This is a genomic window from Allolucifera butyrica, assembly GCF_900476375.1.
Taxonomy (GTDB): Bacteria; Bacillota; Negativicutes; order Sporomusales; family UPPP01; genus Lucifera; species Lucifera butyrica.
Genome location: NZ_UPPP01000105.1, coordinates 173,015 through 219,959, shown reverse-complemented (window position 1 = coordinate 219,959; position 46,945 = coordinate 173,015). Strand labels below are relative to the sequence as shown.

The window sequence follows — 46,945 nt, the reverse complement described above, 5'->3', positions numbered from 1 at the left end:
GTCAACGTAGGCGTCAAACCAATGGCCGAAGCCAGGTCCGGGAAAATCGCCAGCAGGTTCATCGTATTTTTCGGCAGAGCCACCAGTTTCAGATAAATCTTGGTTACTACGCCCAAAGTACCTTCCGAACCGATAATCAGGTTCATCAGGCTATAACCGGTGGCGTCTTTTTTCAGTTTGCCCCCCAGCGTCACGATTTCGCCAACCGGCGTGACCACTTCCAGTCCGGCTACCTGGTTGCGGGTTACCCCGTATTTAACCGCCTTATTGCCGCCGGCGTTGGTGGCAATGTTGCCGCCGATAAACGAGCTGTCGCCGCTGCAGGGGTCGCCGGCATACAAACAGCCTTTGGCGTTGGCCGCCTTTTGCACTTCTTCCGTCGTCACACCCGGCTCCGTCACCATAAACATATTGGCTTCATCGATTTCCAGAATTTTATTCATCCGTTCCAGGGACAATACGATGCCGCCTTTAAACGGCACTGCGCCGCAGGCCAGGCCTGTCCCGGCGCCCCGCGGCACCAAAGGAACCAGGGTACGGTTGGCCAGCTTCACAACGGCCGCCACCTCCTGGGCCGTAGCCGGCAGCACGACCACCTCGGGCAATTTCACATAATGGGGGTCCGTTACTTCGTCATGAGAATAGGGTTCCAGCTTGTCGGAATCGGTATAGACATATTTTTCTCCCACAATCTTTTTGAGCTCATCGATTACCTGGGGAGTGACAGCATTGTACCTTGCCATTCATCAAATACCTCCTCATAATGATTGGCTAATGACCAGGTCATCATACCAATTAGTTCTACGTTTATTATATAAAGCTTACAAATCATTGTCTACGGAATAGTTATAATTTTTTTAAAATTCTTTTTTTCACAATGTATCCCGCTTTTGCATGTCTTTGTCACTCGGCGATAGTTCGTCTGAGGCCCCCCTAATCGTCCGGACTATATGTCCTGCCAAAACAAATGGGTAATGCCGGCAATATCCCGGCAGTCCTTTACGGCAACCGCGCCCCGCCACTCCGGGGGAAAAAGCCGCCGGTACCGCGCCTGGGAAAATCGTTCATCAATAAGTAAAACAATCCCTTTATCCGTTTCGGTGCGGATTACTCTGCCTGCCGCTTGCAATACTTTATTCATTCCTGGGTAAAGATAAGCATATTCAAAACCGTTGCCATTCAGCGCATTAAAATAATCCCGGATAATATCCTTCTCCCTGCAAAGCTGCGGTAACCCCACTCCAACTACCACCGCGCCCAGCAGCCGGGTGCCGGTCAGGTCAATTCCTTCGCCAAAAATCCCTCCCAATACGACAAATCCGACTAACGGCTCTTGATTGCCGACCGTAAAATGATCCAGAAAAATAAGCCGTTCCTCTTCCGTCATACTACCGGTCTGGCGAATTGTCCGCATCCGGGGATATTGGACGGCAAAACGGTCCGCAATCTCCTCCATATAGGCGTAAGAAGGCAGGAAGATCAGGTAATTACCCTTTTTCCCGTCAACTGCCGCCGCTATATGTTCCACGACCCGGTCATAGGTCTGAGCCCGCCTCTGATACGTTGTACTGACTTGGTCGGCCACCATCAGGCATAAATGGTTTCGCGCAAAAGGAGAGGCTACCGTCAACCAGCCGTCTTGTTCATTGCCGCCCAGGACAGCGGCAAAATAGTCAAGCGGGGTCAGGGTAGCCGAGAAGAAAATACCGGCCCGGCCCCGTTCCATGGCCTGGCCTAGTAAAAAGGACGGTTCCACACAAAACAGCTTGATTTTTACTTCCTTGTGATTTCTTTCTATATAGGTAACGTAGTGCTCATCATAGTTTTCGGCTATGCGTAAAAACGCGTAGACCGCAAAATAAACTTCCCGTACCGCGTCTTTATAATCAGCCGGTTCATTGCGCACCAGCCACTCTTCGGCAACGCCGATAAATTTTCGCAGGGGAGCAAAAAGATCCTGCGGCATTTCCCGTTTCACGGCAAAATTGCTTTCCCCGGAACACAGCTTTCCCAACTTCAGCAGACAGGTATTTACGGCCGTAACGGCTTTAGCCAGTTTCGGCAAACCCGTTTTCACGCTGCGCCTTAATTCTAAAAATGTCTTTTTATCGAGGGACGCTGAAAACATTTCCCGGGCCCGGTCGACCAGGTTATGCGCTTCATCCGCCAGAAAACAATAGTCGCCGCCCTCTTCCTGAAAAAAGCGCCGTAAATACACCTGGGGATCAAATACATAATTATAATCGCAAATAATACAGTCGGCCCATAGGGCCAAATCAAGGGAAAACTCAAAAGGACACAGATTATGTTTGCGGGCATATTCCTCGACGACGGGGCGCGTAAACGCATCCACCCGCCAAATATCGGCCAGGGCCGTATTCAGGCGGTCAAAATATCCCTTGCTATACGGGCACTCCTCCGGGTCACAGGCCGCTTCCGGCAGAAAACAAATTTTATCCTTGGCGGTAATAGTCAATGTCTTATACCGCAGCCCTTGCCGGCGCAGTTTGTCAAAGGCTTCTTCCACCAAACTGCGGGTTACGGTTTTGGCGGTCAGAAAAAATATTTTTTCTACTAACCCCATCCCCATTGCCTTAACGGCGGGAAAAAGAACGGCCATGGTTTTCCCTGTGCCGGTCGGAGCCTGCGCATATAGTTTACGTCCCGAACGGATTGTCTGGTATACAGCCACCGCCAACCGGCGCTGCCCTTCCCGGTACGACGCAAACGGGAATTCCATTTCCCGGGCCGAGCTGTCGCGCTGGTCGGCCCATTGCCGCATTTGCTGCGCCCAGGCATAATACCGGTCTATCAGCTCGCTAAAAAAACGGGCCAGGTCAGCCACGGAAATTTCCTGATAAAATTGTTTCATTTCCCAGGAAATATATTGGCAATAGGTAAGCCGGACCTGGATCGAATTCAGTCCGTTCTGCACCGCATAAAAATAGGCGTAACATTTGGCCTGAGCCCAATAGACAGGATTATCGGTTTCCCTGATGAGATCTACCGGCCTGGTTGTAGACTTGATTTCGTCAATTGTCACCTTCCGAAGACCGTTCTCATCTTCCGACACAATAACTCCGTCGGCCCGGCCGCTTACCTTCAGCAGCATATCCGCCCGCTCCGTTTCATACGTCAGGGCGACTTCCGCCTGATAGTCCTCTCCCTGGGCCTTCTGCAGGCGCCGGTGCACCTTACTGCCTTCGGCAGCCCGGGCGCTGCCGGAAAAACCGGTTGTCAGGTCTCCGGTCCGCAATACAAATTCCACCAGATTCCGCACAGAAATTTTCAGAATATATTTCTCACTCATAAGAGTAATCCCTCATAACGGTTGGTCTATTTTCTGTATTATACCATATCAAGAAAGACCGCTGCGCGGTCTTTCCGTTCATGGCTCAGGGCTCGGGGCGCAGGAAAACCAACTAGAAGTCGTTTGGGGCGAACAAACCAGGCAGAAGGATCGTCTTGTCATAAGCGGAGGTTAAGTGCCAACGGCGGAGCGTTGATAAGGCGATTCTTCTGCCGTTTATGGCTATCTATGCAGTACTTAAGCTTTCTGATCCCATTATAAAAATTTAAAACCGCAGACGGACGATGTTCGTCGTGCGGCATTTAAATTACCCTTTTTGGGTCTTTTGATTTAAATAAAAGCTGAAGGGCTTTTCAACTTTCTCCCTGGTATCCAAACCGTTTCCCATTTGGTTGGCGGTACCACGCTTCTTAAGATTGGTTTGTCCTCCTGCTGCATTGGGAACCGGCTGAATATATGAATAATGAAGCTCTTTGTTAATCACGGTAATCGTCACATAAATACCCCCTTTCCTTTATCATAAGAGGAATTTGTGACAAAACTGTGATAAATTGTAAGAATCGGACGTTTTATCCTACATTTCGCACCCTGAACTTATGGCGAGAATATTTCTCCCAATTATAGACGCTAAGTAAACAGGACTAATCAGGCAAAGCCGGTAAAGTACCCTCTTGCCTTACCCGTTCGAGAAAAATCTGCGTTGCTTTCGTATAAAACCGGGTAGCCGGCGTTACCAAAGAAAAACTGCGGACCACGGGAATCCCCCTGACGGCAAGCCGCCTGAGGCCGCCCCTGGATAATTCCTTCCGGATGGCCCAATAAGACAGCAGCGTAATCCCAATTCCGGCCTCTACCGATTCTTTTATAATTTGCGTACTGCCGAATTCCAAAAGGTCCGCCGGAGTCAGTTGCAGCGCAGCAAACATCTTTTCCGTAGCCTCACGGGTTCCCGAGCCGACTTCACGAACAATCCAGGTTGCTTCCGTCAGTTCGGCAGCCGATACCTGCTCCTGCTGAGCCAATGGATGATCTGCAGCGGCAACCACATACATTACATCTTCGGCAAAAGGTTCGACATATAAATTTTCCCGTTGAAGTCCACCCTCCACAATGCCAACATCCAGTTGGTGATTCAAGACCAGTTCCGCAATTTCTTTGGTATTGCCGATCGTTATCCGGGGTTTGATCAATGGATATTGCGCATGCAGGCCGGCAATGACATGGGGTAGCACATACTCGCCAAAGGTATAACTGGCCCCAAGTGATAAAAGGCCGCTGGCCGTATGCATTAAATCGTCCACCAGGCATTGCATCCGCGCATACTGCCCCAGAATTTCCTTAGCATGATGATATACAATGATGCCGGCTTTATTCAACCGGACATACTTATTGCTCCGTTCCAAAAGTTTCGTACCTACCATCCGTTCCAGAGTTTTAATATACTGACTGACTGCCGGCTGAGTCATATGCAGTTGTTCTGCCGCCCTGGTAAAATTTTTCTGCTCGGCAACCGTCACAAAAACAAGTAGTGGCTGATCCAATATCCATTCCTCACTTATCATATTGTTTTACTTATCATAAAGATTATAATAATTTATTTTACTTATTTCAACAATTGTTTTATCCTGGAAAAGTACAAAAAATGCCGAAACTATTTTTCAATCAAAAACGGAGGTAATAATATGACCACTCAAACGGAAGACACACTGACATTAGCTACAGCATCAAGTAACGGAACCGCCGCGCAAGCTTCCCCGTTCCGGCTCAAATTGGCCGGTATCGGCTTTACATTTGCCATTGCGCTGATGGGTTACGGATTATACAGACTGCCGGGGTTTGACCATGTCGGACAGTTGGCGTCGGCGATTATCATCGCGGTTGTATATCGCCAGCTTTGGGGATATCCCGAATCGCTCCGCGCCGGTATTCAATTTTCCGCCAAACGGTTATTGCGGCTGGCCATCATTTTATTCGGCTTAAAATTGAATATGGATGTCATCTTCCATCAGGGACTGGGGCTATTGGTGCGGGATGCGGGAACCATCACTTTTTCCATTCTTATGACTCTATTAATCGCCAAATTAATCAAGGCGGACCAATCCTTGTCCCTGCTGCTCGGCATAGGCACCGGCGTATGCGGCGCCGCCGCCGTTGCGGCTGTTTCTCCCATTCTTAACGCCAAAGAAGAAGATACCGCCCTCGGCGTAGGCATCATTGCCTTGCTGGGAACCGTCTTCGCCGTCGGTTATACCATTATCAGGCCTTTCGTCCATCTTACCGGGATTCAGTACGGCATTTGGTCCGGCATAAGCCTGCATGAAATTGCGCATGTAGCCCTGGCCGCCGCCCCGGCCGGTCAGGATGCCCTAGCCATTGCTTTACTGGCAAAGCTGGGACGGGTGTTCCTGCTCATTCCCCTCAGTTTTATCCTGATGTACTGGATGAAGCGGAAAAACAATATCCAAACCGGTTCCAAAATCGATTTCCCCTGGTTCCTGATCGGCTTTATTGTAATGAGTTTTCTGGGAAGCTATGTTCTCGGTAAATCCGTCGTTGTCCCGCCTAACGCCATGGACGGTGTGTCCACCCTTACCACCTTTATTTTGACTATGGCTATGGTAGGACTCGGACTTAACGTAAGTTTGAACGACTTGCGCACCAAAGCGCTGCGGCCCCTTGCCGCCATGACCGTCACATCCCTTTTGCTCTCCCTGTTGACCTGGCTCTCACTATAAGAAAAACCGCTGGTGCGGTCTTTCGCTCCATGGCGCAGGGCTCAAGGCGCCGGAAAACCATCTGGAAATCATTTGGACGCCAATCCAGGCAGAAGGATCGTCCTGTCCTGTCATAAGCGGAGGTTAAGTGGCAACGGCGCAACGTTGATAAGGCGATTATTCTGCCGTTTACGGCTATCTATGCAGTACTTAAAACCTAAAAAAGAAAGCCGCAGTTTTCACTGCGGCAATTTTCTTATTGAAACAGTCCTATATCCAAATTGATTTTACAGCCTTTAACCCTAAAAGTACAACGGCTCTTAACTGTTGAAACCGTTGCAAGCCCTCCGTAGAGATAAATACGGGAACTTGTCCCAATTTTCCAACTTTTATGGGGATAGGTGCCTTCCCATACCAAATTTCCCAACCGCCCGTTCTTTGCTGATTCATCTTACTTTCCAGCCTCCTTTATTAATTCCAAGAAGCCGATTAATTTTTAGGGACATGGAATAAAGACACTGAGGTTAAGACCTAAAAATTAAATACCAGGCCGACATCCAGATTGGACTTGTCACCTTCGTATTTAAGCGAACGATAGTTAAAATTAAGGCCGTAATGGTCCGTTACTTTATAAGTAGCGCCAAGTTGTAATTCCTGAAACCGGTCCCCGCCAATTAAAGATGTATAGCCAACCCAGTCGGAAGATAGTTTGCCGCTGATTGACGCCCCGATATAGACGCGGGAATCAGCGGTACTGCCGAAAATCCGATTGCCGATAATCGCTTTAAAGTGATTGTCGGCAAGATTAAATTGACCATATAAATCAGTCATATCGAGACTGTTTTGATTAAAATAGTGAACGCCTACTGCCCAATCATCTTGCGGTTTCATTTCAAAAAAATAGGTGTTTCCCTGACTGCCGAAACCGATGCCGGCGGTTGAATCGCCCTGTCCCGCTTTCGCGGACGCTGCGGCAAAACCGGTCCCAATACTGAAAAAAAGCCAAGCAGCCAAAAGCAAACCTATCTTTTTCAACTGATAAACACTTCTTTCTTTTCGTTCAGAGGATTTCATCATCGTCCCACCTCATAAACCAGCTGTCATAATTTATCGATAATTGCAATGTCATTATAGCTCGCAAATATTAGAATTGTTTTTTATTTTGTCGAAAAACGCATTAAAAAAACAGACTTTAAATAAAATTCCAAGATTAATAACCTATAATTACAACTAGTAAAATCAGGAAAGGCAGTGATCTATATTGAATTATTTACGTTCTTTCAGAAGGAGATGAGTAGATTGCATAAAACAGGAAAATTGGTTTGTATGCTTTGTCTCGTAGCGGCCAGTCTTGTTTTAAGCATGCACCCCGGATTTTCCTCGCCTCGCATTAACACTTCCGATTTAAGTCAGGAATCACTATGGATCAGCCTGGATCTGCCGGCCGAAAAAAGAGAAAAAGTTGACGGGATTATTAACGACGAATACAAACAAGTAAAAATCTTGCAGAAAAATATGCTTATTACTGATTTATCCAACTTTAATACGTTGTACCGGCTCACAAATTATATGAAAAAAATGAGCGACATTCGAACTACTACAAATAATAGGATCCTAAGCATATTATCACCGGAACAGCAATTCGCCTTCGAAAACCTGCTGGCAACAAAACAGCAGGCAAATGAAAAAACCACAGCAACTATGTTGGCGCTGAACCTAACCTCAAAACAGCAAATAATCATTGTTAATTTGATGCTGCAATCTCAGAAAAACGTGTGGGCAACGATTGCCGATACATCCCTTTCCTGGGAGAAAAGGACTAAAAAGTTACATACAAACATATTTAGTAAAATAAGTGCCTTTTTAACAAAAGACCAGCGAATAATGATGAATACCTGGCTGCAGTATGACGACGGGACCATAGGAAACTAACAGAAACGCACCGCAGCTGTACTTTCTCAAATTTATGACCGCTCCCGTATTTCGCCCCCCCGAATTATTGTCGGATGACAGCAGACTGCGAAAAATGGGATCGCTATTAAAAAGGAGACCAATTAAATGATACAAAATTTGACGAATGCATTTATTTCAAATAATCTCCATAAAACAGCGGTAATTCATCCTAACGCCAAGCTGGGAAAAGATGTTGAAGTCGGACCTTATTCTGTAATTGGCCCCAACGTAACAATCGGCGACGGTACAAAAATCGACGCCCATACGGTTATCAAAGGCTGGACAAAGATAGGCAAAAATTGCCTTATCTATTCCCACGCCGTAATTGGTTCCGAACCGCAAGACAGAAAGTTTCTGGGTGAAAAAAGCTATGTCATTCTCGGTGACGGCACGCAGGTCCGGGAGTTCGTTACAATCAACAGGGCTACGGGAGAAAACCTGGAAACAAAGATTGGCTCGGACTGCTTATTATTGGCCTATAGTCATGTTGCTCACAACTGTACCGTAGGGAATCATGTCACCATGTCCAATGCTGCTACCCTTGCCGGCCATGTAACCGTTGAGGACAAAGTAACCATCGGCGGATTGGCCGGTATTCATCAATTCGTAAGAGTTGGACGCAATGCCATGATAGGCGGCCTTTCCAAGGTAGTTCAGGATGTACCGCCCTTTATTACCGTCGACGGCAATCCTGCATACGCCGCCGGACTGAATACGGTCGGACTGATTCGTGCCGGCATGAATGAAACGACCCGCCGGATTTTAAAACGCGCTTATAAAATTTTATACCTTTCCGGCTGGAAGCTTTCCCAGGCAGTCGCGATCATGGAACAGCAACTCCCCCTTTGCAGCGAATTAGAAGATTTAATTCGCTTTTTGCAAAATACGGAAAGAGGCATTTGCCGGGTAGCCAATCACAAGAACTGATCAAGTCCAGGCCGAAACGCCGGCAGTTCACTTAGAAATTAAATTTATACAAGAAAGACCTTAAGGGTCTTTTAGTGGAAGGAAAGTATTTTACTTTTCGGCTTTCTTAAGAAGTATATGTTATTTTAGAAACAACCCGAAAAGTTATACTTTCTGATCCCATAAAAAATAAGGAGAAAATATTGCTATGAATTCTTATTTTTTAGAAAACGGTGATGAGTTAGTTATCCGCATGGGAGTTCATGATGAAACCATTAATTTCTCCCATTATTTAACCGTCCATAAAAACCGGAACGATTTTTATCAGACGGATTTTAACAGTATCATAACGAAAGAACTGGATAACAAAAATAAATTATTTTTAATTGCCAAAATTGACGGTAAGATTGTCGGGTACGTACGATTGCTCCTGGGAATGAATCCAATGGTAATCCATGTTGGCGAGGCCTTTCTGGCCGTGGCCAAAGATTACCAGAACCTTGGCATCAATAAGCTGCTTATCAAACAATTAATCAGCTGGGCCAAGGAAACAGGCTTTATCCGTAAGATTAATATAAAAGTCCGCGTCGATGATAAGGAAAAAGTAGGGTTTTATAAAAAAATGGGTTTTAAACCAGAAGGTTTATTAAAGCACGAATTCTATAGTGAAGATACTTTTTATGACGCAGTAATTATGGGACGGTGTATAAATCCCCTCTCGGAATTATATTTTAGAAAGAATAGCACTAAACATATTTCTTCTTATGTGAATAAAAAAACAATGGCCGATTAATAAGAAAGACCGCTGACGCGGTCTTTCGGCTCTTGGCGCAGGGTCCAGGGCGCGAAAAATCGGCCGAAGGCAGTTCATAGTTTAACATCTGCTTCCCTAGAAGGACCGTATTTAAATTAAAGTATAAAAAAGTAAAGGCCAATCATACGATTGGCCTTTTTAATATCGCTTTGGGGGTTCTTCTGCGCCTTGCGCCATGAGCCGAAAGACTGCGCAGCGGTCTTTCTTATATACTGAATCTAATAACCGGCGGCTTTCCAGGGAAACGTTACGGTAAAAGTCGTTCCGGCGCCCGGGGTACTCGCCGCCTTGATTTCGCCGCCGTGTTTTTTCACTATTGACCGGGCGATGGCCAACCCGAGTCCGAAACCGCCGTTGGTACGGATTTTATTGATCTGATAAAAACGGTCAAAGATTTTATCCAGACATTCCGGCTCAATTCCTTCGCCGGAATCGGCAACAGTCAATACCGTGCCAGCCTCCCCCGGCAATAGGGAAACGCTGACAATACCGCCTACCGGCGTATGCCGGATTGCATTATCCAGCAATATGCTAATGATCTGTCTAATTTGAATCTCGTCACCCCAGCCATCGGTAGCCGGAATATCGGCTAATATCGAAAGAAATACTCCTTTGGCAGCGGCAAGCGAATCAAAAGGTGCTATGGTCCGCGTAAAAACAGCATTTAAGAAAAAATGCTGTTTTTCCGGCGGTTTCGCATCGGAACGGGCCAAAAACAATAAAGAATCGACAAGCTGCGCCATATAAACCGTTTCTTCCCTGATGTTGTCCAGCCATTTCTTCTGGCAATCGGCGTCATCGGCAGCCTTGCTTACAATATCCAGATTGGTCTGAATCACGGCCAACGGCGTGCGTAATTCGTGCGAAACATTAGACAGATACTCTCTTTTCTGCTGCCAGACTTTTTTGAAAGGCAGCAGAACAAAATTAACCGTGAAAATACTAACGCCCAAAGACAAAAGAATCCACACGAGGGCAAAAACAATAAGCGTAACAATCCGGCGGTCCAAAGAATCCACACGTCGAATTATATCCAAATGCCAACAGTAGTAAACACTAATAACAAATACAAAAAAAAGACCCAGGGAAATGAATGTGTTCAGCAGAATCAGCCTAAGACGCAACTTATGAAACATTATTATCCTCCTGCAGATAATAACCGATTCCACGTACCGTCTTAATATTGGAGATTCTCAACTTTTTACGCAAGTAATAAATATATAAATTAACGTTAGCAACATCAAGTTCGGAATTATAACCCCAAATTTTCTCCAGAATCCGCTCCTTAGTGACGACCTTGCCGGAATTGCGCATTAGCATTTCCAAAAGCAGCGATTCGGTTATCGTTAGCTGGAACGTTTCCGCGCCCTTTCGTACCTGCCCCCTTAGCGGATCCAGACTTAACCCGGCGGCTTTAATCTTATCGCCGACCAATTCTTGCGTTTTTCTCCGGGTAAGCACCCGTAATCTTGCCAGTAATTCGTCAATGAAGAAAGGTTTCACCAGATAATCGTCGGCACCGGCGTTCAGTCCTTCCACCCGGTCTTTGGGCGCATCTCTTGCCGTTAGCATCAGGACCGGCGTATCAATTCCCATACTGCGGACTTCTTGCAACAAGGAAAGACCGTCACGCCGCGGCAGCATACGGTCGAGGACAATGACATCATAAATTCCGGTGGATGCCATTTCGGTCCCGGTTTCCCCATCACTGGCAGTATCGACAACATAACCGCTTTTTCTTAATAGATGCGATAAAGCTTCAATCAATTTACTTTCGTCTTCCACTAATAGTACCTTCATCAAAACACCCTTTTATGCACATCCATGTAAATTTTATCCGTCCCTGGATTAATTTACTTCCTATAGTTTAGTAGATAAACCTTGGAATTACATTTGATTAAAAAAAATTCGCAGCAAAATTCAGCGAAAATTGAAGAATTTTCTTAGTTTGTGCCGAATCAGTGAACCCTACTGCTCCATTCTTTAGCTTACCATAAAATCATTTTGGTTGGGAGGAAATTTTGTCATACTATAATAAAAAAATAAAGACCGGAAAATAATTCCGGTCTTCGTACTTATCTGTTTTCCTTGATTTCCTGCCCGCATTCTGCGGCCTCCCCCTTCAGAATTGCCAGACCATGCTCAAGTACCGGCAGGACGACTTCCAGACATTCTTTTACTCCTTTTGGACTGCCCGGTAAATTTATAATCAGAGAACGGCCCCGTATGCCGGCAACGGCCCGGGATAACATAGCCCGCGGCGTCAGGCCGAGTGATTTGGCCCGCATTGCCTCAGGAATCCCCGGAACCTGCCGGTCGATTACAGCCAGCGTAGCCTCCGGAGTGACATCCCGCGGAGCAAAACCGGTGCCGCCGGTAGTCAATACCAGATCAACCTTTATATTATCAACCATATTAATGATTTCTTTACTTAAGAGTGCCTGTTCATCAGGCACCACAACATAATGCCTGACTTCCCCCAACCCATTTAGCACCTCGGCAATCGTCCGGCCGCTGATATCTTCACGTTCACCGCGTGCCCCTTTATCACTTGCGGTTATAATGCCAACACTAAGCAACCGCTATCACCTCGATTGTATCACCGGCATTTATCGTACCGCCTGTTAACACAACGGCAAAAATCCCTTCTTTCGGCATTACACAATCTCCGGCCTGATAATAAATGGCGCAGCGGTTGTGACATTCCTTGCCAATTTGACTAACTTCCAGCAGAGCCTCACCAATCTTTAGCCGGGTCCCAACCGGCAGTGTTGTCAACACCAGATTTTCGGTTGTTATATTTTCGGCAAAATCTCCCGGCCCCACATCGAGTCCCATCTGCCGCATCTTTTCAATACTTTCCAGCGCCAGCAGGCTAATTTGACGATGCGCGAAACCGGCATGGGCATCCCCTTCCAGCCCCAGGTCGGGCAGTAACCGTCCGGTACCGACATTCCGCTTGCGCTCCCCTTTCTTAGCACTTGTACATACCGCAATAATCTTGCCCTCCATCGAACCGCTCCCTCTCTTTTTTAGTCACCTGCACTTCGCACATAACAGCCGCTTTTACCGCCGGACTTGGCGACGAGCCGGACGAATTCGATTACCATTTCTTTATCTGCGGCTTTGCACATATCGTATATTGTAAGAGCAGCCACGCTGACAGCCGTTAGCGCTTCCATTTCCACCCCGGTTTTACCGGTATTCTTTACAGTGGCGGTAATATCAATATGACTGGCCGTTTCATCCAGTTCAAACCCGATATCGACTCCCGTCAATAACAGCGGATGGCACATTGGAATCAGTTGCCAGGTATTTTTAGCCCCCATAATGCCCGCCACCTGCGCTACGCCAAGAACATCCCCCTTGCGGACATGTCCTTCTTTAATCAGAGCCAGCGTTGCCGGCAACATCCTGACCCGGCCTTCGGCAACAGCTTCCCGCTGGGTATCTTGTTTGGCCGACACATCCACCATATGCGACCTGCCAGCTTCATTAAAATGGGTAAATTTCATGGTTCCCTCCGGTTTCCGGTTCAGCCGCCGACCTGGAACATCTCCCGCGCCAAACCTGTTCCGTGTTGATTATTGCCGAGTCTGTGACGAACCGGTTTTTCCTGCACAGCCTTGAAAAACAATTCTGCGATTTTCCTGTCATCGCCGCCACCGCGCAATACCGCTTTCATGTCGATTTCCTGATCCGAGAGGAGGCAAGGTTTCAATTTGCCGTCGGCCGTTAGCCGGATTCGGTTGCAATACTGGCAAAAGTGGTCTGAAATAGGGGTAATAAAGCCAAACATGCCGCTTGCCCGCGGCAGCCGGTAATATTTCGCCGGGCCGTTGCCTTTTATGGCGGATTCCGGCTCTAACTGGCCGTAGCCACTGCCATTAAGCATGCTCTTAATTGCCGCAATTCCGGTTCCCGCTTTCACCCCGCAGCGGCCGACAGGCATGTATTCGATAAAACGCACGGCAATCGGACAATTATACACCAGTTTAATAAAATACAGAACATCTTTTTCCGTTAAAACTTCCGTGAGAACGACATTCAGCTTAACCGGGGTCAGTCCGGCATTCACCGCGCTCTCAATCCCTTTTAACACATCGGTTAGGTTCCCCTTGTCCGTAATATAGGTAAAACGTTCCGGATCAAGAGTATCCAGACTAATATTTACCCGGTCAAGACCGGCAGCTTTAAGCTCAGGGGCCATATCCCGGAGCAAGCTGCCGTTTGTTGTCATGGACAAATCTTTGACGGTTCCAATGGCCCGGATATTACGGATAAAATTAACGACCCCTTTCCGTACCAGCGGTTCACCGCCCGTAAGGCGAATCTTGCTTACGCCGTACTGCCCCAAGACCCGGATTACCCGGAGCAATTCCTCATAGGACAGGATTTCCCGCGCATCCAGCAACCGGACCCCTTCTGACGGCATACAATACAGACAGCGAAAATTACAGCGGTCCGTAATAGAGATTCGTAAATAATCGATAACCCGGCCCTGACCGTCCCGCATCGCTTTCACCTCGCCTCTGCCGTGGTTTGGCTTATATAGTATCCATTCCTTCAGTAAAGCTAGAAACATTCATTTTTAATATTTGCAATTTTCATGCCAGCTATATTCACTTCCCCAAACAGCCTGACCATAAGCACAGGCACGACTTAGTCACGAATTCATGTAACAAAACTGTCACGATTGCTTACCAAAAACGAAACAACAATGTGACACATTTTGCTGTTCTCAATTTTCAATTGCATATAAACGCATTTTACGATACAGAGTATTGCGGGAAATCCTGAGTTCCCGTGCTACCACGCTAACGTTACCGCCATATTTTGATAAAAGAACTAAAATCTCCTGCCTTTCCGCTTCCTCCACTAATTTTTTCCGTTGGGCACGGCCAAAGTTCTCTTGCAAAGGCGGAACTAAAGCCGGCGCCGGATAGGGAAGCACTTTTTGCGCTGCGCAAATCTCCGCCGGCAGTTGAGTGACGGTAATGATTTCGGATTCAGTCAAACTCACAGCCCGTTCCACTACATTTTGTAATTCCCGAACATTGCCTGGCCAGGCAAACCGTTCTAAACATTTTATCACTTCCGGTTCTACCGTAAAACGGCGGCCACGGTCGCGGCCTATCTTATCCAGAAAATGCCTGAATAGCAGCGGTATATCTTTAACCCGGTTACGCAACGGCGGCAATGTAATCGAAATAACATTTAAACGATAATAAAGGTCATGCCGGAACGCTCCCCTTTTTACCTCCTGCAGCAAATCTTTATTGGTTGCGCAAATAACCCGGACATTGACCGGAATTACCTTATCACTGCCGATACGGGTCACCTTTTTTTCCTGCAATACCCGCAACAATGCAATTTGCTGTTCCAGGGGCATATCTCCAATCTCGTCGAGAAACAGCGTTCCACCCGCAGCCAGTTCAAATTTTCCCGGTTTGCCTCCCCGTATGGCTCCGGTGAAGGCGCCTTCCACATAACCAAATAATTCACTGCCGATTAACTCCCGTGGTATTACGCCGCAGTTCAGGGCCACAAACGGACCATTGCTTTGCTTACCATGATTATGGATGGCCTGAGCAAAGATTTCCTTGCCGGTCCCGCTTTCCCCCTGCAACAGAATATGGGAGGATGTGGTGGCGGCGAGCGCAGCCATGTGCATAGTCTCCCGTATTTCCGCGCTCTCCCCAACGATATCGTCAAATCGCAGCGTCGCATAATAACCGCTAAATTTATTAACCAAATTCTGTACCTGTTTAATGGGCCGTAAAACAATCACGCCGCCGTTGACATTTTCCTGTTCATCAACCAACGGCGCCCCCGAGGCTAAACAGTGAAAGGTACTTTTCTTCGTATCCACCATCAATTCCACATCTTCATAAGGTTCCTTATTATGCAGCATTTGATGGGTCAATACTGCTTTAACGCCAAATATTTTATCGATGGATATGCCTAGTAATTCTTGTCCCGTTTTATTAAGAATTTCCCTGGCTGCCGGATTATATTGGTTCACAGCGCCACGACTGTCAACCATTAGCACCCCCTCCGACATGGTATTAAAAATATTTACCAGGCGGGAATTCGTTAAAGCCAGTTCCCGGTTTTTTCGCTGAATGTCCAGTTGAGCCATAATGGCAGCCGCAGCCGCCACTACCATTCCCAGGGTATGCACATGGGACAGATGAGAAGCACCGGACATATCCAATATGCCGATTACCCGCCCTTCACCGTCAAAAATGGGAGCGGCCGAGCAGGTCAGGCAATGGTGTTTCCGGCAGTAATGCTCCGCACCGGAAACCTGAACCGGCTTTCTGATTACCAACGCTGTTCCGATCGCATTGGTGCCTGCCACTTCTTCCTGCCAGGAGGCACCTTGAAAGAAGTTATTGGTCAAAGGGTTATTTAGCGTATCCAGGTCACCGAAAACTTCCATAATATAGCCCCGTTCATCGGTTAAAACAACGACAAAACCGGAACCCTGGACAAATTGATAAAGATTAACCATAAACGGTTTAGCAATCTTTATTAGTTCTTGTTTCTCCAGCAACGTCCTTTCTAAGGCCGTCTTATCCAGTCTACTGTGCATGGCATCATCGCAAGGATCTACACCGGCCTCCCGGCAGCGGATCCAGGATTCTGTTATCTGCTGCCGGGACGGACATGCCAGTTTTTTTCCGGCAATGAAATTTTGCCAGGCGGAAAGAGCTAAATCCTGATAACTGTTGGCAATCGTCATGACTAAGCCCACCCTTATCCATATTATACCCGCATTTCATCCCCTGAACTTACGGCGGCAATATTTTTCCCAATTTATAGCCCAATATAAATAATATTGCGTCTAAAGTTTATATTTTCCGGGAGACTTATTGTCGAATAACAGAGGACTGCGAAAAGCGGGATTATAAAGAATATTTTCGTCACTTTTCCGCTGATACCTTCAGTAAATGAGAAAAACCGCTTAACGCGGTTTTTCTCATACCACACTTGCCGGGCAAATAAGACCGCTTACTGTCCCGGTAAAACCGCCGGATAAATCACTGGTACCGCCGAAGGTTCCTCCCCCTATTGTTCCCGCAAATGTTCCTACACCCCGCAAGATATGGAAAATTCCGCTAAAATTCGGGGTAGTTGCTGCAATTAAACCGGCAAAACTGATTAAAAGGTGATTTCCCACACTGCTTTGGGTTAATGTAATTGTTGAGCTTTGATAACCTACTTGCAGGGTAAGATTGGCGGCATTCGTGGAGGCATCTTGTACAATACCGATTGTGCCGGTTAAATCACCTGTAGCGGTACCGGTAAGCAGTCTTCTATATGTTTCCAAATGATTGTTCACAATTTCCTCAAACCCTAAATTTACGGTAGATGCCGTCACCGTACTCGAAAAAGCAGTTGTTGGTGTGCAGCTAAACCGCAATTGCGTAATTTTTTTCAGGGGAACGTAAGTTAATGTCCCGGCAAAATTCGTTAGTATAAGGAGATCGTCCACTATCTCCCGAATTGTTCCGGCTACTCCTTCATCCCCCTTTAACATGACCACAACGCCTTGCAAGCGATGGGCAACGAGGGTTCGAACCAAATCACGGAGGATCATCTTTTTACCTCCATTCATTCATCTATAGCTATGAAATTATTGGAGCGGGCGGAAAAACGGCCGGATACACCTCTACAGCCGTTATCCGGGAAAATGGTATTAAAACAGTCGAACCTGAAGTAGCCAGAAGCGTCACCGAACACCGGTCCACCAAAATAACCGTTGCCGTAACAGCCGGGGCCCCCTCCAGAATAACCGTTACCGTTTTATTCAGTAAACTGCAAAGTACCTTGCGCAAGCCGTTCAATTTTCTCCCCCCTAGATTACCGCAGTATGAACTTCAACAATTTCCCGTAAGGGTATATACGTGGTATATCCTGCTGCTTCTAATACAATAACAATATTACAATCCATACCGGTCGGTTTCCCAATCAAGAATGGATTTCCACCGGTCTGAAAAACTAAATATTGATTGAAATTTAATCGCAGGAACTGCTCAAGTGGCGAAGCTGTTTTCCGCGCTCTCAAAAAAATCGCTCCTTTGCCATTGTCTATTATATAGGTATGTTCAAGACTTGAATTGTTTCCTGAGAAAGACCCAAAGGTTTTGCCGCTCGCCCGGCAGGAATCTTAATAAATTTAGCGAATTATGTATAAAAATGTCGGGAGGCGTTGATATGCAAGAAACAGAACTTACTCCCTGTATAGATTATAATTGCGACGGAGAAATGACGGTGACTCGCAAAGAGTGGGAAGAATCCGGCGAATTATTTATGCAAAATATATATACCTGTACCAAATGCGGCCGTGTTCATACCGGGTCGTTAATCCGCAAAAAAAAGCCGTCCATTGCAAACTGATTTAGGCCAAAACCTCTAGTCCGGATAAATCCGTTCCGGGCCTATTCTTATCGGAGGTTCACCCTCCTCCCCGCCAGAAAACCGCATCCTAAACAGAGATTAAAAAGTAAAAAAACCGCCGTACGGCGGTTTTTAAATTTTAGCAGTTTTCTGCACCTAAGCAGCATTCATAGCAATCACAGCATTCATCATTCATATCGCATTGGCCAAAATCGACAGCATCGGTACTATTACAGGTCATCTTCATCAACCTCCAAGTTTCGATAATCATAATCAACCGATAATTAATATCATTGATTAGTTTTAATATATATCATTTTTTGATAAAGGTCAACCCCTGTTTCCCGTTTTAAAGAAACAAAAACACCCCCGTCTACTAACCGTCAGAGGTGCTTAAAAGGCTTCTAATTTACTTTCACCAGATACTCTTCATTTAAAACATAATGAATCGTAAGATTTTTAGTTGCGGCGAGATCAATAACCTTGCCGTTTTCGGTCCGAACGACCGGGCTGCCGTATCGTTCTTCATTGAAAAATATTACTTTGGCAATACGGCCATCGCTTAACATAACGGAACTATTCAGGAGAGCATCCCGTACATTGTTGATAAAAACCTGGCTAATCAGCGGGTCAAACTTAGTAAACCGTTCCCGGAAAATATATTCGAGCGCGCAGAAAGGATTCGAGTATTCCATTCGATACGCTTCTTTATGGAAGGTATCGGCGATAGCAATGACTCTGGCATAGACGGGTACTTTATCCCCCTGCTTGGCCATCGGAAAACCACTGCCGTCAAGGCACTCGTGATGATATAAGATCGCCGCTACAACTTCCGGTGAGACGCCGGTTACATTACGCAATAGCTTGGCCCCGGAAATAATATGAGCTGCCGGTGCGGTTTCCTCTTCTTTTGATATGACAAATTTACCGATATCATGTAATAAACCGGCTAAAACCAGAGATTGTATGTCTTTTTCCTCAAACCGCATTTGCCGGCCGATCATACTGCTGATGAAGGCCACCATAACCGAATGGCGCGATACCTGGTCGGCTAAATTATAATCGCTAACCAGTAAATAATCCATAGCCGCCGCTCCAGTTGATAATACCGTGGAGTAAATACTGAAAGAAAGGTCCTTTAGTTCCTGTATCGGCACTTGCTTATAATTGCGGACAAAATCAAACGACTGGGAAGAACCGCTGACAATGGTGTTATATTCATTATAAAATGTCCTAAAAACAACGGATAAATTCGGTTCCTGTTCCGGCTGTTGGTCCGGCTGAGAAATATCTTCGGACACATTGGCATTATCCGCCTCAGTACCCCCGGAATCCAATATGTATACAAAATTGACATCCCACATGGATAACAGGGAAATCGTCCGTGGAGTTACTCTGACGTTTTTTCCCAAAAGCACCTTACCACTGGGAGCCAAAACAGCATCACCAATAATCATATCGGGAACTAATTCTTTAACGGCTATCATCTTCGTTTTCATCGCACTCAACTCTCCTTTCGCCGGAATACGTCCCCATTCGACATATAGCTATTTTATAGTATACCTCAACTATAGGGAGAAAATAATAAGGCGAAAGTCCTAATATCACTTAGACTATGGTCCTATATTGCAATAGAAAAACCGCTGACGCGGTCTTTCGGTCCATAGCGCAGAGCTCGGGGTGCGCGATATTCTCCAGTGTAAAACTTCCTTATCTGCTATTCGATGCTATCTTCCTCTTTGCAGACGGGTATGCTCGGTCATCTCCGCTTCAATAAATGCCGAGATCATAGCCCGATAAACTGCTTCAACGACCTTTTCGTCAGCACCTAATTCTATAGCCCGGCTTTTCACTTTGCCAATCACTTGTTCAACCCGGTTTGGTGCTTTGACATCTTCCGCAGTTTTCTTAAATTTTGCAGCTTGCTGAACAAACTCACCCCGTCTCGCAATCAGGCTGATTAATTCAGAATCGATTTTATCAATTTCTTGACGAACTTCATCAAGATTGGTACAAGACTTCATTTCTTTATCTCCTTTCCGACCAGGTTAATCAGCTTGCCTAAAACATCCCCGGCGACCCGGGCCATACTCTGATACCCTTCCTTGTTGGGATGTACACCATCACAGTACAATTCCGCTTTGATACGTTTCCCGTTTGCATCCGCCATGGCTTTAGTAAAATCAATGCCCACGATATGATTCTCCGCGGCATAACACTGTATTGTCTCCCGATACCGGCCGAGCAAATATTCCACGTCCGGATCATCACAGGTTATGGGCAAACCCAGAATCGGCCGGACACCCCTTTTTACCGCTAAATTCACCATGGCTTGAATATTGTATATAACTTCTTCGGCGGCAATCCCCTCATACGCATCGTTCGTGCCGCCGAGGATTATCACATGGGAGGGTTCGAAACTCAGGGCATCCCGGTTAAAACGCCGCAGCATACCGGCCGTAGTATCACCGTCGATTCCCCGGTTTACATGTTCTATCCTGAGCCGCTCCGCAATAAGGTTAAACCAGGAGGATTCCGGCGTATAGGGAAACCCTGCGGTTATGGAATCACCCAAAGCAACCAGTTTAATCCGCTTGTCCTGCATGACCTTTTCCCCACCCTGTTCAATAGCAGTATAATTCAGAAGGATTCTTCTGAATTACTGTCTAATTTATCATAAATTTCCTTCACCAGTTCCTGGTATTCCGCCAAACCCGTTTTCCCTTTGGGATCCAGTTCATATATGCCCCGTTCCACCCGGTTAAACCAGCCATAAAAGTTTTTTTGCAAAATCCCTGGCGTCTTTGCGCCGGTACCAAGCTTCTTTAAAGCGCCGACCGACAAGCGGCCGTATCTGGCAAGACAGCAGGCAATCAAAACTGCATTTTCCCGATAGGCCGTCATTAATTTTCGCCGGCAACTGCCAGCCACATTGTAATCACTGGACCTCCCGGCAACCTCGCGGAGAACATACTTGCGGGAACGGTTGTCCCGCCGCCTTTGAAACGGCACCGGCTGAATCACAATCTCTACAACAGCGGTATCTGCTTCGCGAAAACGCACTACAATCAGCCCAAGTTCCAGGCGCCGCAGCAGATGGCACACATCCCGCCAGCTTTTGCTCCGCATGCCGCTCTTGGGAGCGGGAATGGCTACGTATACTGCATCGGCAATCCGTTGCCGTTTTACAGCTTGCATGAGGAGTGTCAGAGTAAAGCTGCGCTTCATTTCAATGACAACCATCCGGTCGTCCTGCGTCGCTATTATGTCGCAGTTCTGCACTTCACTGCGCACAGTATACCCCAGACCGGTTAAATAATTATAAAGGGGCTGATATAAATCGGTTTCCAACATCATTATTCCATCCATTTCTCCGTTTTATCAAATCACTCTGCGCTATGGCACGTCATCTTAGGACCGCTTGAACAGGCAATGAATAAAATATAGCAGTCATTCACAAAAATGAGGTGCCGGTTATGAATTGTGAAAACGTGCATAAATTCGTTTTATTTGCCTTGCTAATCATTGCAATCGCCGATATAATTCTTCTATTTGCCGAAATAGTAACCCAAAGATGCGAAGCGAAAGAGGAAAAAGAAAAAAAAGAGAAAGAAGCGGAAGATAAAAAACTCCGGAAAGAAGTCGAAGAGCTTCACCGGGAAGTCCTAATGCTGAAAAAACAACTAAAGGCTGCAACCTAGACCATTTCTTCGGTACATACCCGAATACCATTTTCCTTGAGTAATTTGGCAAAAAGACCGTCGCCGGGAATTAAGCGCCCGGAAAAAGTCCCGTCATAAATAAGTCCGCAGCCGCAAGTAGGTGATTTTGATTTAACGATCGCTTCCTGGTAGCCAATTAGAATGGCAATCTTTAGTCCTAATTCCGCACCCGATAAATAAGCCGCCGTTTGGTCTTCTCCACCAGCCGCAATGATCCTGCCGTTTCGCTGCTCGGCCGGCGGACGCGGCGTTGGCAATCCTGCCAGCATCTCCGGACAGAGTGGTATCGCTTTCCCCTGTCTCACCATTACCGCAATTTGGGGAACCGTACAGGAAGAACCGTTATAGCGGCACTCGACTCCTGCTAAACAGGCGCTGACAACAATCATAACAATACCTCACAATAACTCTTCTTCCGAGCTATATAATCGATATATCCCTGCTGCATTTTTTGCCCTTCATATACGGTGTTTATAATCCTGTTTTCTTTAAATAAAATTTCCATATCTTTAAAATAAGATTCTGCTTCCATCACGTCATAATAACTATGAATCACTGTCTGGCCCCGCTCAATCTGCAGAAATTCATTTTTTCCTATCTCTTCTCCTCTACCGTACCAATCGTCGTATATCGAAAGAAAATTTAAGCAAATCATCCCTTCCGGTTTTACTACTCTTTTTATCTCCTGGACCGCTTTTTGAATATCCTTCTTCTGCATATGAAAAATAGAATTGTAGGAGTAAATGTGGCTGATTGATTCATCCTCAAAAGGAAGCTCACGTATATCGCCTTTGCAAATTCTTAAATTGAGACCATTTTTTTGTGAAAACTTTTTCGTCTTTTCTATTTGCGAATCGTCTATTTCAATTCCATAAGTCTCATAACCAAATTCTGCAAACAGTGCCAAAGGCGGACAGCTCCCCCCCGCCCCACAATCTAATATGCTTTTATTCAGTCTACTCTCATTACAATAATTTAGAAATCGATATAACTGCGTTTGTTTAAACAATATAGGAATCATAAAGTCCCTCCCCTCTTGGAATCACGTTGTTTAACAAACATTCCACTAATTTACATAGTAACGCTATAAGATAATAATGTCCATGAATTTTCCACACCGTAAAATTCTCCTGTCTTTCCGCACTTTATTTTGCAGGAGTTGGAAGAAAAAAAGGGAAGTAAAGAATTAAAAATAAAAATAGATAGATAGGAGTTTAAATTATGCCGACTGTGTTTCAATTGCAAGACACGCTACTTAATTTGGTGCGTAAGGAAGCGGTAGCCGTAACCATTTATTTAGTAAATGGCTTTCAAATTAAAGGATTTATCAAAGGCTTTGACACCTTTACCGTGATAATCGAAACCGAGGGCAAGCAACAACTGGTCTATAAAAATGCAATCTCAACCATCGCCACCGCCCGGCCGGTAATCCTGCAACCTGCCGATAAAAAAACAGGGCACGCCGCAGATAATGAGGCGTAGAAAAACCGTTAAAAAGTCAGTTACCTGAAAAGGTCCACTGGCTTTTTTTCATTTTCCGTTCTTTCCATAATAATATAAATGAATATGCTATAGTAAGAAAAGCCGAAAGGAGTTATTATGGAAGAAGATTGGCGAGCCGATTTTTATTCAACAAAAAAACCGGATTCTGTTTACGGCCGGCAAAACCCGCTGAATCTCCTGGCAATCGACGCATATATCTATGGCTATCCGCTGGTTTTAACGGATACAACCAGGCGAATCATGCTTGCCGGCGGAATGAGCCTAAATCAGTTTTTGAATGAACCGGTTTTCCCGTCTCCTCGCTACACTACCATTGTCAGACCCAATGTTGATACTCTGTACTCTATGGCATGGCTGGATCTTTCCCGGGAACCTGTCATATTATATCTGCCCGATACGTATAACATATATTACCTTATGGAACTTTTAGATGCCTGGACCAACGTATTCGCGTCGCTGGGGACGCGAACCACCGGTACGAAGGCAGGAGTATTTGCCATTACCGGGCCGGATTGGAACGGAATGCTCCCGGAAGGTTTTATCCGGATTGGTGCGCCTGCCAATACTGTATGGATTATCGGCCGCACCCAAACCAACGGACCGGAGGATTATCCAATCGTTCATGCAATTCAAAACAGCTATGCTTTAATACCGCTTAGTTGTTGGGGAAAATTTGATATTCCCAAAATTGGAGCCGCTAAGCAAGTGATGAATATCGATCCGTCAACTCAAGTCGCCAATATGAATGCGGCCGTATTCTTTCAAACCATGATGGCGGCAATGCACAGGAATCCCCCCTGGATCCAAGATCCGGCCATGAGCAAAAAACTAGCTGCTCTGGGGCTGATACCAGGCAAGACTTTTAATTTTTATAGCTTAAGTCCATCCGTTCAACTCGCCCTTGAATTAGCTATTGACCATGGCTCCAACCTGCTGCAGGCGGCAGCCTCCAAAAAATATTTTAAGAACAGCGTACATGGATGGACTTTACTTGTTAAGGATATTGGCTTCTATGGAGCGGATTATATGCAGCGCGCTTTGATTGCTATGACCGGAATCGGGGCAAACCTCCCGCAGGATTCGGTCTATGGTCCCGCTTTTATCGCAGCAGACGGAATGCCCTTATCGGGATATAACAACTATATTATTCATTTTGAGCAGCAGCAGCTTCCACCGGTTAACGCCTTTTGGTCAATTACTGTTTATAACGATAAAGGCTTTTTGGTGGAAAATCCAATAGACCGCTATGCAATTAGTCCCCACCTTGGCAGGCTAAACTATAATGCGGACGGTTCTCTTACTATTTTTGTTCAAAATACCTCGCCGGGAAAAGACCTGGCAGCGAATTGGCTGCCGGCGCCGAAAGGCCCATTTAATCTGCTCTTACGACTGTATTGGCCCAAAGGAGCGGTACTCCGGGGAAATTGGACTCCGCCGGCGATACTGCGAATGCAAGCCTTATCTTAGAACAAAAAAAACACAGCCCGACCTCCTGGTTAGGCTGTGTTTTCCATTGATCTGATTGACTTCCCGTTTTTATATTTGACTGTTCTGAACGACAACCGAATTTTCGCTGTCCGGCATTTCGCTGGCAAAAAAACAATCTAAAATCATTTGCTCCAGAGCAGCAAAATTTTTGTTGATTGCTCCCGGGTCATCGCCGTGCAGGCCGGATAAATTATAGGTCTCAATCAAAGTCTTGAACTCAAACCAGCGTTCGGAAAAAATCAGTTGAAATACATAAGTTAAATGACTAGTCATAAACAAATTCATTTTTTCCATATCGCCCCGGCTTAATTTTCCCTGAGCCTGCATACTTTCTGCCGGGCCGTTATGAAAGGCAAAGACGGTGATGGCCCGGGCGGCAGCGGCAATCCATTTTTCCTTTTTCCGGGCATCCAGCAGGCTTTCCCGGGCACTCTGGTTAAGAGTCGGATTGGTACGGACAAAAGTAAGAAGCTCATTCGTGTCGGTTTCCGGACATTGACTCCGCTGTTTTATCATCGCCTATCTCCACCTTGCTGTTTTTGTTATCCCGATTTGGCTTTCTTGGTAAATTTTATAATAAAACTATGACAAAAATATGACAATTTATTTACTATTTCACTGTGATACCCATTGTTTTTTCCAGCAGCGCTTTATCCGTATTATAATCATAGAGCGCTTTAATATAGTTATTCCTGGCTTGTTCCAGAGCCAGTTCCGCATCGATAACATCCAGATTCGTACCGATTCCGTTCTGGTAGCGTTCCTCAGCCAGTTTTAAATCCACTTCCCCTTGCTCCACCGCGACCTTGTCGGTATCAATCCGCTTGGCCGCTTCTTGCATGCTTAAATAAGCCTGACTTACCTCCAGAGTGATCCCGTCCCGGGTCTGCCGGGCCTGTTCCCGGGCTGCCACCACATCTGCTTCGGCCTTTTTGACTTGGGATTGGGTCAGACCGGAATCCAAAACATTTAACTGGGCAACCAGACTGACCGTCCAGTTGCGGTTCTTGACGGCGGGAAAATCATTATCCTGCCATTCTGTTGCTCCGACAAGACTGAATGACGGCTTTCTGCCGCTTTGGGCAATTTCGACCTGGTCCGCGGCCATATGAATCGAATCCTGGGTTTGTTCCATTTCCGGGCGATACTGCAATGCATAACGGATACAGTCGTCCAAAGTTAACGGGGACGGCTGATAGGCCAAATCCTCCTGTAATTTTATCTCGCTATGTAGCGGCAGTCCAATGATATTGTTGAGATTATAAACCGCCAGATCATAATTATTTTGCGCTTGCGTCAAACCGTCCTGCGCATTCGCCAGGCGCACTTTCGTCTGTAAAACATCCGGCAACGCCACGGTGCCCACATCATATTGATCTTGCACGTTTTGCAGATGAACCGTGAAATCATTCACCGTTTGTTTCGCTACCTTTAATAAATTACGGGCTTGCAACACATCAAAATAAGCGTCGGTTACTTTCAGTTTCAGTTGCTGTTTGGTCAATTGGACATTCAGATCCGATATATTGCTATTTAATTTCGCCTGGCTGACTGCATTTTCCAGGTTGCCGCTGGCATCAATCGGGACTGTAAGCCTTAGTTCATTACTAAAATAATTATAGGCCGAATACGGCGAAAGATACGGCCACCAGCTAGGCGGCGCGGACGAGCGCAGGTCGGTATGAGTATACCCAAGATTAAGTCCCTTGCCGGCCTTCGCCTGCTGAATGCCCCAAGCCGCCTTGTCTTTGTTGGCTTCGGCTATCTTCATGGCCGGATTATTTTCTAGCGCCAGCGTAACGCATTGGTTCAGAGACAGGTCGACAGGTTCCGCGGCGACTGATTGCGTAGAAAGAACCAGACAAAAAACAGCTGCCGTCAGTCCGGCAACATACGGGTAATAGCGCTTCATATTGCAATAACCTCCTTACGGGTAAGCAAAATATGCAGCAATGACCAAAATAAATTCTGCATGTTTCTATTGTATACATACTTTACGCAACATGCAATCCTCATTAGCGCCATAGAAGGCTTCCAAAAGTAACCCCCCATCACCCGCTTACGTTCCGTCCGGCAATGGAGGTATTCGTCTTATCTCCCTATCCTTTATTTTACCGGCTAATTGTGATGGTGTTACATCTTGAACGTTAAGCCGAAATTCAAACCGCCCCGGTTTCCATGGTAGTTTAAGTTGCGATAGGTTAAATTAAAATCCGTTTGTTCCGTAAGTTTATAATCGGCGCCAACCTGAACTTCCTGAAACCCGTCACCAATAAGACCGGATACATAGCCCGTACACTCATCGGTAATTGGGGCGCTCAGGACCGCCCCCAAATAAGTGCGGGTCTCGGAATCAAGATTTCTTATTCCGACAATTGCTCTCGCATTATCGGCCATACCAAACTGTCCGTAGAAATCACGGGTACCGTAACTGTTTTTCCAGTCATTGTACTCAAAACCCATGGTTACGGTATCAGTAGCCTTCGTTTCAATATAATAGGTGTTATTATCACTGCCGTACAGGATACCGGCCGCGGTCTGGCCCTGCTCCTCCAAATCATTATAAGGGGTGGCAAACACGCTAACGGTCCCGGCAAACAAACACACAACCAAAATCAACAGCACCTTTTTCAACATACTACATCGCTCCAATCTTTAAGTTTAATTATTTCAATTCTAAAATTTATAATCGGAAGTTTTAAATTGATAGGCAATTCCATAGTCTTTCGGCTGAAAAGTAAAAGCAAATTCCCGGGATGCAGCACTTTTAGTTTTAATTATTAATGGTTTGGTGGAATCAATGTCCTGAAAATTGAACCGGACCATTACCCCGTAGGCTGCCATTTTCTGACTCCAGCCATTATCAATAATTTGTACCTTGCCATAAACCGTTTCAATGGGTTGAATGGTTATACCATCTTGTATGCCAGTTATTTTGGGATCTAAAATTTCCTGGATGCTATCGGCATCTGCTTTATAAATAATCATTGCCGTATAAACCTCGGAATACTGCGCCGTTTTACTATCATCCAGACTGGTATGGTTCTCCTTGGATTTTGCTGCATAGGTCGCCACGGTACAATAGGGAGACAGTAAATACGCTTCGGCCTTCAGCTGTTTTTTATGGCCAAAAAACCCTTCGTTATACGTTAGCTGGAAGGTAGTCCCTTCATTATAAACAAAATCCTGTTTTTCTTCAGCCGCTTTATAGCCGGTTTGAATGGCCTCTTTCGTATCGTCTTTCGACATAGCCCAGCTGCTTGTCCCGGTGATTAACAGCAGGAGTCCCGTAATAATCAGAATTTTTTTCACTCTATCGCCCTCATATGTCGTGATAAGTTAATAAAGCTCCGGCAAGTCGCAAATACATTTTACAACTCAAATGTTAGAAATCCCTTAGAAAAGCTACACATTTTTATAAATTCAGACAAAATTCCAGAAAAACCGCAAAACTGGGAAAAGGCAAGCCCCCCCGAAAGAAGTACTTGCCTTTTTATGAAGTGTTATTTTTAGAAAGAATTAGATTTTAGCATCAAAACCGGTTTTCTTTAACGCCGAGGGATTCGTATCGCTCGCTTCAGCGGCATGGTTCGTTTTTATCCCTGCTTTGGAAGACGTGGCTGATTTTGTTTTAAGAACCGGATTCATTTGTTGATAAGCGATCTGGTTAGTATTATTTACTGATGATAAGGCCATATGTTAAACCTCCTTTTTTTGTTTAGTATCGCATTTATATATCGGATTATTATTGGAAATATGCGTTTTCTTACGCAGATAGTATGGGTTCCAATAAAATTCAAACAAAACTTTCCGAAACAAGAATTAGAAATTCATTATTCCTACATTTCGCACTCTGAACTTATCGCGAAAGTGGGCTTCTTAAGAAAAAAGGAGGTTGTAGTATGACAGTCTCATCAGAAATCCGTTCTCTGACGAATGCACAGCCGGAATCACAGGGAACTGTTACTTCGAATGAAATACCAACTGCTGCGCCAACTATTGATACGGCAGAGCCAGACACAATAAATCGCACTTCTTTGGCCGGCAATGCTGCCAGACTTGACATATCGGCGGGTGCAATGGCCCAGGATCATCTTATGCAAACAACCGGCGCCCAGGATAAAACGGCCTTGCTGCAAACCGCCCAAAGTGCTCTGGATGAAATTTATGCAATGCTGCAGCAGGGAAAAAAGCTGGCGATTCAGGCCAGCAAACTGCAAGACTCCGACGAAAAACAAGCTTTGCAAAATAAAATTAATCAGATCAGCCAGGATATTCACCGTGTCAGCACATCGACCCAATATAACAAGATCAATCTTTTTACGAATGGAGACTCATTAACACCGAATGACCAAACCATAATAAACAGTCTAAAAAGCGACTGGCTGGAAGAAGCGGAAAATGTGATTGCCGAACGCTATGGCTTAGCGGGCGACGGAGCAAATCTGACGATCGCTTTGGACGAAACTCCCGAACCCTTTCTGGCTGCCACCGAGTTTAACTATGACTCCAGCGGGAAGGCGGTGGATGAATCCTTGCATATTGCCGTGCAAACCTCACTGCCGGCAGCACTGCCTAACGGCGGCGAAGCCCCGTTTTACGACGACCGCGTTATGACTCATGAAATGGTCCATGCGATCATGGGGCGGACGATGAATTTTAAGGCTTTGCCAAACTGGTTTAAAGAAGGAACGGCCGAATTCATTCATGGAGCGGATGAACGGGTGGCCGGAGACTTGGCTCATAGCGGCGGCGGCATGGACGGGGCAACGGCGATTCAAAACGCCCTGGGAGACGGAACCGACAAAGCCTGGGTCAACGACAGCCTGCATTATTCGTCCGCCTTTATGGCGGTACGATATTTGCATAACCAAATAAAAGCCGCCGGTCACAGCGGCGGCATTAAAGATTTATTAACCGATTTAAAGGATAATCCAACCGAAAATCTGGACCAAGCTTTGAATCATGTCTCCAACTATATCGATACGAGCGCCTTTATTAGCGACTATGTGTCAAAAAGCAACGGCGCAGCGTTTATTCATAATCTCGATACGGCCGGTGAATTCACAACAGCCTTGAATGGCGGAGACACCGGCGGCATTGGCGGCGCCGACGCCGATAACGGTCCGGTTCAAACCGCCACGTCGGTAATCCCCGACACAAATGACCCTGCCAATCAACCGTTAAAACACTTTCATGTTATCTGGCCTGAGTCCGGCCAAAAGGCAACTTCCCCGATTCAAGTCGGTGCCAGCCAGGGTATGGCCATAAACTATACTCCCCTAAAAATTGACAGTACCGTTCTCGGTACAGACAAGGTAGACCTGGTAAATAATCCCGATAATGCGGTTACAACATTTACCAATGCGTTAACTTATGTTGCCGGTGAACAGGCACAGCTTAATCAGCTTAAAAATAAACTGGCCGCCGGCAGCGGTCAATCCGGTAATAGCGATGCGGCCGCCGGCATTCAGGATGCCGCCACCGCCCAAAAGATGGCTGCCTATGTAAAAGCCAATCTCAGCGAGAACGCTGTTTCAGCCTATTCTCAGCAGCAGCCGGCGCGGGTATTCCATTTGTTGGCGGCTACAAACTATTTTTATAAATTTCCTTAATTTCGTCCCGGGTTGGCACCCGCGGATTGTTTTCGATATTTGCTTTCATTATTTTTAAAGCATTATCGGCCAGCCAGTCGATGTTCTCTTCTCTGACGCCAAAATCGCCTAGCTTTGGCGTCATATTTAACCTTCGTAATAAGGTTTCCATAGCCTCAATACTTTTTACCGCCGCTTTTTCCACAGACAGTCCGGCGATACTTTCGCCCATGGCGCCGGCAATCCTGGCATACTTAGCCGGTACCGCCCGATACGTAAATTTCATAATTGGTACGAATAACGCCGCCAATCCTTCCCCATGGGGCGCATTCAATAAACCGCTGACCGGATGCTCCAAACCATGGGGCAGCGTCGTGCCGGCGGCGTCAATCGCCATCCCGCCCAAAGTATTGGCCAGGGCAACTTTCTCCCAGGCCTCGATGTTTTCCGGCTCGGCATAGACCTGCGGTAAATACTGCGCCGACAGACTAATCGCCTCCAGCGCAATCATTTCGGACATGGGATTGCTGCGTTTGGCAACATAGGCTTCCATCGCATGAAATAAGGCATCCAGGCCCGGACCGGCAATCGACCGCTTCGGCAGCGTCATTAACAGTTCAGGATCCACAATCGACGCTTTGGCATACATAAAGGGTGATTTCAAGCCTTTTTTATCATTGCTGTCAGGATTGGTAAGCACCGCGATATTGTTGCCCTCGCTACCGGTACCTGCGGTCGTGGTGATCAGTATGACCGGCAGCGCGCCCGTCCCCTGTTTGGCACCGAACATATATTCCGTAACATCCCCGTCGTTAATGGCTAAGAAAGCCACTGCCTTGGCCGCATCCATGGCACTGCCGCCGCCTAATCCAATTACCAGGTCACATTGTTCTCTTTTTGCCAAAGCCGCCCCTTCCTGCACCATTGTCGTCAGTGGATTCGCTTTGACTTTGTCAAAAACAACCTGTTCCACTCCCGCCTGCCCCAGTAAGGCCAATACTCTTGGCAATAAACCGGTGCGCTGCGAACTGCCTGAAGTTACCACCAGCGCTTTATGACCGTAGGTTTGCGCCAATCCGCCAACAGCACCCACTTTACCGCAGCCAAAAATAATCCTGGCCGGATTATGATATTCGAATTGAATCATCCTACTGCCTCCTTTATGAGAAAGACCGCTAAGCGGTCTTTCGGCTCATAGTGCAGGGCTCAGGGCGCGGGAAAACTCCTCACAATCCCCCAAGTCCCTGTATAAATTATAACTTAGCCAATTCTGGCCGATTTCCTTCCTGCCGGACTTCCACCTCCCGCAAGATTCGGTTTAAGTCGGTAAGAATTCCGCCGGTATCCCGCAATAAAGACAAGGGTAATTCCGTCAACTGCGCAAGACATAATTCCTGCCGGAAACGGGCTTCGTCAAGACGGCCGGTCAATAATGGAAGCGGCCATGCCAATGGTTCGATAACATTTCTGCCAAAAGCGGCAACACACTCCGCGGTAGACTCAATAGCCGGTCCCAGTCCTTCCAGATTTGCCCCGCCGGTCATTGCCGGGTTAATATCAATGATTCCTTTCCGGATGCCCCGGATTTGAATTGTTATATACTCTAAACGCTGCATTACCTGGGATAGCTGAGCCAATCTTTTTCTTAACCGTACCGGAAAGGGACTGAATTTTAAACTTTGTTCCGCTAATTCAATTGCTTCAATACTCTTTCCTGTCTCTTTTATTAATTTCATCACCGCGTCTTGTCCCGCATTGTCCCTTATATTTTTTTCCTGTAATAAGCCCGCCATATTTTCCAGGGTACCGGCGGCTAACCGGCTAAGTTCTAAAATGCGTTTTTCGGCTGCCGGCACGGCATTGGTAGGCACGACGGCAGCATTCACTACAATAGCAATCAGCGAACCGATTACGGTTTCCGTTATTCGCCCCAGGGCATAACCATTACTATGGCCTTGACTTAATGCCAGTACCAATAAAGAACTAATTCCGATTTGGGACGTAACCGGCGCTTGTAACCGCAGTGCCTTTCCCGCAGCCATGCCAATGAATATCATTAAAAAAATGGCGCCGGGACCAATGCCAAGCCAGTGTCCTATCAGAATGCTGAGAATCACTCCGGCAATGGTGCCGCTAATGCGTTGTATTGCCGCTTTTAATGAATCCGCAACCGTAACGTGGACCGTTAAGATGGCGGCCAGGGATGAAAAGTACGGATAATGGCTTTGTAACACCGCAGTCGAAACAAACCAGGCTACCGACGCGGCAAAGGCAATTTTGAAGGTTTGCAGACTCAGGCCCAGACGGTCCAGAACATCAATAATCCGTTTCACATTTTTTCCTTTCCGTTATAACATAAAATCCTATTTTCTTTAGTATATTCTCAAATGGCTTTTTCATTATGCCTTGCCTGCTGCATTCGCTCCTGTATGCGCTCAGCAGCTCGGCCTCGTGGCGCAGGGTCCAGGGCGCGAAAAAAGGCTTCCCGGCATTCGACGGGAAGCCTTTGCGTTATTGCCTATTTTCGTCATGCCGCACGGCTGTCAGGAATATAAAATAAAGAGGTGATGGACAAAAATGAGACGTGCTGTCGTATTGCAAAGCGCCTGGAAAATTGCCAAAGCCTATTGGTTTTCCAACGATAAATGGTCGGCCTGGGGACTGTTATTGGTTGTAATCGCTCTCAACCTGGGTTTGGTATACATATCGGTACTCTTAAATGTCTGGCAGGGTACCTTCTACCAAGTGTTGCAAAACTATAACCAGGCCGGGTTCATCCGGGCGGTAGGAAATTTTACCCTATTAGTAGTTCTCTTAATCATCGTACGCGGCTATCAGGTTTACACACGGATGCTGCTTCACATCCAGTGGCGCAGTTGGCTGACCGAAAAATATCTTGCCGACTGGCTGCGTTACAAAACCTATTACCGTCTTAAACTGCTGGCTAATGAGGAAGCGGATAATCCTGACCAGCGGATTAGCGAAGATGTTGAACTGTTTGTTTCTCTGACCTTGCGGCTCTCCATTGATGTGCTGCAGGATATTTTGACCGTATCATCCTTTGTCGTTATCTTATGGAATCTTTCCGGCATCCTTTATCTGCCCCTGGGACGCTTTCATTTACCCGTTTATGGCTATTTAGTCTGGGCGGCACTGGTCTATGCAGCCATTGGCACCTACCTGACAATCCGGTTAGGCCACCCTTTAGTCCGGTTGGATTATGACCAGCAGCGCTATGAAGCCGATTTTCGCTTCAGCCTTGTCCGGGTACGGGAAAACGCCGAAAGCATTGCCTTTTACAATGGTGAAATGCAAGAAAAAAAGACGTTTTTACGGCATTTTGAAAACATTGTAAATAACTATTTAAAAATCATTACGGTACGTAAAAAACTGACCTGGCTGACAACCACCTATTCTCATGCTTCGATCATTTTCGGCGTACTGGTTGCATCACCGCGATATTTCCGGAATCAAATCCATTTAGGCCAGATGTTTCAGGTGATTGATGCCTATAATCATGTTCAAAACGGATTTTCCTTTGTCATTGACAGCTTCACCCGTTTGGCTCAATGGCGGGCGGTAGTTAACCGTCTGAATAATTTCCTGATATATATGGAAATAGCCCGCGCCGAAGCTTCTTCGTCCTACCAAATTGAAGTAAGCCGGCAGCCTCGGCGGGGGCTTACGCTTAAAGCAATTAATGTTTTCCGTCCTGACGGTTATAATCTAATTAAAAATATTACTTTAACGCTGGATTCCAATGAAAGCTTGTTAATCATCGGTCCCTCCGGCTGCGGCAAAAGTACGTTTCTTAGAACCCTGGCCGGATTGTGGCCCTATGCCAATGGCTGTATCCATGTGCCGGACAAGAAAAAGGTCCTGTTTGTGCCGCAAAAATCCTATATGCCCCTAACCCGGTTCCGGGATGTCCTAACATACCCCGGTCCGACCCAGCCAGTGGAAGACGCTGTTCTAAAAAAAATACTGCTAACCTGTCATCTTCCGCATCTAATAGACAGACTGGAAGAAACCCTTGACTGGGGGCAAGCGCTCTCATTAGGCGAACAGCAGCGGGTCGCTTTTGTCCGGATATTATTGCTGCAGCCCGATTGGCTGTTTCTTGATGAGGCAACCTCCGCGCTGGATGAAAATACGGAAAAGGTCATGTATGAATCCCTGCCTCAATTGCTGCCGCATACGTCGGTCATCAGCGTCGGACACCGGAAAACGCTGCTAAATTATCACCGGAACCGCCTGGAACTGGACGGCAAAGGAGGTTGGCAACTAATACCCAGATTTGCTAAACCAGTTTGAACTTTGCCACTACATCCTGCAATTTCCCGGCGATCTGATTGAGGGACTGAGCACTGGCCGCAATTTCTTCCACAGAGGCGTTAACCTCTTCCGCACTAGCTGCCGTTGTTTCGGTGGAAGCTGCCGACTGTTCGGCTACAGCAGCCACATTTTGCACCGCTTCCTTCAGGTGCGTAGCTGCCTGAGCCTGCTGCTCAATCAGCTTAACGACAGTATCCGTTTTATTAGCCGTGGCGTCAATGTGGCCGGTAATCGCCCTGAAACTGGTATCGGCCTCGTGGATAATCGTAACCCCCTCACCAACCGCAGTGGTGGTTTGATTGGACGAATTTACCACATTGCCAATGTCACCCAGCATTCCATGGACAATCGTGCCAATCTGAGCCGCAGCCTGACCTGATTGCTCGGCAAGTTTCCGCACTTCTTCCGCCACAACGGCGAATCCCCGGCCGTGTTCCCCCGCCCGGGCAGCCTCAATAGCGGCGTTAAGCGCCAGCAAGTTTGTTTGTCCGGCAATCGCATTAATCATCTCTACAATTTCCCGGACTTGTTGTGACTTGGTATTCAGTTCACCCGCCAATTGAGCATTTTCCCGGGTGGTATTGGCAATCCCCTGAATCACTTCCGTAGCCCGGCTAATGGCCGTCTGCCCATTTTCAGCCGCTACACCAATCTGCCGGGCCTGCCGGGTTAATTCCTGCATTTCCCGGGATACCGAACCGGCAAGTTCATTCAATGCCGCCGTCTGGCCGGCGGCATCCTGTACCATCCGTCCCGTTTCCTCTGCCCCTTTGGCAATTTCTCCGGCAGTTTGAGCAACTTGCCCCACCGCCCGGCCGGCTTCCTCGGTAGCAGCGGACAATGCTTCGCCGGAGGCGGAAATAGACTGGGCGTTGCTTTGAACGGTACCGACAATATTCCGCAAGTTCTGCACGGTCAAATTCATTGCACCGGCTAATTGCCCGATTTCATCCTTCGACTTGTAATGAAGGACCAGCGTCAAATCTCCCTGCCCCAGCCGGGAAACTTCCCGCGTCATCACCGTAAGCGGCCTAAGCAGGCGCCCGATAATAAGCCAAGCAATGGAACCAACCAGAACTAAAGCAATCAGCAAAGCGAGGGCACTGCTTTTGATACCCGAATAAAGGCCTGCCAGCATGTCCATGCTAAGCATGGAATTGTGCCCGGCCGCCTGATATACGGTGTATAGCTGCAAAGCGCTGACCAACAGGGTAGTGACGACCAAAGCCGTAAGCATAACAGCAATGATTTTGTTCTTTATACTCAAAATTACTCCCCCCAAAAATAGATTCCATGAATAGAAAATAAATTTGCCATTTATCCACAAATATCCTTTAAAATTTACAAAAAAGACCGCTAGCGCGGCCTTGGAAACATTAATAAGTTTCGAATATCTTTTGAATTTCATCGGGCTGCCGGGTTTTCGTCAAAGCCAGCATTAGAAGGATTCTTGCTTTCTGCGGACTCAACGTGTCGGCGGCAACAAAACCATACTCGTCATCGTCGACAGCGCCGTTTTTTGTCACCACTCCATTGCCAACCCGCGTACTTCTAACCACGACGACCCCCTGTTGCCGGATTTCATTAAAAACCTTTTGCATGTGCTGCGACATATTGCCATTTCCCAGACCGGCATAGACAATTCCCTGGGCCCCGTCCTTAACGGCTGCCCTGACCAATGCGCCGCCATCGTCGACATAACCATAGATAATATGAACCTTGGGCAGTATTGCCAGTTCATCAATACGAAACTCACTTAAATAGGTATGTTTGCGGGCCGGCAAACGATAAAAATGGGGCTGGCCATCTATCAGATACCCTAAATAACCAAGCTCCGGAGCCTTGAATGTATCCTGGAGGGCCGTATTGGTTTTTGTCACATCCCGGCTGGAGTTGACTGTATCGTTCAGGGCAACCAGAACTCCTTTGCCGCTGGCTGCGTCACTGGCAGCCAAAACAATGGCATTGTAAAGATTCATCGGGCCGTCGGAACTGATCGCGGTGGATGGGCGCATGGCCCCCACCAAAACTACGGGCTTGTCGCTATTGACAACCAGATTCAGAAAATAGGCGGTTTCTTCCATCGTGTCCGTTCCATGGGTTAATACAATACCGTCCACATCCGGCTGTTGCAGTAAAGAATTTATGCGATTCGCCAAAAAAAGCCAAAGCTCGTGACTCATATCGGCACTATCGATTTGCGCGACCTGTTCACTGGTTATATTGGCAAGATTGGTTAAAGGTCTGATTTCGTTTAATAACTCCGCTATGGGAACGATCCCCGACTGATAGGCCGTAGTTGCGGCAACCGACTGGGATACAGCCGCGATGGTGCCCCCCGTCGCAAGAATTACAATGTTCTTCATAGGCAACTCCTTTTATTCCATTCTTTGCATTTCTTAGTCACTCGCCAATCATTCTCCCATCTAAGATAAACTTAGTGAATTTTAAACGAATATAACCTTAATAATTACTTTGCGGCTATAAATAATTAGGAGAAATCTTTCGCCATAAGTTCAGAGTGCAAAATGTGGGTATATTGGTTTGGTTCAAACATAATAATACCATATTAACTAAAAAGACCAAAGGGGCTTTACCTGGAAGTAAAATATTTTACTTCCAAATTCCATAGAAAAAGGGTCAAAAAAAGAGGGACTGTATTTGCAGCTCCCCTAATCAACGTTTTTACCTTTATTCTCTTGTCAGTTTTTCCGCCATTGTATCGATTCGGTTCACAATGTGGCTGGTATCCTGGGCTGTCGCAGCGACGTGCGTCACCGCCTCGGAAATTTGAGCAATTGATTCGGTTACTTGTTTGATTTGGCTGTACGTTTCCTCGCTATCGGCCTGGATGGCTTTCGACACATCGGCGATTGCTTTCACCGAATCGGCACTCATTGTTGCCAGTTTCCGGATTTCATCCGCAACCACGCCGAAACCGCGTCCATATTCCCCGACCCGCGCCGCTTCAATCGCCGCGTTTAATCCTAAGAGATTGGTCTGTCCGGCAATATTGCGAATAATTGATAAGGCTTTCTCCGTCTCCTTGGCCCGTCCTTGCAGGAGTTGGGCCGTATTAGCCACCTGAGCCGTAACGGCGGCAATCTCCTCGGTTTGGGCCGACACTTCCTCCGCCGAACTGGCCAGGGTACTTACCATATCACTCAAGCTGACCGCCAATTCTTTCATCTCGTCCTGTTTATCGGTCGTCTCAATAATGGCAATCCCGCCAATGACAGTATTCTCGCGGTCAAATACAGGATAAGCCATGGCAATGTAAGGCAGTCCGAAAACTGCTTTATCGCCCCGAACCACGACACGCCGTTTCTCCATCATTGCTTGAGCGACCGCCGTCCCCGCTTTTACCGGAGTTCCTGCCTGAATTTTAAGATTGAGAGTATCGCCGGGCTGATAGAAAAGGTACTTTTCTTTATCCGTAAGGGCAATTCCGACTTGATTGGCATAGACTTGCGCTATGACCGGCAAAACAGCCTTAAATGCTTCGAGACGGCTTTCTGCTTCTGCCACACTTACAGCCTCCTTAGCGTTTACATAAATTATCATCGATTTAATTCGACAGAAAAGTGCGAATTCCTTGTCAATTTGTTATCCCATTTAGTACTCCTGACCGTCTGCCGTCTTCTCATGCTGTCTCACCGACTCCGACCAAGGTATGGGCAGTCCGGCGGAGAATTGCGTTACCGGTCATCTAAACAGCCGGTTCCAATGTTGACACTGATTCTGAATAAGAATATACTAGAATTTGTAAAATATTCTAAAAATGCCTTTTGGGGAGGAACATTATGAATCATACTGTATTTCTTAATTTAGCAAAAATGGATTTTGACCACAAGCTTGATTTTTCCCCATTCAACAAAATTACAACGGTCAGTAAATATGATATAAGCAGCGACCCGGCGGAAATACTGACCAGAGTTCAGGGGCAGAATATCGTCATCACCAAGGAAATGCCTTTAAGGGGAGATTTAATCGCTCAGTTTCCCGCCTCCGTTCAACTTATTTGCGAGGCCGGCACGGGCTATAATAATATAGATATTGACGCTGCCAGACAAAAAAATATTACGGTTTGCAATATCCCCGGGTATAGCACGGAAGCCGTTGCGCAGCTGGTTATAACTTTTATTTTGAATTTAAGTTCCTCCCTGGCATGGCAGCAAATCATGCTGAAACAAAATAACTTTACTAATTTCACCCAATGTCTGCAGGTGCCCCATTTCGAGTTACAAAACAAAACCCTTGGCATCATTGGCGCCGGCTCCATTGGGCGGCAAGTAATAAAAATTGCCCTGGCTCTGGGGATGAAGATTCTGACCTACACCCGCACTTCCCGGCAGTGGGACGACCCCGCCATTCAATCCGTTTCGCTGGAAGAACTGCTGGCCAAGAGTGATTTTGTCACTCTGCATTGTCCCCTTACACCCGCTACCAGGCACCTGATCAATAAGGACCGTCTGAACTTAATGAAGCCTACGGCCTTTATCATCAACACTGCCCGGGGGGCCATTATCAACGAACCGGATTTAATCGCCGCCTTGCAAAACCGGCAGATTGCCGGAGCGGCACTGGATGTCCAGGACCCGGAACCGCCGGCTCCGGACAATCCGTTGTTTGCCATGGAAAATGTACTGCTGACGCCGCATATAGGCTGGAAATGCCTTGAATCCAGACAGCGGCTTCTGAATCTTCTGGCTGCTAATATTGCATCCTTCCTGCAGGGCAAACCAATCAATGTTGTGAATTAAGCCTTTCTAATTCCGGGGCTGTCCCCAGTGCAGCGAAAAATTGTTGACGGGGGACGGCCCCTTTGCTTAAAAACCAAAACTAGAATAGACCGGGAGGAGTCATATGCTTAACGAGAAAAAACTGGCGCAAGAAATTATTCATACCGTTGGCGGCCGAGAGAATATCAACACAGCGATGCATTGCATGACCCGTCTCCGTCTCTCGCTGTTTAACCGGACAAAAGTCAAGATGGAAGACCTGCAAAAGCTGAACGGCATACTGGGGGTCGTGGAAGCTGCCGGTCAACTGCAAATCATACTGGGACCGGGTACAGTCAACAAAGTGGCCGCCGAAATTGCGATCCTGACGGGACTATCCCTTGGTGAAGTAAAAGACCTGAAAGCCCAAATTGCTGATAAAAACCGCACACCGGTCAAGTTATTTTTACGTAAACTGGCCAATATTTTCGTTCCTCTCATCCCGGCCATCGTCGCCTCGGGCATGGTGGCGGGATTAACCAATATCGCCATTCAGCTCGGCGCCGACCCGAAAGGAACCTTTGCCGCTTTCCTGAATGTAATCGGCTGGGGTATTTTCTCCTATCTCGGTATTTTCGTCGGAATCAATGCCGCCAGGGAATTCGGCGGCACCCCCTCCATGGGCGGTCTTGCCGGCGTTTTGATCATGAATCCGGCCATTGCCACCCTCAAAATCAATCAAATGGCCCTGGTACCAGGACGGGGCGGCTTAATCGGAGTGCTCCTCGTTGCCTGGTTCATGAGCCAGTTGGAAAAACGGCTGCGCAAGATTGTGCCCAATGCCCTGGATATTATTGTCGTTCCCGGCCTGACTCTCTTCATCACCGGCTTTATCACCTATTATGTGCTGCAGCCTGTCGGCGGCGTACTCTCCGACGGCATAGTAGCCGTCTTCACCAATTTAATCGGCATTGGCGGGGCGGTGGTAGGCTTTATACTGGCCGCAACCTTCCTGCCGGTAGTCATGACCGGACTGCACCAGGGCCTGGTCCCCGTACACATGGAGTTCTTAAATACGTTTAAGGAAAATCCGCTGCTGCCGATCCTGGCCATGGCCGGAGCCGGTCAAGTGGGAGCTACCTTTGCCGTCTATTTAAAAACCAAAAACAACAAACTCAAAGAAATCATCAAAGGCGCTCTGCCCGTCGGTATTTTGGGCATCGGAGAACCGCTTATTTTCGGCGTTACCCTGCCGCTGGGACGGCCCTTTGTCACCGCTTGCATCGGCGCCGGGTTCGGCGGCGCCTTTCAGGCGGTCATGCATGTCAGTTCCGTGGCAATCGGCGTCTCGGGACTGCCGTTGGCCTTTTTGATTAAGCCCGGCAGTGTGCTTTCCTATCTTATCGGCCTTCTGATCGCCTATATCGCCGGCTTTATTACCACCTGGGCTGTCGGCTTTGACGACCCGCCGGGTGAAATCCAACAGCAGGGATGTGAATAGTATGGCCTGGGAAAAAGGCATATCAGCCTTTGCCGGTATGGAGCATTCGGCAAAAAACAATTGCGACTATCTTGAATTGGCCCGCCGTTATGGTTTTAACCGTTTATTTACTTCCCTTCATATCCCTGAAGCCAACGCCCAAACGCTGCTAACGGAGTTCCACCATCTGGTCAACACCGCTACGGAACTTGGCTACTCGATTACAGCGGATATCTCGCCCAAGGCCTTAGCTCAGTTGGGCGCCTCTCCTACTGATTTTTCCCAGCTAAAAAGACTGGGCATTCATACCATCCGCCTGGACTATGGCTTTTCGCCGGACCAAATTGCCGCAATCACCCAGGCCGGCGATTTAGAGGTGGAAATCAATGCCAGCACAATTACACCGGTTCTGCTACAGCAAATTGTCCAGTCCGGCACCGACCTTACCCGGCTAAGAGCCTGTCACAATTATTATCCCCGGCCGGAAACCGGACTTAGCTGGTCCCTGTTCACCGAGCGCTCTCAGTTGTTGTCTAATCATGGCATCCCCGTATTCGCCTTCATTCCTTCCCGCCATACACCCCGCGGCCCCATTTTCGCCGGCTTGCCGACCTTGGAAAAACACCGTTCCCAGTCTCCTATGCAGGCGGCCAAAGAACTGCTCGCCTGCCGCCTGCTGGCCGGGTTGCTCTTCGGCGACCCCCTGGCGCCATCCCAGGAATTGGCTGCCGTGGCCGGTCTCGATTCCGAATGCATCGAACTGCATATCCATGTCGCTCCGGACATAACCGCCGCCGAACGGGAACTTTTATTTTCAGGCTGCCATACTAACCGGACCGACCCCGGTGAATACGCCATCCGGTCACAGGAGGCGCGAAGCCGGTGTACCTCTGCGATTCCGATTCCCGCCCGGACCGCCGCACCGCGGCTCCCTGGCACGGTAACGGTTGATAACCAGCATTACCTTCGGTATATGGGAGAACTGCAAATCATCCATTCCGCTCTGCCGGCGGACGACCGGGTCAATACCGTAGCCCATATCGTGCCGGAAGAATTGTTTTTACTTGCTTATATCCGCCCCGGCGACCAATTCCGTTTCAAGGAGGCAACTGTATGAACCTGGAAAACCTGCTAACCGAAGCCCGCAATCCCGCAACTATGAATATCGACCGGCTTTCCGGCCGGGAAATTGTTGAACTGATCAATCGGGAGGATCACAAAATTGCTGCTGCCGTAAAAAACATTCTGCCTGAGATTGCTCAGGCAGTCGAATGGATTGTGGCATCATTTAAAACCGGCGGCCGTCTCTTTTACGTAGGCGCCGGCACCAGCGGACGACTGGGCATTTTGGATGCGTCCGAGTGCCCGCCAACCTATGGTACCGACCCGGAACTGGTACAAGGACTGATTGCCGGTGGACCGGCCGCCATCCTCCGGGCGGTAGAGGGTGCCGAAGATTCGCCGACCCTGGCCGTTGAAGATTTACAGGCTAAACACCTGTGTCCGGCCGACATTGTTGTCGGCATTGCCGCCAGCGGCCGGACGCCCTATGTACTGGGCGGTTTACAATATGCTAACTCACTCGGCTGCCGCACCATCGCCCTTACCTGTACCCCGGCTTCAGAAATGAGCCAGGCAGCCGCTCTCAGCCTGACTGTACTGGCCGGCCCGGAAGTTGTCACAGGATCTACCCGCATGAAGGCCGGCACAGCACAAAAAATGGTGCTTAACATGTTAACCACCGCCAGTATGATCCGGCTTGGCAAGACGTACAGCAATTTAATGGTGGATGTTCAGGCCACCAACTTTAAACTGCAGGAACGGGCCAAACGCATTGTCAGTACGGCTACCGGTGTCAGCCGGGAACAATGTGAGACGGCGCTCACCGTCGCCAATGGCTCGGCTAAGTTAGCCGTAACCATGTTGCTGACAAGCTTGCCCGCCGTACCGGCCGCCCGCTTGCTGGAGCAGGCAGGCGGCGTTGTGGCCGCGGCCCTGGCCCTGCATAGCAATCCACAGAAATAACCGTTTTAATTGGTTATCGCATCAATATCTGTTTTTTCATTTGATTCAATGGTTATGAGAATCCGGTAGGGCAGATTTACGATCTGTTGCGGCGGCCTGCTGATCCACCCTGTCCGGACTCCAATCTGGCGGGGTGAATCATCCTGACGGATGCGGATTTTGTCGTCCCGCACTTCAATAACCGCATATTCTGTTTGACCGCCAATGCGGAATTCCTCAGAATAACCCGGACGAAGCGGAACCGTTTTATATAATTTGCCGTCAATTTGCACTTGGGCCGTTGTTCCTCCAGCCGCCGGAAATAGAGTAAAGCTGAGAATAATTCCGGCGGTAGACAACAAAAGGAGCAGGCTCACAAGCCATTTATCCGCTTTGGTCAACTCTGGATATATCATTTTCACTCTCCCCATTAAGCTATAATTGTACATAACGGGATATCCGGGCCATATAGACCTGGTATATTCCGTTTTTATCTTTTATTACTTCGGGTGATTCACCCGGCAATTCCCCGCATATCCTCCTACATTGGCAAAAACAAATTCATCCATTATTTTCTAATATATTTTCCTTAATTTACCTGATAAAATTATACAAAATAGGTCTTATGTCTTATTAAGTATTTTTCAAAAAAGCCGATAAATTTATTGAAAAATACATTTAAGGAGCCATAGGATGTTAAAAAAAAAGCAAGCCGCCTATGCATTGATTGTCTTTTTTCTCGCCTTCTATCAACCGGTCCCGGCCCACGCCAGTTTTTTCTTATTTAACATTATCCGGGGTATTTTCGGCGGCGGTTCGCATCATCACAAATCCCCACCCCAACCCCACACTACAATCGTCAAATTCGGCATGCAAAACAGCCAGGTGGCCGCTATCCAAAAGGATCTCATCCAGGCCGGCTATTTAAGCGGCCATCCTGATGGGATATTTGGTTACCAAACTCTTGCCGCCGTTAAGGAATTTCAGGATGATACCGGCCTGGAAACTGACGGCATCGTCGGTCCGCGAACGTTAGACGCCCTGAAAAACTTCCGGGGAAAAAGACCGCCGCGAAAAGTGCTCCCGCCCGATCAACCTACATATCAATCGCCGCCGGAAGACAGCGGTATACCGCACTACCTTTATTCTCTGCCGGTGCTTGCAACCGCGTATACCGCTCATGATGAAGGCTGCACGGGTATCACCTACCGAGGCCACGTCCTGGAGCGCGGCATGATTGCTGTAGACCCGGATGTCATTCCGCTGGGAACAAAACTCTATGTGCCGGGATACGGCGAAGCAGTCGCCGATGACATTGGCGGCGCCATTATCGGTAGACACATTGATTTGGCGATGGAAACAACCGATGAGGCTTTCAACTGGGGAAGACGGAATATAACCGTGTATGTTTTGTCAAAAGGCTGAACTTTCGAATACCATTAAATACCACTCATGGAAGATAGATACTTCCTTCTTCTGATCCCTTCCAGGACTATCCTTAATAGGATGGTCCTTTTTTTATGGGACCGGGCCTGCTTAAAAGCGCGTCTACGTTGTTGTGGCTGTGCATTCTCACTCAACTACGCCTGAGTACACCTCGTTCGAATTAGTATCCACATCTTTTTAAGCAGGCTCGGGATCAGAAAGTCAGGCAATAAATATTTCCAAGAAACGCCGGGCAGCCGTTGATAAATAACGATTTCGCATCCAAATTACGGCCGCGGTTGTCTCCAGATCAGGCGCTGCAATTTGCCGATAGCAAAGATTGGTACTGGGAATAAGCCCTGCCGCCGATTGGGTGGCTATAGCTGTACCAATTCCCGCATCCGCCCATGCCAGCAATGACCGGATATCGTCACCGATGCACAGTATGCTTGGTTCAAAACCGGCCTCCCGGCAAGCTTTGATAATTAAAGCTTCATGACGGCGGTGTACCATCAAAGGCATATTAACCAATTCTTTCAATTGGATAACCGTCGTGTTATCATCATAACTGCCACATGACCGGTTAATAGCTGCCACCATTGGCTCCTTTGGCAAAGTAACCGACTCAAATACATTCGAATCAAATGGCAGCCGCACCATGCCAATTTCAATTACACCTCTATTTAACAATTCGCTGATCCGTTGCGTCTCACCTTCGCAAAGAATAAAATCGATTCCAGGGTATTGTTCACGAAATAACCGGATTCGTTCCGGGAGCAACGTTGCTCCTAACGAGGCAACTGTTCCAATTGCCAGAGTTCCTTTATCCCCGTCATGAAATTCCTTTACCTCTTTAAACGTCGTTTCCATTAATGCAAGGATCTGCTCAGCCCGGTTGCGCAGGGCACTTCCGGCTTCAGTCAGCTGAATTCTGCGACTGCCCCGCCGGATTAATTGGACCCCCAATTCGGTTTCTAATAGTTTAAGCTGCTGACTAAGCGGCGGCTGAGCCATATGTAGACGTTTAGCCGCTCCGGTAATCTGGCCCTCTTCGGCAATTGCCAAAAAATAATGTAACTGCCTGATATCCAAAAATCTCCCCCCACATCCATATTTTCCGCATATAGATTTCAGATAATATAAATCTTTTTAATATGGTTTTTAACTTGCTATAATCATACCTGAAAGACGCTAGCTCAGCAAGGGGGATTGGATTATGAAATATCGCGAATTAAGCATTTTAACTATCAGTCATCTATGTACCGATCTGAACCAGGGTATCTTACCCGCATTGCTGCCTATTTTAATTACGGCGCATAATCTTAATTATGAAGCAGCCGCCAACCTGGTATTTGCCGCCAATATAACCTCTTCCGTAGTACAGCCTCTTTTTGGTTATTATGCCGACCGGATTTCAGCCTTTTGGGTAATGCCGGCAGGATTGTTCCTGGCCGGGTTGGGATTGGCGGCTGTCGGCATCGTCCAAAATTATTGGCTGTTGTTTTTGGCCGTTGCCCTAAGCGGGCTGGGTATTGCGGCCTTCCATCCGGAAGCCGCCCGTTTGGCCAACTATGTATCCGGGGAAAAAAAAGCTACCGGGGTCAGCACTTTTACCGCCGGCGGTAATATAGGCTTTGCAATTGGCCCCGTCTTTGTTATTGCCACCGTCACCATTTGGGGATTAACGGGCACATTATTCTTCATCCTGCCGGCAACCGTTGTTGCCCTGATATTGTTTGCGCACCGCTCCCGCCTTTCCGCCGCCGGTTATAATAAAGCAATTGCCAAAGCCGTTTTCTCCCGTCAACCGGATGAGTGGTACTCGTTTTTCCGTCTGACCCTGGCTGTTTCTTTGCGTTCGGTGATTATATTCGGTATTGATGTCTTTGTGCCCTTATACTGGATTCACGTACTTCACCAGTCTAACACAGCCGGCAGCGCCGCATTGACTATTTTATTCGTCGTAGGGGCTGTGTCCAGTCTGATTGCCGGCAGATTAGCCGACTATTTTGGCCAGATCAGGGTAGTGCGGGTAGCCTTTCTATTCCTTGCGCCGCTACTGCCGCTATTTTTTCATACCCGGAATGTAGTAACTGCTACAGTCCTGCTGGTGCCTATCGGAGTCGCTATCTTCGCTTCCTTTAGTCCTATGGTTGTCCTGGGTCAAAAGTATCTGCCTAACAATATGGGACTGGCGTCGGGAATTACCCTGGGTCTGGCTCTCAGCATCGGCGGAGTTGCCGCACCGTTTCTAGGCCGTCTGGCGGATAGTTACGGACTTGAAAATGCGCTAACCTTCCTGGGACTCCTGCCGATACTTGCCGTACCAGCGGCTTTTTCCCTTCCCAGTCCGCAAATTGATCAGGACGAAGCAGGACGGCAGAAAGAACGCCTTGTCATAAGCGGAAGTTAAATAGTAATTCATTTTTAAGCAGTCCCGCTGCCGCAAAAAGGGAGACAGTCCAAAATATAATTGGAACTGTCTCCCTTTTTCTTTCTTACAATATATATGGTTTATTCAGGCTGTTGGTCAATAATATTTAGATAAGCCATTTTGGCATGGTAAGCCA

At 47.3% G+C, this 46,945-nt stretch carries 51 protein-coding genes (1 of these 51 only partly in view); 16 read left to right on the top strand and 35 right to left on the bottom strand.

Annotated elements, in window-relative coordinates; all coding sequences use genetic code 11:
* From LUCIF_RS21920 to LUCIF_RS21905, 4 genes are all read right to left on the bottom strand, one after another.
* A partial coding sequence (locus LUCIF_RS21920; RefSeq protein WP_133306311.1) for an FAD-binding oxidoreductase occupies positions 1-743 on the bottom strand: 743 nt, incomplete at its 3' end.
* A gap of 203 nt (positions 744-946) precedes the next feature.
* Entirely contained in the window at positions 947-3,310 is a 2,364-nt protein-coding gene (locus tag LUCIF_RS21915) for an ATP-dependent DNA helicase (protein ID WP_122629960.1), read from the bottom strand.
* Positions 3,311-3,617: 307 nt separating this feature from the next.
* Positions 3,618-3,806, bottom strand: coding sequence for a hypothetical protein (locus LUCIF_RS21910; protein WP_122629959.1), 189 nt, complete (start codon positions 3,804-3,806; stop codon positions 3,618-3,620).
* A 145-nt stretch (positions 3,807-3,951) separates the two neighbouring features.
* On the bottom strand, positions 3,952-4,851 hold the full coding sequence (locus tag LUCIF_RS21905; protein ID WP_122629958.1) for a LysR family transcriptional regulator: 900 nt from the start codon (positions 4,849-4,851) through the stop codon (positions 3,952-3,954).
* Positions 4,852-4,992: 141 nt separating this feature from the next.
* Between LUCIF_RS21905 and LUCIF_RS21900 the strand changes: the two genes are divergently transcribed.
* Complete coding sequence (locus LUCIF_RS21900; protein WP_122629957.1) at positions 4,993-6,045, top strand: YeiH family protein; 1,053 nt, start codon at positions 4,993-4,995, stop codon at positions 6,043-6,045.
* Positions 6,046-6,294: 249 nt separating this feature from the next.
* Here the strand turns inward: LUCIF_RS21900 and LUCIF_RS21895 are convergent, their stop codons facing one another.
* Together LUCIF_RS21895 and LUCIF_RS21890 are read right to left on the bottom strand one after the other, a co-directional pair.
* Positions 6,295-6,474, bottom strand: coding sequence for a hypothetical protein (locus tag LUCIF_RS21895; RefSeq protein WP_122629956.1), 180 nt, complete (start codon positions 6,472-6,474; stop codon positions 6,295-6,297).
* A gap of 81 nt (positions 6,475-6,555) precedes the next feature.
* A complete protein-coding gene (locus LUCIF_RS21890; protein WP_126720618.1) occupies positions 6,556-7,101 on the bottom strand; it encodes a hypothetical protein in 546 nt (181 codons plus the stop codon).
* A 222-nt stretch (positions 7,102-7,323) separates the two neighbouring features.
* Between LUCIF_RS21890 and LUCIF_RS21885 the strand changes: the two genes are divergently transcribed.
* The 3 genes from LUCIF_RS21885 to LUCIF_RS21875 all read left to right on the top strand — a co-directional run bounded on the left by LUCIF_RS21885 (position 7,324) and on the right by LUCIF_RS21875 (position 9,676).
* The gene (locus LUCIF_RS21885; RefSeq protein ID WP_122629954.1) at positions 7,324-7,956 is read left to right on the top strand and encodes a hypothetical protein; all 633 of its coding nucleotides are present in this window, start codon (positions 7,324-7,326) and stop codon (positions 7,954-7,956) included.
* Between the two features lie 126 nt (positions 7,957-8,082).
* Positions 8,083-8,904 carry an acyl-ACP--UDP-N-acetylglucosamine O-acyltransferase gene (lpxA, locus tag LUCIF_RS21880; protein WP_122629953.1) on the top strand — a complete coding sequence of 274 codons (822 nt, stop codon included), beginning with the start codon at positions 8,083-8,085 and terminating at the stop codon, positions 8,902-8,904.
* 187 nt (positions 8,905-9,091) lie between these two features.
* Entirely contained in the window at positions 9,092-9,676 is a 585-nt protein-coding gene (locus LUCIF_RS21875) for a GNAT family N-acetyltransferase (protein WP_122629952.1), read from the top strand.
* 239 nt (positions 9,677-9,915) lie between these two features.
* On the opposite strand, the gene LUCIF_RS21870 is transcribed toward LUCIF_RS21875, so the two are convergent.
* The 10 genes from LUCIF_RS21870 to LUCIF_RS21830 form a co-directional block, all read right to left on the bottom strand.
* A complete protein-coding gene (locus tag LUCIF_RS21870; RefSeq protein WP_122629951.1) occupies positions 9,916-10,833 on the bottom strand; it encodes a sensor histidine kinase in 918 nt (305 codons plus the stop codon).
* A complete protein-coding gene (locus LUCIF_RS21865) occupies positions 10,823-11,497 on the bottom strand; it encodes a response regulator transcription factor (protein WP_122629950.1) in 675 nt (224 codons plus the stop codon). The genes LUCIF_RS21870 and LUCIF_RS21865 overlap by 11 nt, the downstream gene beginning before the upstream one ends.
* Positions 11,498-11,772: 275 nt before the next feature.
* Entirely contained in the window at positions 11,773-12,276 is a 504-nt protein-coding gene (gene mog / locus LUCIF_RS26860; protein WP_165866110.1) for a molybdopterin adenylyltransferase, read from the bottom strand.
* Positions 12,269-12,709, bottom strand: coding sequence for an MOSC domain-containing protein (locus LUCIF_RS26855; protein ID WP_165866109.1), 441 nt, complete (start codon positions 12,707-12,709; stop codon positions 12,269-12,271). The genes mog and LUCIF_RS26855 overlap by 8 nt, the downstream gene beginning before the upstream one ends.
* Positions 12,710-12,729: 20 nt before the next feature.
* Positions 12,730-13,212, bottom strand: a complete 483-nt coding sequence (gene moaC, locus LUCIF_RS21855) for a cyclic pyranopterin monophosphate synthase MoaC (protein WP_122629949.1) — start codon at positions 13,210-13,212, stop codon at positions 12,730-12,732.
* 20 nt (positions 13,213-13,232) lie between these two features.
* Positions 13,233-14,282 carry a GTP 3',8-cyclase MoaA gene (gene moaA, locus LUCIF_RS21850; RefSeq protein WP_207858251.1) on the bottom strand — a complete coding sequence of 350 codons (1,050 nt, stop codon included), beginning with the start codon at positions 14,280-14,282 and terminating at the stop codon, positions 13,233-13,235.
* 156 nt (positions 14,283-14,438) lie between these two features.
* Complete coding sequence (locus LUCIF_RS21845; RefSeq protein WP_122629947.1) at positions 14,439-16,445, bottom strand: sigma-54-dependent Fis family transcriptional regulator; 2,007 nt, start codon at positions 16,443-16,445, stop codon at positions 14,439-14,441.
* Between the two features lie 237 nt (positions 16,446-16,682).
* Positions 16,683-17,303 carry a hypothetical protein gene (locus LUCIF_RS21840; RefSeq protein ID WP_122629946.1) on the bottom strand — a complete coding sequence of 207 codons (621 nt, stop codon included), beginning with the start codon at positions 17,301-17,303 and terminating at the stop codon, positions 16,683-16,685.
* A gap of 28 nt (positions 17,304-17,331) precedes the next feature.
* Entirely contained in the window at positions 17,332-17,550 is a 219-nt protein-coding gene (locus LUCIF_RS21835; protein ID WP_122629945.1) for a hypothetical protein, read from the bottom strand.
* 11 nt (positions 17,551-17,561) lie between these two features.
* On the bottom strand, positions 17,562-17,771 hold the full coding sequence (locus LUCIF_RS21830) for a hypothetical protein (RefSeq protein WP_122629944.1): 210 nt from the start codon (positions 17,769-17,771) through the stop codon (positions 17,562-17,564).
* Between the two features lie 149 nt (positions 17,772-17,920).
* Between LUCIF_RS21830 and LUCIF_RS21825 the strand changes: the two genes are divergently transcribed.
* Positions 17,921-18,103, top strand: coding sequence for a hypothetical protein (locus LUCIF_RS21825; protein WP_122629943.1), 183 nt, complete (start codon positions 17,921-17,923; stop codon positions 18,101-18,103).
* Between the two features lie 404 nt (positions 18,104-18,507).
* On the opposite strand, the gene LUCIF_RS21820 is transcribed toward LUCIF_RS21825, so the two are convergent.
* The 4 genes from LUCIF_RS21820 to LUCIF_RS21805 all read right to left on the bottom strand — a co-directional run bounded on the left by LUCIF_RS21820 (position 18,508) and on the right by LUCIF_RS21805 (position 21,460).
* Positions 18,508-19,602, bottom strand: a complete 1,095-nt coding sequence (locus LUCIF_RS21820; protein WP_122629942.1) for an HD-GYP domain-containing protein — start codon at positions 19,600-19,602, stop codon at positions 18,508-18,510.
* A 228-nt stretch (positions 19,603-19,830) separates the two neighbouring features.
* Entirely contained in the window at positions 19,831-20,127 is a 297-nt protein-coding gene (locus LUCIF_RS21815; RefSeq protein ID WP_122629941.1) for a chorismate mutase, read from the bottom strand.
* Positions 20,124-20,708 carry a GDSL-type esterase/lipase family protein gene (locus LUCIF_RS21810; RefSeq protein WP_122629940.1) on the bottom strand — a complete coding sequence of 195 codons (585 nt, stop codon included), beginning with the start codon at positions 20,706-20,708 and terminating at the stop codon, positions 20,124-20,126. Before LUCIF_RS21810 ends, LUCIF_RS21815 begins: the two co-directional genes overlap by 4 nt.
* Positions 20,709-20,743: 35 nt before the next feature.
* Complete coding sequence (locus tag LUCIF_RS21805; protein ID WP_207858249.1) at positions 20,744-21,460, bottom strand: DUF2161 domain-containing phosphodiesterase; 717 nt, start codon at positions 21,458-21,460, stop codon at positions 20,744-20,746.
* 119 nt (positions 21,461-21,579) lie between these two features.
* Here LUCIF_RS21805 and LUCIF_RS21800 point away from each other — a divergent pair, with 119 nt between their 5' ends.
* Positions 21,580-21,804, top strand: coding sequence for a hypothetical protein (locus LUCIF_RS21800; RefSeq protein WP_122629938.1), 225 nt, complete (start codon positions 21,580-21,582; stop codon positions 21,802-21,804).
* Here LUCIF_RS21800 and LUCIF_RS21795 read toward each other — a convergent pair.
* Positions 21,801-22,214, bottom strand: a complete 414-nt coding sequence (locus LUCIF_RS21795; protein WP_122629937.1) for a 2-thiouracil desulfurase family protein — start codon at positions 22,212-22,214, stop codon at positions 21,801-21,803. The two genes, LUCIF_RS21800 and LUCIF_RS21795, sit on opposite strands and share 4 nt — an antisense overlap.
* Positions 22,211-22,846: a class I SAM-dependent methyltransferase gene (locus tag LUCIF_RS21790; protein WP_207858246.1), complete on the bottom strand. Its 636-nt coding sequence runs from the start codon at positions 22,844-22,846 to the stop codon at positions 22,211-22,213. The genes LUCIF_RS21795 and LUCIF_RS21790 overlap by 4 nt, the downstream gene beginning before the upstream one ends.
* 200 nt (positions 22,847-23,046) lie before the next feature.
* On the opposite strand from LUCIF_RS21790, the gene hfq reads away from it, so the two are divergent.
* Together hfq and LUCIF_RS21780 are read left to right on the top strand one after the other, a co-directional pair.
* Entirely contained in the window at positions 23,047-23,307 is a 261-nt protein-coding gene (hfq, locus tag LUCIF_RS21785) for an RNA chaperone Hfq (RefSeq protein WP_122629936.1), read from the top strand.
* Between the two features lie 117 nt (positions 23,308-23,424).
* Positions 23,425-24,795, top strand: coding sequence for a DUF1254 domain-containing protein (locus LUCIF_RS21780; RefSeq protein WP_122629935.1), 1,371 nt, complete (start codon positions 23,425-23,427; stop codon positions 24,793-24,795).
* Between the two features lie 69 nt (positions 24,796-24,864).
* Here LUCIF_RS21780 and LUCIF_RS21775 read toward each other — a convergent pair whose 3' ends face one another.
* The 5 genes from LUCIF_RS21775 to LUCIF_RS26260 all read right to left on the bottom strand — a co-directional run bounded on the left by LUCIF_RS21775 (position 24,865) and on the right by LUCIF_RS26260 (position 28,512).
* Complete coding sequence (locus tag LUCIF_RS21775; RefSeq protein ID WP_122629934.1) at positions 24,865-25,332, bottom strand: hypothetical protein; 468 nt, start codon at positions 25,330-25,332, stop codon at positions 24,865-24,867.
* A 94-nt stretch (positions 25,333-25,426) separates the two neighbouring features.
* The gene (locus LUCIF_RS21770) at positions 25,427-26,728 is read right to left on the bottom strand and encodes a TolC family protein (protein ID WP_122629933.1); all 1,302 of its coding nucleotides are present in this window, start codon (positions 26,726-26,728) and stop codon (positions 25,427-25,429) included.
* 221 nt (positions 26,729-26,949) lie between these two features.
* Positions 26,950-27,453 (bottom strand): hypothetical protein, encoded by a 504-nt coding sequence (locus LUCIF_RS21765; protein ID WP_122629932.1) that lies wholly within the window; start codon positions 27,451-27,453, stop codon positions 26,950-26,952.
* Between the two features lie 39 nt (positions 27,454-27,492).
* Positions 27,493-28,128: a hypothetical protein gene (locus LUCIF_RS21760; RefSeq protein ID WP_122629931.1), complete on the bottom strand. Its 636-nt coding sequence runs from the start codon at positions 28,126-28,128 to the stop codon at positions 27,493-27,495.
* A 207-nt stretch (positions 28,129-28,335) separates the two neighbouring features.
* Positions 28,336-28,512 (bottom strand): hypothetical protein, encoded by a 177-nt coding sequence (locus LUCIF_RS26260; RefSeq protein ID WP_165866108.1) that lies wholly within the window; start codon positions 28,510-28,512, stop codon positions 28,336-28,338.
* A 206-nt stretch (positions 28,513-28,718) separates the two neighbouring features.
* On the opposite strand from LUCIF_RS26260, the gene LUCIF_RS21750 reads away from it, so the two are divergent.
* Positions 28,719-30,431, top strand: coding sequence for a flagellinolysin (locus LUCIF_RS21750; RefSeq protein WP_122629929.1), 1,713 nt, complete (start codon positions 28,719-28,721; stop codon positions 30,429-30,431).
* Here LUCIF_RS21750 and LUCIF_RS21745 read toward each other — a convergent pair.
* Together LUCIF_RS21745 and LUCIF_RS21740 are read right to left on the bottom strand one after the other, a co-directional pair.
* Positions 30,403-31,557 carry an iron-containing alcohol dehydrogenase gene (locus tag LUCIF_RS21745; protein ID WP_122629928.1) on the bottom strand — a complete coding sequence of 385 codons (1,155 nt, stop codon included), beginning with the start codon at positions 31,555-31,557 and terminating at the stop codon, positions 30,403-30,405. The genes LUCIF_RS21750 and LUCIF_RS21745 overlap by 29 nt on opposite strands.
* Positions 31,558-31,663: 106 nt before the next feature.
* Positions 31,664-32,743 carry an FUSC family protein gene (locus LUCIF_RS21740; RefSeq protein WP_122629927.1) on the bottom strand — a complete coding sequence of 360 codons (1,080 nt, stop codon included), beginning with the start codon at positions 32,741-32,743 and terminating at the stop codon, positions 31,664-31,666.
* A gap of 244 nt (positions 32,744-32,987) precedes the next feature.
* On the opposite strand from LUCIF_RS21740, the gene LUCIF_RS21735 reads away from it, so the two are divergent.
* On the top strand, positions 32,988-34,724 hold the full coding sequence (locus tag LUCIF_RS21735; RefSeq protein ID WP_122629926.1) for an ABC transporter ATP-binding protein/permease: 1,737 nt from the start codon (positions 32,988-32,990) through the stop codon (positions 34,722-34,724).
* On the opposite strand, the gene LUCIF_RS21730 is transcribed toward LUCIF_RS21735, so the two are convergent.
* The 3 genes from LUCIF_RS21730 to LUCIF_RS27095 all read right to left on the bottom strand — a co-directional run bounded on the left by LUCIF_RS21730 (position 34,711) and on the right by LUCIF_RS27095 (position 38,273).
* The gene (locus LUCIF_RS21730; RefSeq protein WP_165866107.1) at positions 34,711-36,012 is read right to left on the bottom strand and encodes a methyl-accepting chemotaxis protein; all 1,302 of its coding nucleotides are present in this window, start codon (positions 36,010-36,012) and stop codon (positions 34,711-34,713) included. The genes LUCIF_RS21735 and LUCIF_RS21730 overlap by 14 nt on opposite strands.
* A gap of 109 nt (positions 36,013-36,121) precedes the next feature.
* Positions 36,122-37,111: a type II asparaginase gene (locus LUCIF_RS21725; protein ID WP_122629924.1), complete on the bottom strand. Its 990-nt coding sequence runs from the start codon at positions 37,109-37,111 to the stop codon at positions 36,122-36,124.
* Positions 37,112-37,436: 325 nt separating this feature from the next.
* A complete protein-coding gene (locus tag LUCIF_RS27095) occupies positions 37,437-38,273 on the bottom strand; it encodes a methyl-accepting chemotaxis protein (protein WP_279386979.1) in 837 nt (278 codons plus the stop codon).
* 275 nt (positions 38,274-38,548) lie between these two features.
* Between LUCIF_RS27095 and LUCIF_RS21715 the strand changes: the two genes are divergently transcribed.
* From LUCIF_RS21715 to murQ, 4 genes are all read left to right on the top strand, one after another.
* Positions 38,549-39,508 (top strand): NAD(P)-dependent oxidoreductase, encoded by a 960-nt coding sequence (locus LUCIF_RS21715; RefSeq protein WP_122629922.1) that lies wholly within the window; start codon positions 38,549-38,551, stop codon positions 39,506-39,508.
* A 103-nt stretch (positions 39,509-39,611) separates the two neighbouring features.
* Positions 39,612-40,967 carry a PTS transporter subunit EIIC gene (locus LUCIF_RS21710; protein ID WP_122629921.1) on the top strand — a complete coding sequence of 452 codons (1,356 nt, stop codon included), beginning with the start codon at positions 39,612-39,614 and terminating at the stop codon, positions 40,965-40,967.
* Position 40,968: 1 nt separating this feature from the next.
* The gene (locus LUCIF_RS21705) at positions 40,969-42,063 is read left to right on the top strand and encodes a DUF871 domain-containing protein (RefSeq protein WP_122629920.1); all 1,095 of its coding nucleotides are present in this window, start codon (positions 40,969-40,971) and stop codon (positions 42,061-42,063) included.
* A complete protein-coding gene (gene murQ / locus LUCIF_RS21700) occupies positions 42,060-42,971 on the top strand; it encodes an N-acetylmuramic acid 6-phosphate etherase (RefSeq protein ID WP_122629919.1) in 912 nt (303 codons plus the stop codon). The genes LUCIF_RS21705 and murQ overlap by 4 nt, the downstream gene beginning before the upstream one ends.
* Positions 42,972-42,976: 5 nt before the next feature.
* Here murQ and LUCIF_RS21695 read toward each other — a convergent pair whose 3' ends face one another.
* Positions 42,977-43,366: a NusG domain II-containing protein gene (locus LUCIF_RS21695; protein WP_122629918.1), complete on the bottom strand. Its 390-nt coding sequence runs from the start codon at positions 43,364-43,366 to the stop codon at positions 42,977-42,979.
* Positions 43,367-43,643: 277 nt separating this feature from the next.
* On the opposite strand from LUCIF_RS21695, the gene LUCIF_RS21690 reads away from it, so the two are divergent.
* Positions 43,644-44,375, top strand: a complete 732-nt coding sequence (locus LUCIF_RS21690; RefSeq protein ID WP_243638777.1) for a 3D domain-containing protein — start codon at positions 43,644-43,646, stop codon at positions 44,373-44,375.
* Positions 44,376-44,597: 222 nt separating this feature from the next.
* Here the strand turns inward: LUCIF_RS21690 and LUCIF_RS21685 are convergent, their stop codons facing one another.
* Positions 44,598-45,467, bottom strand: a complete 870-nt coding sequence (locus tag LUCIF_RS21685) for a LysR family transcriptional regulator (RefSeq protein WP_122629917.1) — start codon at positions 45,465-45,467, stop codon at positions 44,598-44,600.
* 124 nt (positions 45,468-45,591) lie between these two features.
* Between LUCIF_RS21685 and LUCIF_RS21680 the strand changes: the two genes are divergently transcribed.
* A complete protein-coding gene (locus LUCIF_RS21680; protein ID WP_122629916.1) occupies positions 45,592-46,788 on the top strand; it encodes an MFS transporter in 1,197 nt (398 codons plus the stop codon).
* A 101-nt stretch (positions 46,789-46,889) separates the two neighbouring features.
* Here LUCIF_RS21680 and LUCIF_RS21675 read toward each other — a convergent pair whose 3' ends face one another.
* Positions 46,890-46,945: the final stretch of a GntR family transcriptional regulator gene (locus LUCIF_RS21675; protein WP_122629915.1), read on the bottom strand. Its footprint extends 610 nt past the window's final position; 56 of the gene's 666 nt are visible here — the last part of the coding sequence; its start codon lies off the right edge, out of view; the stop codon is at positions 46,890-46,892.

What these genes read in the sequence shown, in the direction of transcription:
- LUCIF_RS21915 (WP_122629960.1), bottom strand. Translation starts at nt 3,310, where the DNA reads ATGAGTGAGAAATATATTCTGAAAATTTCTGTGCGGAATCTGGTGGAA.
- LUCIF_RS21900 (WP_122629957.1), top strand. Translation starts at nt 4,993, where the DNA reads ATGACCACTCAAACGGAAGACACACTGACATTAGCTACAGCATCAAGT.
- LUCIF_RS21895 (WP_122629956.1), bottom strand. Translation starts at nt 6,474, where the DNA reads ATGAATCAGCAAAGAACGGGCGGTTGGGAAATTTGGTATGGGAAGGCA.
- LUCIF_RS21890 (WP_126720618.1), bottom strand. Translation starts at nt 7,101, where the DNA reads ATGATGAAATCCTCTGAACGAAAAGAAAGAAGTGTTTATCAGTTGAAA.
- lpxA (WP_122629953.1), top strand. Translation starts at nt 8,083, where the DNA reads ATGATACAAAATTTGACGAATGCATTTATTTCAAATAATCTCCATAAA.
- LUCIF_RS21875 (WP_122629952.1), top strand. Translation starts at nt 9,092, where the DNA reads ATGAATTCTTATTTTTTAGAAAACGGTGATGAGTTAGTTATCCGCATG.
- LUCIF_RS21870 (WP_122629951.1), bottom strand. Translation starts at nt 10,833, where the DNA reads ATGTTTCATAAGTTGCGTCTTAGGCTGATTCTGCTGAACACATTCATT.
- LUCIF_RS21865 (WP_122629950.1), bottom strand. Translation starts at nt 11,497, where the DNA reads ATGAAGGTACTATTAGTGGAAGACGAAAGTAAATTGATTGAAGCTTTA.
- LUCIF_RS26855 (WP_165866109.1), bottom strand. Translation starts at nt 12,709, where the DNA reads ATGGAGGGCAAGATTATTGCGGTATGTACAAGTGCTAAGAAAGGGGAG.
- moaC (WP_122629949.1), bottom strand. Translation starts at nt 13,212, where the DNA reads ATGAAATTTACCCATTTTAATGAAGCTGGCAGGTCGCATATGGTGGAT.
- moaA (WP_207858251.1), bottom strand. Translation starts at nt 14,282, where the DNA reads ATGTTTCTAGCTTTACTGAAGGAATGGATACTATATAAGCCAAACCAC.
- LUCIF_RS21845 (WP_122629947.1), bottom strand. Translation starts at nt 16,445, where the DNA reads ATGACGATTGCCAACAGTTATCAGGATTTAGCTCTTTCCGCCTGGCAA.
- LUCIF_RS21840 (WP_122629946.1), bottom strand. Translation starts at nt 17,303, where the DNA reads ATGATCCTCCGTGATTTGGTTCGAACCCTCGTTGCCCATCGCTTGCAA.
- LUCIF_RS21825 (WP_122629943.1), top strand. Translation starts at nt 17,921, where the DNA reads ATGCAAGAAACAGAACTTACTCCCTGTATAGATTATAATTGCGACGGA.
- LUCIF_RS21820 (WP_122629942.1), bottom strand. Translation starts at nt 19,602, where the DNA reads ATGAAAACGAAGATGATAGCCGTTAAAGAATTAGTTCCCGATATGATT.
- LUCIF_RS21815 (WP_122629941.1), bottom strand. Translation starts at nt 20,127, where the DNA reads ATGAAGTCTTGTACCAATCTTGATGAAGTTCGTCAAGAAATTGATAAA.
- LUCIF_RS21810 (WP_122629940.1), bottom strand. Translation starts at nt 20,708, where the DNA reads ATGCAGGACAAGCGGATTAAACTGGTTGCTTTGGGTGATTCCATAACC.
- LUCIF_RS21805 (WP_207858249.1), bottom strand. Translation starts at nt 21,460, where the DNA reads ATGATGTTGGAAACCGATTTATATCAGCCCCTTTATAATTATTTAACC.
- LUCIF_RS21800 (WP_122629938.1), top strand. Translation starts at nt 21,580, where the DNA reads ATGAATTGTGAAAACGTGCATAAATTCGTTTTATTTGCCTTGCTAATC.
- LUCIF_RS21795 (WP_122629937.1), bottom strand. Translation starts at nt 22,214, where the DNA reads ATGATTGTTGTCAGCGCCTGTTTAGCAGGAGTCGAGTGCCGCTATAAC.
- LUCIF_RS21790 (WP_207858246.1), bottom strand. Translation starts at nt 22,846, where the DNA reads ATGATTCCTATATTGTTTAAACAAACGCAGTTATATCGATTTCTAAAT.
- hfq (WP_122629936.1), top strand. Translation starts at nt 23,047, where the DNA reads ATGCCGACTGTGTTTCAATTGCAAGACACGCTACTTAATTTGGTGCGT.
- LUCIF_RS21780 (WP_122629935.1), top strand. Translation starts at nt 23,425, where the DNA reads ATGGAAGAAGATTGGCGAGCCGATTTTTATTCAACAAAAAAACCGGAT.
- LUCIF_RS21775 (WP_122629934.1), bottom strand. Translation starts at nt 25,332, where the DNA reads ATGATAAAACAGCGGAGTCAATGTCCGGAAACCGACACGAATGAGCTT.
- LUCIF_RS21770 (WP_122629933.1), bottom strand. Translation starts at nt 26,728, where the DNA reads ATGAAGCGCTATTACCCGTATGTTGCCGGACTGACGGCAGCTGTTTTT.
- LUCIF_RS21765 (WP_122629932.1), bottom strand. Translation starts at nt 27,453, where the DNA reads ATGTTGAAAAAGGTGCTGTTGATTTTGGTTGTGTGTTTGTTTGCCGGG.
- LUCIF_RS26260 (WP_165866108.1), bottom strand. Translation starts at nt 28,512, where the DNA reads ATGGCCTTATCATCAGTAAATAATACTAACCAGATCGCTTATCAACAA.
- LUCIF_RS21750 (WP_122629929.1), top strand. Translation starts at nt 28,719, where the DNA reads ATGACAGTCTCATCAGAAATCCGTTCTCTGACGAATGCACAGCCGGAA.
- LUCIF_RS21745 (WP_122629928.1), bottom strand. Translation starts at nt 31,557, where the DNA reads ATGATTCAATTCGAATATCATAATCCGGCCAGGATTATTTTTGGCTGC.
- LUCIF_RS21735 (WP_122629926.1), top strand. Translation starts at nt 32,988, where the DNA reads ATGAGACGTGCTGTCGTATTGCAAAGCGCCTGGAAAATTGCCAAAGCC.
- LUCIF_RS21725 (WP_122629924.1), bottom strand. Translation starts at nt 37,111, where the DNA reads ATGAAGAACATTGTAATTCTTGCGACGGGGGGCACCATCGCGGCTGTA.
- LUCIF_RS21715 (WP_122629922.1), top strand. Translation starts at nt 38,549, where the DNA reads ATGAATCATACTGTATTTCTTAATTTAGCAAAAATGGATTTTGACCAC.
- LUCIF_RS21710 (WP_122629921.1), top strand. Translation starts at nt 39,612, where the DNA reads ATGCTTAACGAGAAAAAACTGGCGCAAGAAATTATTCATACCGTTGGC.
- LUCIF_RS21705 (WP_122629920.1), top strand. Translation starts at nt 40,969, where the DNA reads ATGGCCTGGGAAAAAGGCATATCAGCCTTTGCCGGTATGGAGCATTCG.
- murQ (WP_122629919.1), top strand. Translation starts at nt 42,060, where the DNA reads ATGAACCTGGAAAACCTGCTAACCGAAGCCCGCAATCCCGCAACTATG.
- LUCIF_RS21695 (WP_122629918.1), bottom strand. Translation starts at nt 43,366, where the DNA reads ATGATATATCCAGAGTTGACCAAAGCGGATAAATGGCTTGTGAGCCTG.
- LUCIF_RS21690 (WP_243638777.1), top strand. Translation starts at nt 43,644, where the DNA reads ATGTTAAAAAAAAAGCAAGCCGCCTATGCATTGATTGTCTTTTTTCTC.
- LUCIF_RS21680 (WP_122629916.1), top strand. Translation starts at nt 45,592, where the DNA reads ATGAAATATCGCGAATTAAGCATTTTAACTATCAGTCATCTATGTACC.